We start from the raw sequence: 55272 nt of genomic DNA on the forward strand, positions 1-55272 counted from the left end.
TTGTTGACTATCAGTCTGACTCCACAAGCACCCACACGAATTGCTTGATTCAGTTGTTAAAGAGCGGTTGGTTAAGATCTTTCGTCTCAACCGAGGCGCGCATTCTACAGCAGCCTCTGTTGCTGTCAAGCGGTTATTTTCAGAAGTTTTCAAAGTTTCGCTTGGAAATCTTTAACAACTTCAACCACTTGCGCTTTCGATCTCTCGTTAGCGGGAGGCGAATTCTACAGCGTTACACGCTGCTGTCAACACCTCTTTTTCAACTTCCTTTCGGGCTTCGATGAACTGAAGCCGCCTGCTGTCGAAAACTGCGTAACTCTTTGTTTGCCAAGGAGTTTTCCGTTTCGACTGCGCCGGAAGTGGGGCGAATTATAGACATCCAGAATCTGCCGTCAAGCATTGATTTGGCTTCTCTATCAATAACTTGCAAAAAGGCGGAAAACAACCCGATTCCTCTCTATATAGAGGAGCAAACCACCCTCCTCTATATAGAACGGATCCTCAAAGCACCCCAGACTCTTTGAATGCAGCTACCGCCCCAGCCCCCAACCCCAGCACGCGCTGCAAAACCTCCTGCGTATGCTCACCCAGCAACGGAGGAGCATTGCGATACTCCACCGGGGTCTTGGACAGACGAATCGGGCTCGCCACCTGCGGCACGCTCCCCGCCAACGAATGAGGCATCTCAATTGCCAGCCCACGCGCCTTGACCTGAGGATCAGCAAACATCTGAGCCAGATCATTGATCGGGCCACATGGCACGCCAGCCTGCTCAAGCTGTAACACCCACTCGGCAGTGGTCTTGAACACCGTTGCCTGACGGATCAGCGGAATCAATACAGCACGATTCGTTACCCGCAGCTTATTGGTCGCAAAGCGCGGGTCGTCCGCCCACTGCGGCTGCCCCGCCACTTCGGCAAACTTGCGGAATTGACCGTCGTTACCCACGGTAAGGATGAAGTCGCCATCCGCCGTAGGAAAGTCCTGATAGGGCACGATGTTCGGATGGGCATTACCCAAGCGCTTCGGTGCGTTGCCTGTCGTCAGGTAGTTCATTGCCTGGTTGGCCAGGCACGCGACCTGGACATCCAGCAATGCCATGTCGATATGCTGGCCGCCACCGTCGTGATCCCGGTGCGCAAGCGCGGCCAGAATCGCCACCGTCGAGTAGAGACCGGTCAAGATGTCTGTCAGCGCCACACCGACTTTCACCGGCCCTGCCCCCTCATCCCCTTCCGGTCGCCCCGTCAGGCTCATCAGGCCACCCAAGCCCTGAATCATGAAGTCATAGCCCGCACGCTTGGCGTAGGGCCCCGTCTGACCAAACCCGGTAATCGAGCAGTAAATCAGATTCGGATTGACCGCCTTGAGCGACTCATAGTCCAGCCCGTAAGCTGCCAGACCACCGACCTTGAAGTTTTCGATCAGGATGTCCGACTTGGCCGCCAACTCCCGCACTAACTTCTGACCTTCCGCACGCGTGAAGTCGATGGTGACCGATTGCTTGTTGCGATTGGCCGACAAGTAATAGGCGGCCTCGCTGGTGTTCTCACCGTAGGCGTCTTTAAGGAAAGGAGGCCCCCAGGCGCGCGTGTCATCGCCATTGCCCGGGCGCTCGACCTTGATCACCTCAGCGCCAAGGTCCGCAAGGATCTGCCCGGCCCAAGGCCCGGCCAATACTCGCGACAAATCCAGTACCCGCAGATGCGAAAGCGCGCCCATGGACGTTCTCCTATTAATAGAACGCCTGGATGCCAGTTTGCGCACGACCGAGAATCAGCGCGTGAACGTCATGGGTACCTTCATAGGTATTCACCACTTCCAGGTTGACCAGATGGCGGGCGACACCGAACTCATCGGAGATGCCGTTACCACCCAGCATGTCGCGAGCCATACGAGCGATGTCCAGGGACTTGCCGCAGGAGTTGCGCTTCATCATCGAAGTGATTTCGACCGCCGCAGTGCCTTCGTCTTTCATTCGCCCCAGGCGCAGGCAGCCTTGCAGCGCCATGGTGATTTCGGTCTGCATGTCAGCCAGTTTCTTCTGGATCAGCTGAGTGGCAGCCAGTGGACGACCGAACTGCTGACGATCCAGGGTGTACTGGCGAGCGGTGTGCCAGCAAAACTCGGCAGCACCCAGTGCGCCCCAGGAAATGCCATAACGTGCGGAGTTGAGGCAGGTAAATGGACCTTTCAAACCACGGACGTCCGGGAAGATGTTCTCTTCAGGGACAAATACGTTGTCCATGACGATTTCACCGGTGATGGACGCACGCAAGCCAACCTTGCCGTGAATCGCGGGAGTGCTCAGGCCTTTCCAGCCCTTCTCCAGAACGAAGCCACGAATGTCGCCAGCGTCATCTTTAGCCCAGACCACGAACACATCAGCGATCGGACTGTTGGTGATCCACATCTTGTTTCCGGTCAGGCTGTACCCGCCTTCCACTTTGCGCGCACGAGCAATCATCGCGCCCGGGTCGGAACCGTGGTTTGGCTCTGTCAGACCGAAGCAACCAATCCACTCACCGGTGGCGAGTTTTGGCAGGTATTTCTGCTTCTGGGCTTCGGTACCGAATTCGTTGATCGGCACCATCACCAGCGAAGACTGCACGCTCATCATCGAGCGGTAACCGGAATCGACACGCTCGACCTCACGAGCAATCAGGCCGTAGCTGACGTAGTTCAGCCCGCTGCCACCGTACTGCTCTGGAATCGTTGCACCCAACAGGCCGACTTCGCCCATTTCACGAAAGATTGCCGGGTCGGTCTTCTCATGGCGGAAAGCTTCGAGAACGCGCGGTGCGAGTTTCTGCTGAGCGAATTGCTCGGCAGTGTCTCGAATCATGCGTTCTTCTTCAGTGAGCTGTTGATCCAGCAGCAGAGGATCGATCCAGTTGAAGCTCGCTTTACCACCCATGAGTGTGTCCTCTCGAATCAGGGTCAAATTACGTGGACTGATCCTAGGCCGGGTTCGGCTTTACGGCAAACGAGGATTTTGCATACTGTTGTGCTAATTTCTCACTCCGAAACATCGCAAGATAGCTTTTATGCGATGTATTAGTGAGGTTGCCGTACATGCGCAGGAAAATCCCCAGCACGACAGCCCTGATCAGCTTCGAAGCGGCCGCACGCCACGAAAGCTTTACCAAGGCCGCCCAGGAGCTTTCACTGACACAGGGCGCCATTTGCCGGCAGATCGCCAGCCTGGAGGAGTTCCTCAGCGTCGAACTTTTCCGACGCTCACGGCGCGGGGTGAAGTTGACGGAAGCAGGTCTTTCCTACAGCCGCCGCGTGGCCACACAACTCGATGCGGTGGAACGGGACACCCTGTCGGTGATGGGGCAACAGGGCGCCAACGTGATTGAACTGGCAGTGGTTCCGACCTTTGGCACCCAATGGTTACTCCCACGACTTAAAGACTTTCAACACAAGCACCCGGAAGTGACGGTGAACCTCACCAACCGCACGCGCCCCTTCCTGTTCGCCGACACCGATTTTGATGCTGCGATTTACTTTGGCGACGCCGATTGGTCAGGCACCGAGTCCCACAGGTTGATGGGTGAAAATCCGATGCCGGTGTGCAGTCCTGCCCTACTGGGCAAGCAGACACACCTGTCGCCCGCTGAAATAGCGGAACTGCCTCTGTTGCAACAGACCACACGCCCCTATGCCTGGCGCCAATGGTTCAACTCAAAGAACCTGAATATCCCACGGGACATGACAGGACCGCGCTACGAGCTATTCTCCATGCTCGCTCAAGCCGCGATGCACGACATGGGGATTGCGCTGATCCCACCGTTCCTGATTCAGCGCGAATTGGCGGAGAAGCGCCTGGTGATTGCCAACACGCAAGCGTTGTCGAGTATCAAGGCTTACTACCTGATGATTCCCGAGCGAAAGGTGGAATCGGCCTCTTTGAAGGCATTTCGCGACTGGCTGCTCAATCAGGCGCACAGCTACAACCTAGAGGGATAAAGGCTCAAGCCAAATAACTGACCTCGTAGTCAATAAAATAAAAGCCCTACAGATATAACTATATGTCGCATCTGAAGAGACTGTACGGAGAAGGAGCACAAACGTCCCACAAGCGCCTGACGACGTGGCTTTGAGCCTCCATAGGAAGGCAATGACGCCTCATTCACGGTAAAGATATGTAATTTACCGAATTACGACAAAACCCCTTACAAGTCACGGCCCGCAAGGGATTGAGCCCGTCAGTTGCGACATTCGGTCACGGGGTGACTTGTAGTTAATTTTCCGTCACCCGTCATAATCCCTTGAAGGGCACAAAGTTCGCCTGCAAAATGCCGCGCCCCGCCCTGATTCGGCGGGATCGTGCTGATCGGCCGCCCCAGCCGCACCATCCGAAGTGCCTGGGTTTACTCAATAAGATCACGCAGGAGATTTGACGTGCACATTGGTGTTCCTCTCGAAACCCAGACGGGTGAAACACGGGTTGCTGCAACCCCGGAAACCATCAAGAAGCTGATCGGCCAAGGTCATAAGGTCACTGTGCAAAGCGGCGCCGGCATCAATGCCAGCGTTGTCGACAGTGCTTATGAAGCGGCAGGCGCAACGATTGGCAGCGCCAACGATGCGTTTGGGGCCGAGCTGATTCTCAAGGTGGTCGCTCCCAGCGACAGCGAACTGACGCTGATTAAAAGCGGCACCGTTGTGGTGGGCATGCTCAATCCGTTCAGCAATGAAACCATCGCCAAGCTGGCCGAATGCGGCATTACCGCCTTCGCGCTGGAGGCCGCGCCACGCACTTCCCGTGCGCAGAGCCTGGATGTGTTGTCCTCCCAGGCGAACATCGCCGGCTATAAAGCCGTGTTGTTGGCCGCTCATCACTACCCACGCTTCATGCCGATGCTGATGACCGCTGCGGGCACTGTGAAAGCGGCGCGCGTGCTGATTCTGGGCGCAGGCGTGGCAGGTTTGCAGGCCATTGCGACCGCCAAGCGTCTGGGCGCAGTGATCGAGGCCTCGGACGTACGTCCGGCGGTGAAGGAACAAATCGAATCCCTGGGCGCCAAGTTCGTCGACGTGCCGTACGAAACCGATGAAGAGCGCGAATGCGCTGTCGGTGTCGGCGGTTACGCACGTCCAATGCCGGCCAGCTGGATGCAACGTCAGGCCCTGGCCGTGCATGAACGCGCCAAACAGGCTGACATCGTCATCACCACTGCGCTGATTCCGGGTCGCAAGGCACCGACGCTGTTGAGCGCGGAAACCGTGTCACAGATGAAGCCTGGCTCGGTGGTCATCGACCTCGCGGCCGCTCAGGGTGGTAACTGTCCGCTGACCGTAGCGGATCAGGTGGTGGTTGAGAATGGCGTGACCATTTGCGGCCCGACCAATCTGGCCGGCGCGGTGGCGGCAGATGCTTCGGCCCTGTACGCACGCAACCTGCTGGACTTCCTGAAGCTGGTCTTCAACAAAGAAGGCCAGTTCGAAGTGAACCTAGAAGACGACATCGTCGCCGCGTGCCTGATGTGCCGCGACGGCCAAGTCATCCGCAAAAACGCCTAAGCAGGGATTCAGACGATGGAAGAGCTTATCTCCCCCGGTATCTACAACCTGATCATCTTCGTGCTGGCGATTTATGTCGGTTATCACGTGGTCTGGAACGTTACACCTGCACTGCACACGCCATTGATGGCCGTGACCAACGCCATCTCGGCAATCGTGATCGTCGGCGCCATGTTGGCAGCGGCGCTGACCGTCACGCCTCTGGGCAAAACCATGGGCACCCTGGCGGTGGCTCTGGCGGCGGTGAACGTGTTTGGTGGCTTCCTGGTCACCCGCAGAATGCTTGAGATGTTCAAGAAAAAAGCCCCGAAAGTCGTAAAAGAAGAGGCGCCCAAGTAATGAGCATGAACCTTGTCACGACGCTCTACTTGATCGCGTCGATCTGCTTTATCCAGGCCCTCAAAGGCCTGTCGCACCCAACCACGTCCCGGCGTGGCAATTTATACGGCATGCTCGGCATGGCGTTGGCGATTCTCACCACCGTAGGCCTCATCTATAAGCTGGGCGCTGAGCTGGCCACCGCCGGGATCGGTTACGTTATCGTTGGCCTGCTGGTCGGCGGCACCGCTGGCTCGATCATGGCCAAGCGCGTTGAGATGACCAAGATGCCGGAACTGGTCGCCTTCATGCACAGCATGATCGGTATGGCCGCCGTGTTCATCGCCATTGCTGCTGTCGTTGAGCCGCAGTCCCTGGGCATCGTCAAGCAACTGGGCGACTCGATTCCTGCCGGCAACCGCCTGGAGCTGTTCCTCGGCGCTGCCATCGGTGCAATTACTTTCTCCGGTTCGGTGATCGCCTTTGGCAAGCTGTCGGGCAAGTACAAGTTCCGCCTGTTCCAGGGCGCACCGGTACAGTTCAGCGGTCAGCACAAGTTGAACCTGCTGCTGGGTGTTGCAACCCTGGCCTTGGGCATCACCTTCATGCTGACTGGCAACCTCGGCGCTTTCGCTCTGATGCTAGCCCTGGCCTTCGTCATGGGCGTGCTGATCATCATCCCGATTGGCGGTGCAGACATGCCGGTCGTCGTGTCGATGCTCAACAGCTACTCCGGCTGGGCCGCGGCCGGTATCGGCTTCTCGCTGAACAACTCGATGCTGATCATCGCCGGTTCGCTGGTGGGCTCAAGCGGTGCGATCCTCTCGTACATCATGTGCAAGGCGATGAACCGTTCGTTCTTTAATGTGCTGCTCGGCGGTTTCGGCAACACGGCCGATGCAGGTCCAGCCGGCGCCCAGGAAGCTCGCCCGGTCAAATCCGGTTCGGCTGACGACGCGACCTTCCTGCTGACCAACGCCGACACCGTGATCATCGTGCCGGGCTACGGCCTGGCGGTTGCACGGGCGCAGCACGCGCTGAAAGAACTGACCGAGAAGTTGACCCATCGCGGCGTGACCGTGAAGTACGCAATCCACCCGGTTGCCGGTCGGATGCCTGGCCACATGAACGTCTTGCTCGCCGAGGCCGAAGTGCCTTACGACCAGGTGTTCGAGATGGAAGACATCAACTCCGAGTTCGGCCAAGCCGACGTGGTGCTGGTGTTGGGCGCCAACGACGTGGTCAACCCGGCCGCGAAGAACGATCCGAAATCGCCGATTGCCGGCATGCCGATTCTGGAAGCGTTCAAAGCCAAGACCATCATCGTCAACAAACGCTCGATGGCCAGCGGTTATGCCGGTCTGGACAACGAACTGTTCTACCTGGACAAGACCATGATGGTGTTCGGCGACGCCAAGAAAGTCATCGAAGACATGGTCAAAGCCGTCGAGTAATCTTCAGCGGCACACAGAACGCCCCGACTCGTCGGGGCGTTTTTGTTTGCGCAATACGTCAGACAACACTACGCTTTTGTTACCGATCCGGTAATGGTGTTTTGCTCGAAAGGCCCGGAATAGACACCTCATTTGCGACCTTGGTAGCGGGACAGAAGTCGGTGCAATTCACTAGACTGCACGCCCTGCTACCCGTTGCCCGAGATAACATCCCATGTACCGTGACCGTATTCGCCTGCCTTCCTTGTTGGATAAAGTGATGAGTGCCGCCGACGCCGCCGCTCTGATTGAGGACGGCATGACCGTTGGCATGAGTGGCTTCACCCGCGCCGGCGAAGCGAAAGCCGTTCCCCAGGCACTGGCCGAGCGCGCGAAGGTCTCGCCGCTCAAAATCACCTTGATGACCGGCGCCAGCCTGGGCAACGACCTCGACAAACAACTCACCGAAGCCGGCGTACTGTCACGACGCATGCCATTCCAGGTGGACAGCACCCTGCGCAAGGCCATTAATGCGGGCGAGGTGATGTTCATCGACCAGCACCTCTCGGAAACCGTAGAGCAACTGCGCAACCAGCAACTCAAGTTGCCCGACCTCGCGGTGATTGAAGCGGTGGCGATCACCGAGCACGGCCATATCGTGCCGACCACGTCAGTCGGCAACTCGGCCAGCTTCGCGATTTTCGCCAAACACGTGATCGTCGAGATCAACATGGCGCACAACCCGAATCTCGAAGGCCTACACGACATCTATATCCCGACCTACCGTCCAACCCGAACGCCGATTCCGCTGGTGAAGGTCGATGACCGCATTGGCAGCACCGCCATCCCGATCCCGCCAGAGAAGATCGTCGCGATCGTGATCACCAATCAATCGGACTCGCCGTCCACCGTAATGCCACCGGACACTGAAACCCAGGCGATTGCCAACCACCTGATCAACTTCTTCAAACAGGAAGTGGCCGCGGGGCGCATGACCAACAAGCTCGGCCCCTTGCAGGCCGGCATCGGTAACATTGCCAACTCAGTGATGTGCGGCCTGCTTGATTCGCCGTTCGAAGACCTGACCATGTACTCCGAGGTGCTGCAGGACTCGACATTCGACCTGATCGACGCCGGCAAACTGATTTTTGCATCGGGCAGCTCGATCACACTCTCGAGCCGACGCAATACCGACGTGTTTGGCAACCTCGAGCGCTATAAAGACAAATTGGTGCTGCGCCCACAGGAAATCTCCAACCACCCTGAAGTGGTACGCCGACTTGGCATCATCGGCATCAACACGGCGCTGGAGTTCGATCTCTATGGCAACGTCAACTCCACCCATGTCTGCGGTACACGGATGATGAACGGTATTGGAGGCTCAGGCGACTTCGCGCGCAATGCGCATTTGTCCGTCTTCGTCACCAAATCAATCGCCAAGGGCGGCGCGATCTCCAGTGTCGTGCCCATGGTTAGCCATGTTGATCACACAGAGCATGACGTCGACATCCTCGTCACCGAGATCGGCCTGGCGGACTTGCGCGGGCTGGCACCCAGGGAACGAGCCCGGGTCGTCATCGACAACTGTGTGCACCCGGACTATCGCCAGGCTCTGGACGACTACTTCACCGCAGCTTGTGCGATTGGCGGGCACACGCCGCATATCCTGCGTGACGCGCTGAGCTGGCACATAAATCTGGAAGAAACGGGGCGCATGCTCAAGGTGTAATTGGTACAGATGGCAGCTGACGCAAACACAGTTTCGTCAGCCTGCTGTTGCCAGACAAAAAACTGTTGAAAACTGTACTGCTGTACCGGTCATTTCCTACCGAAAGAACCTACCTTTTCCAGCCACACGAACGAAAACGCACCACAACGGTGCAGACAGGTACAGTTGCCTCTATTTGGACCAGTACACCGCCTATTAACAGTTAACTGGTCCCTCACAATACAGATGAACTGTATCTACAGAGACTAGGCAAACGAGAGGATCATGGGCACCAGTTAAACCACTACCTAATCCCGCCACAAGCGGAAGGATGTCAATCATGGAACGTACACTCAGTTCCGACCTGTTCTTCGAAGACACTGCTGCAAAAACCCAGGCTTCCATGCCTCTGCGCGTTATCGCCAACCTGATGCTGTGGCAGCGCCGCATCTCCAGCCGCCATCAACTGGCTCGCCTGGATTCGCGTCTGCTGGCTGACGCAGGGATTAGCGAAGCACAGCGTTACGAAGAGCTGAGCAAGCCATTCTGGCGCTAAGTTAGCGTCGCTGGCCCTGACCTATCGGGTCCACTGCCAGCAATCCAGATTGAAAAAACAAAGCCCGTCGTGGGAAACCACGACGGGCTTTGTCGTTTTCGTGTTTTTCTCCCCAAAACAACCGCCCCCACGGCATACAGATACAGTTCGTCGAACCCAATATTTGTACAGTACACTTTCAATAGAAAGTGTCTGCTTAGCCATGAATGACTGACTGAACAGACCGGACAGTGCGAAAGAATAAAAGCAGGCCTAATATCAAACCAGAACGTGGCGAGCGGTGTCTGATCCAGTTGCTACCTCACCACCTCACAATCGATTTATCCAAAGGAGTTACCCCATGTCCCGACTTCGCCTGCTCAGCGCTGCAGCCCTGCTTGCCGTGGCTGCCAATTCCCACGCCACCAGTTTTATCGTGACCACCGATGCTGTCGTAAACGCACTCAAAGCCACGTCAGATGCAACGTCCAATGTCACGTCTTCGTTCAAGGACGACAAGATTGTCTTGGCTGCCCGTGATGATGCCGCCAGCTTCGTTGCCAGCGAAGGGTCCATCCGGGGGGTGAAACTCGAAAGCGCCCTCGATCACATTCGCCATCAGGCCCCACAACTGAATGCAACAGACGCACAGTTGGCGCAGGCGATTCTGACCATTTAAGCGATAGCACTGACGTGGGACACGCCCTGCGTGTCCCCATGTTTCGGCACTGCCTGCTTTTTACTAAAGGCACTGAGGCCGGTGGTTATGGCTCCAGTCTGGTGACCTCCGCGCCCTTCGACCGTAAACTGCTGCTCGCCACTCATACCCAGCCAAAACTTCATGCAAGCGACCTTGAACTGGCGCAAGCAATTCTCGTCCAATAGTTATCCCTGTTTCCCCGGAGTCGTTCCATGCGTAACCCGCTGATTGCTGCCACCCTTGGCCTGCTGTTGTTGGCCGATGTGGCCCAGGCCCAAACCCTGGTTGCCACCAGTAACATTCTCATTCGTGCCACCCAGCGCACGCTTGATTTCACCTCTGATACCACCACGTCCATCCGTGACTCGAAGATCATTCGCGAGGCACACGACGATGCAGCGAGTTTCGTCGCCAGCAATGGCGATATCCGCGGCGCGCACCTTGAAGCAGCTTTCATTACCCTGCGCGATCGCGTGCCGCAAGCGCGGGACGCCAGTGACCAGGTACTCGCCGAAGCCATCCTCGCACTGTGAGGCCGTCAGCCGCCTGGCTGCTGGCCGGGGTCATGATGCTGTTCGGCAGCACGGCCAACGCCAGCCTGCAATTGCAGCTCATGACGCAAGGTCTTAGCCCGGCTCAACAGCAAGCCAGTCAGGCACTGCTCGATGAAGCCATGCAGGCGCTGCCGCCGCGGTTCATCGAGCAACTGGATCGGCGTATTGATGTCGGCTGGACCGCTGACATGCCGAGCAATGCCTACGGCCAGGCGTCGCTGGTATCCAGACTCGACTTGAACCGTAACCTGCTCGCCAGCCTCACCGATGGCAGTGCCGCAAGCAAGAAGACCAATCGCCCTCATGGCACTGTCCGCCGTGAAATGCTCGCCACGGTGCTGCACGAACTCACCCACATTTACGATCGCTCGCGCCTGTGGCCAGACGCTGAGCGCAAACTGATTCAACACTGCACCCGGCGCAGCAGCAGCTCAGGACTGGTAGGGATTCCCGATCAGTGCCGTGGCCAGACCAATCGACGCTTTACTCTCAGCGACGATCCTCGCCTGCTCGACCTTGCAGGCTGGCCACAATATGTCGGCCGTCGCGGCGAGCGTGAACAGCACAACCGACAGATCGCCCGCAGCCCGGACATTTACGAAACGAGCAGTCCGAAAGAGTTCGTCGCGGTCAACATGGAGTATTTCCTCCTCGACCCGAGCTATGCCTGTCGCCGTCCGGCGCTGTATCGCTACTACCAGGAACACTTTGGCTGGGCACCGGCGTCCAAAGACACCTGCGCCAACACCGTCGCCTTCCTCAACGCCGGCAATGACTTCGCCAAGCAACCCTTGGGGCAGGTCGATCCGGAACGGGTCTACGCCATCGACTATCTGCTGGCGGAAGCCAATCAGAACTGGGTCAGCCGCTGGGGCCACAGCATGTTGCGCTTGGTCATATGTGCACCCGGGCGACCACGAGGCCCTGACTGCCGTCTTGATCTTGACCAGCATCTGGCCTTGTCCTACCGCGCCTTTGTCGGTGACGTGCAGCTTTCGAGTTGGGGCGGACTTGTCGGTAAATACCCGTCGCGCCTGTTTGTCCTGCCGCTCTCCCAGGTCATCGACGAATACACCAAGACCGAACTGCGCAGTGTGGCCTCGGTGCCGCTGAACCTGTCGCGCAGCGAAATCGAAGGTATCGTGGAACATGCCGCCGAGATGCACTGGAGTTACGACGGCAATTACTTTTTCCTGTCGAACAACTGTGCGGTAGAAGACCTGAAACTGCTACGCAGCGCCACCAACCATCCACAACTGGTCGGGCTGGATAACATCATGCCAAACGGCCTGCTGGCAGTGCTCAAAGGTCGCGGACTGGCAGATACCAGCGTGCTTGACGACCCACGCGAAGCGCTCCGGCTGGGCTATCGTTTCGATTCCTTTCGCGACCGGTATCAGGCCATGTTCGATGTGCTGAAAAAGCGCGTGCCGATCAAGCAGGACAAAGTCGAAGACTGGCTGGCATTGAAAGCGGTTGAGCGCCGGCAATGGTTCGAACAGGCAGACCTGCGCGCCAGTGCCGCATTGCTGCTGTTGGAGCAGGCAGCCTTCCGCCAACAAATGCTGTTGGCCCAGGACGAAGTAAAACAGCGCTACCTCGGCGCTCGGAATCTGAAAAACGGCGGCATGGACAAGGCCGATGCGGCCTTGCAACAGATTCTCGCCAATAGCGGCTACCTTAGCCGTCCGGCTGAATTGCTCGGTAGCGGCGGATATGGATTGCCCCAACCTAGCGAGTGGCAACGCCTGGAGTCGGAGAGCAACCAGCGCCAAAAGCAGTTGCTGGCGCTGACGGGGGACCTGGACAAAGAAGTGCGGGCGCTGCTCGACCCGGATCGCGCGGCCGAAATGGCCGCCAATGAAGCCAACTTGAGGCAAGTTGGCGAGCATTTGAGGAAACTGCACAAAGCAGCAGGCGGGTTGGAACTGCCGTAGAAAAAAGGGCTTCAGAACACAGTTCTGAAGCCCTTTGTCTTGCTGTTTACTCTGTGCCGCGAGGCTCTAATTCCTCTGCAACAGCAACTTTACCTTCAGCTGACCCGTGCTTGACGCACACCTTCTGCCAGCGCAGCGCAAAGGCTCAGTACGCCATCAATCGCCTGATCCGGTGTCGTAGCGTTGGCGATGTGATCGATCAACGCCGACCCCACAACCACACCGTCTGCCAGACGAGCAATGGAAGCGGCCTGCTCCGGGGTACGAATGCCGAAACCGATGCTGATCGGCAAATCAGTGTGGCGACGCAAACGGGCAACTGCCTCTTCAACGTGTTCCAGAGTCGCTGCACCTGCACCGGTCACACCGGCCACCGACACGTAGTACACGAAACCGGAGCTGCCGTTCAGAACGGTTGGAAGACGCACGTCATCGGTGGTCGGTGTGGTCAGGCGGATGAAATCCAGGCCCGCTGCCTGAGCCGGGTCGCACAATTCACCGTTATGTTCCGGTGGCAAGTCGACCACGATCAAACCATCAACACCGGCCTCTTTGGCGTCGGCGATGAAGCGCGGCACGCCGTACATGTGGATCGGGTTGAAGTAACCCATCAGCACCAGCGGAGTCTCGCTATTGCCTTCACGGAACTCTCGAACCATTTGCAGGGTTTTCGCCAGGTTCTGTTTGGCGCCCAAGGCGCGAATGTTGGCCAGCTGGATCGCCGGGCCATCGGCCATCGGATCGGTGAAGGGCATGCCCAATTCGATCACGTCGGCGCCAGCAGCGGGCAAGCCTTTGAGGATCGCCAGGGAAGTGTCGTAGCTCGGGTCACCAGCGGTGACGAAGGTCACCAGGGCGGCGCGATTCTGTTCTTTAAGTTCGGCAAAGCGCGTTTGCAGGCGGCTCATCAGTGTTTCTCCTGCTTCGATTGCTCTTGTTGAGAGTGTTCCATGTGGTGCATTACGGTCTGCATGTCTTTGTCGCCACGGCCCGACAGGTTGACCACCATCAGGTGATCTTTCGGCAGGGTCGGCGCGCGTTTAAACACTTCGGCCAGGGCGTGGGCGCTTTCCAATGCAGGAATAATCCCTTCCAGGCGGCAGCATTTGTGGAACGCGTCGAGAGCCTCGTCGTCGGTCACTGAGGTGTACTGAACGCGGCCGATGTCATGCAACCAAGCATGTTCCGGGCCGATACCTGGATAGTCGAGGCCGGCGGAAATCGAGTGGGCGTCGATGATCTGGCCATCGTCGTCCTGCAACAGGAAGGTACGGTTGCCGTGCAACACGCCCGGCACGCCGCCGTTCAGGCTGGCCGCGTGCTTGCCGGTTTCGATACCGTAACCAGCGGCTTCCACGCCAATGATCTCGACACTCTTGTCGTCAAGGAACGGGTGGAACAGGCCCATGGCGTTGGAGCCACCACCGATGCACGCCACCAGGCTATCCGGCAGACGGCCTTCCTGAGCTTGCAACTGATCACGGGTTTCCTTGCCGATCACGGCCTGGAAGTCGCGAACCATGGCTGGATAAGGGTGCGGACCGGCCACAGTGCCGATCAGATAGAAGGTGCTGTCGACGTTGGTCACCCAGTCACGCAGCGCTTCGTTCATCGCGTCTTTCAGGGTGCCGGTGCCAGCCACGACAGGGATCACTTCAGCACCCAGCAGCTTCATGCGGAACACGTTGGCTTGCTGACGCTCGATGTCGGTGGTGCCCATGTAGATCACGCAGTCGAGACCAAAGCGCGCCGCCACGGTGGCCGTCGCCACGCCGTGCATGCCCGCGCCAGTCTCGGCGATGATGCGTTTCTTACCCATGCGCCGTGCCAGCAGGATCTGGCCGATGCAGTTATTGATCTTGTGCGCGCCGGTGTGGTTCAGCTCTTCGCGCTTGAGATAAATCTTCGCGCCGCCGCAGAACTCGGTCAGGCGTTCGGCGTAATACAGCGGGCTTGGACGTCCGACGTAGTCTCGCTGGAAGTAGGCCAATTCTTCTTTGAACGCCGGATCTTCCTTGGCCGCTTCGTATTCGCGGGCCAGGTCGAGGATCAACGGCATCAGGGTTTCGGCGACGTAGCGGCCGCCGAACGCGCCAAACAGGCCGTTGGCGTCGGGGCCGTTGCGCAGATTAGTCTGAGTCATGGGTCGCTCCGGTTGAATGGGTGAGATGATGCTTGTGAAGAGAGAGTGGGCTTAACTCTACCCCTGACAGCCCAACCTGAAAACCGATAAGATCGCCACAACCTGTCAGGAAAACTCACAGATTATATGAGCCACGACCTTCCCCCGCTGAACGCACTTCGCGCCTTCGAAGCCACTGCCCGACTGAATAGCGTCAGTCAGGCCGCCGAACAGCTGCATGTCACCCATGGCGCGGTCAGCCGGCAGCTCAAGGTGCTCGAAGAACACCTCGGTGTCAGCCTGTTCATCAAGGACGGTCGCGGCCTTAAACTCACAGATGCCGGTATTCGGTTGCGCGATGCCAGCGGCGAAGCTTTCGAACGCTTACGGACAGTCTGTGCAGAGCTGACGCAAAGCACCGCCAACGCGCCCTTTGTGCTTGGCTGCTCGGGAAGTCTGCTCGCGCGCTGGTTTATTCCACGCCTGGGACGGCTGAATGCAGACCTGCCAGATTTACGCCTGCACCTGTCAGCCGGAGAAGGCGATCTCGATCCGCGTCGGCCCGGGCTCGATGCGTTGCTGGTGTTTGCAGAGCCACCATGGCCAGCGGACATGCAGGTTTATGAACTGACCAGCGAACGGATCGGCCCGGTGATGAGCCCACGATTCGCCGGGTACGCCAGGTTGCAAGGCGCTCCGGCCATGGCGCTGCTGAACGAGCCACTACTACACACCACCTCACGCCCCCAAGCGTGGCCGAGCTGGGCGCAGCAAAGCGGCCTCGACGCCAAAGCGTTGAAATACGGTCAGGGTTTTGAGCATTTGTATTACTTGCTGGAAGCCGCAGTGGCCGGCCTCGGGGTGGCAATTGCACCGGAGCCGCTGGTGGCCGAAGACGTGAAGGCCGGTCGCCTGGTTGCGCCATGGGGTTTCAGTGAAACCCCGGCGCAACTGGCGTTGTGGCTACCCAAGCGTGCCGCGGACGGGCGGGCTCGGCAATTGGCGCAGTGGCTCAAGAACGAACTGCACCCAGCGGATCAGTTCCCGCGTTTGCACAGCAGATAGGCCGCGAGAAGGCCCAACGCACCCACGGCAACACCGGCTGTCGTCCAAGGGTGTTCCTGAGCGTAGTCCCGCGTGGCGATTCCGGTTTCACGGGTTTTGACTTTGACGTCTTCGTACGCATCGCTGAGCAGATGACGCGAATGTTTCAGCGCACTTTCGGCGTTGGCTTTCAGGGTTTTGAGGGTTCTACGCGACTCGTCTGACGCATCATCTTTCAAGCTTTCCAACGATTTCAGCAGACTCTCGATTTCGGCTTCCATGCTTTGCAATGAGGCTTTACGTAATGAAGTGGTGGCCATGGTGGCTCTCCTGCATTGATTGAGTTGCGTGTGATGGTTGGGACTTCAGGGGTTGGAGAAAGTGCAGTAAATCTGTGCATCCCTATCGGATTGGCCAACGCGAGTAAGACGAAAAATCACTGCTAGGCTGTAATTCACACCCTGAGGAGAACGCCATGACTGACCATCACACCTACAAAAAAGTCGAACTGGTCGGCTCGTCCACCAGTAGCATTGAAGATGCCATCAATAACGCGCTTGCCGAAGCCAGCAAAAGCCTCAAGCTCATGGAATGGTTTGAAGTGACTGAAACCCGCGGGCACATCAAGGACGGCAAGGCGGCCCATTTTCAGGTGACGCTCAAAGTCGGATTCCGGATTGCCAGTAGCTGAGTTTGAGCTAGTCTTCTAGACTTGCGCGCTGGCCGAGTGCCATCTGGAAAGGCAAAGCGCTACATGTGTGTATCCAGCAAATGGGTGGATGCCTCTTTTGATCCGACCAGGGGAATGCGACCGATGAAGAAATTTATTTTGGCGGGTTGTTTGTTGAGCCTTGCGGGAACAGCCTTTGCCCAGGGCAAGTCTTGCGACGAGCTGAAAGCCGAAATCGCAGCGAAACTGGATGCCAAGGGTATTGCTAATTACACGCTGGAAATTATCGAAAAAGGCGCTGCTGCTGAAGGAAAAGTCGTTGGCACCTGTGAAAAAGGCTCCAGGCAAATCGTCTACAAGCAGGGCTGACCCTCTTCGAAACTGAAAAGCCGACGCAATGGCGTCGGCTTTTTTGTGGGTGCCGTTTAAGTTTCAGCCCTTCATAACCTGCGCCAACAATTCATAGGAGCGCAGACGATCGGCATGTTCGTACAGGTCGCAGGTAAAAATCAGTTCGTCGGCCTGCGTCTGTTCGACCAGCACGTCCAGTTTGGCGCGGATTTTCTGCGGTCTGCCCACCATCGCCAACCCGAGGAAATCACTGACCGCTTCCCTTTCGTGCGGCAGCCACAACCCGTCCATGGTTTTCACCGGCGGACGCTGAACCAGACTTTGTCCACGCATCAGCGCGAGAATCCGCTGATAGACCGACGTCGCCAGGTAATCAGCCTGCTCGTCCGTATCAGCAGCCACCAGCGGCACACCGAGCATCACGTAGGGCTTATCCAATACCGCTGAAGGCTTGAAGTGGTTGCGGTAGACGCGAATCGCCTCATGCATGAAACGCGGTGCGAAATGCGAGGCGAAGGCGTAGGGCAAACCACGCTCACCGGCCAGTTGCGCGCTGAACAGGCTGGAGCCCAGCAACCAGACAGGGACGTTGGTGCCGGTGCCCGGCATGGCGATGATTCGCTGGTCCGGGGTGCGTGGGCCGAGGTAACGCATTAATTCAGCCACGTCTTGCGGGAAGTCATCAGCACTGCCGGAACGTTCACGGCGTAGCGCACGAGCGGTCATTTGATCGGAGCCGGGCGCACGGCCCAACCCCAGGTCAATACGGCCCGGGTACAGACTTTCCAGGGTACCGAACTGTTCGGCGATCACCAGCGGCGCGTGGTTAGGCAGCATCACGCCACCCGAACCGACACGAATGGTCGAGGTGCCGCCCGCCAGATAGCCAAGCAACACGGACGTCGCCGAGCTGGCGATGCCGTCCATGTTGTGGTGCTCGGCAACCCAAAAGCGGTTGTAGCCGAATTTTTCGACGTGCTGCGCCAGGTCCAGGGAGTTGCGCAGCGACTGAGCTGCGCTGCCGTTCTCGCGCACAGGCACCAGATCAAGGGTCGAGAACTTAATGTCGGACAGTCGTTTCATAAACCTGCTTCTCCAATTGAGGTCGCAGGTTTTTCTTGCAAACGAAAACCTGCCGAATCCATAAGCGTGCTTCATGCAATGAGGGCATATACCCGAGTTTCAATAGCCAAGCCCAAAAAAACCTACGAAAACGGTAGGACTAATCAGATCAGGTGAACTTTGTATCACCGTCTATCCTCAGAACCCTAGCAACCGAAAACCACCAAGGCGCGGCGCTTCGCGCCGGATATTGAGGAGGCAGAAATGGCTATTACGAAGAAAGCATCGGCTCATTGGGAAGGTGACCTGAAAACCGGTATTGGCTCGATCTCCACTGAAACCGGCGTGCTCAGAGAAGCGCCTTACGGCTTCAAAGCGCGTTTCGAGGGCGGCAAAGGCACCAATCCGGAAGAACTGATCGGCGCAGCCCATGCGGGTTGCTTCTCCATGGCGTTTTCAATGATTCTTGGTGATGCCGGTCTCAAGGCTGACAGCATCGATACGAATGCCGAAGTCACCCTGGATCAAGTGGACGGTGGATTTTCGATCACAGCCGTCAAGTTGATCCTCCAGGCGAAAATCCCTGGGGCAACTCAGGCGCAGTTCGAGGAATTGAGCAACAAGGCCAAAGAAGGCTGCCCGGTTTCCAAAGTTTTGAATGCGAAAATCAGTCTGGAGGCGACATTGCTCAGCTGATCAACGCTTTTACAGTCACCTGGAAAAGATCGCGGCTTTAAGCAGGCAGCGGTCTTTTTTTTGCGCACGGACAAAACCTGGCCAGCCAAATTGTGGTCGAATAAATGACAGCAGTGAAAGCGTATTACCCTGCGCGCTGCCTCAAAGGAGCTTCAACCATGAAACGTTTTGCCTTGGCGGTTATCTGTTGCGCACTGGCCACATCGGCCCTTGCGAAGACGAAATCCTGTGAAGAATTAAAGGCCGAAATCGAAGCCAAGATTCAGGCCAATAACGTCTCTTCCTACACCCTGGAAATCGTCACCAATGACGAAGTCCACGATCAGAACATGGTCGTAGGCTCGTGCGAAAACGGCACCAAGAAAATTATTTACCAGAAAAACGACCGCTGACTCGCCTCACATCAGGCAATAGGACTCGCTATCTTCAGCGACGATCTCGCGTTTTGCGTTGTACAGCCGGGCGCCGGGGGTAAACACTATAGACTGGCCTACCAGCAAATAACGCTGACCAGCTTCGAAATGATCGTACTTGATGGTCAGGTAGCACAACCGTTCCGCCGGGCCGCCCATCATCCCCCAACCTCCGCCCCCGCCTGGCACTTGAAAGTCGAATCGAACGAGCAACACGTGACTGCCGGGCATGACCTGGAAAAAACGCCCGTCACGCAAACGCTGATTGTCCAGCCGTTCGGCCATCAACAACGTATCGTTGGGGAATGGCGTAGAAAAATCGACCCAGGCCATCTGCGGATCAACCGGCGGCAACGGGCTCTGACAACCAGCAACTGCACTGGCGGCGAGCAACAGCATCAACCTGCGCATGATGAATGTCCCAATGATTTGGTCATTCAGCATAACGCTGATCAGGTGTGTTGGCAGCCTGCCTGTGTGCCTTGGCCAATCACTTTTCCCTGTTGGTTATAGAGTTTTGCCCACGGACGAAAGCCGATATTCCCCGCGTGCAGCTGATAGCGCTCACCGGCGCTGAATTCGCTGTATTTCACATTTAACTGACAGTCACGCCACAGCGGCGCGGCATCCGGGCCGATATTGGTCGGTTCGACCGGGAACTTATAACGCACTGTCAGCTCATGACTACCCGGCGGCACCTGAAAATAGCGTTTGTCGGTGGCGGCTTTATCGTCGACGTCCAATGCCTGCAGCTTCGTGTCTTCCTGTTGTGAGTTCAGGTCGATCCAGGCTTGCGACGGGTCATGGTAGGGCAGTCCAAATCCAGCACAGCCTGTCAGCAATAACAGGCTCCCCGTCAGCATCAACTTGTGCATAGCGCAGCTCCGGTCAGGCGGGATAGTCTTGCGGCAGACTTTCCAGGGATGATTTTATTTTGATCAGGCCGTTTCCAAGCCTTGGGTTACTTGATCGCGTTTTCCGCGTTTTGTTTCCGGGTGTGTTGCTTTTGTTACTCAACGGTTGCGCCAGCGTCAGCTATTACGGTCAATTGGCCAGTGGCCAGCTGCAACTGCTGCAGTCTCGTGAACCGGTGGCCGAGGTGATTGCAGATCCCTCCCGTGATCAGAAACTGCGCGCCCATCTGACCCAGTCACAAAAAGCCCGGACATTCGCCAGCGAGCAACTGCACCTGCCGGATAATCAAAGCTACCGGCTATATGCCGACATTGGCCGGCCGTACGTGGTCTGGAATGTCTTCGTCACGCCTGAGTTTTCCCTGACGCCGCAGAACCATTGCTTCCCGATCGCAGGTTGTGTCGCCTATCGCGGTTACTACAGCCAGAGCGCCGCCCGCGGCGAGGCAGCCGTGCAGCGCCTTCAAGGAATGGACGTATCGATTGGCGGCGTCGAGGCTTACTCGACGCTTGGCTGGTTCAACGATCCGATCATCAGCTCGATGATGGGCTGGGGTGACGAACGGCTGGCCAGCCTGATTTTCCATGAGTTGGCGCATCAACGTATTTATGTGAAGGACGACACGGAGTTCAACGAGTCTTTCGCCACCTTCGTCGAACAGGAAGGCACCCGCCAGTGGCGCGCATCCCGCAATCTGGCGCCAGACAACGGCACACAGGAACAGCGACGGGATCAATTTATTCAACTGGTGCTGGATACTCGCACGCGCCTTGAAAAACTGTACGCCCAGCCATTGCCGGCGGATCAAATGCGCCAGCGCAAGGCTGCCGAGTTCGAGCGGCTGCGCAGCGAATACCGGCAGTTACGCGATAGCCAATGGGCTGGGGACAAACGCTATGACGCCTGGATCAGCGCGCCGATGAACAATGCCCGGCTGTTGCCGTTTGGGTTGTATGACCAATGGGTGCCGGCGTTTAGCGTGTTGTTCAGGCAAGAGGGTTGGGATTGGGTGAGGTTTTATGCGGCGGTCGAACAGCTGGGGGCGTTGCCGGTTGGGGAACGCAAGGCGGCGTTGAGAGCCTTGGCAAAATCGAAAATTTCCGCTGGTTGAGCGGGCCTCTTCGCGAGCAAGCCCGCTCCCACATTCAACCAGGTTTATCCATTGAGGAATGCGATCGAATGTGGGAGCGGGCTTGCTCGCGAATGGATTTATCAGCGCTGCAAAAACGCCTGATGCATCTCATCCAGCGTTTCGAAATGATAGGTCGGCGCTTCTGCACTCAGCTCTTCGTGGCTGCCGAACCCATAACCCACAGCCGCCGAGTCCAGCCCATTACTGCGCGCACCGATCAGGTCATGTTTGCGGTCGCCGATCATCAGTGTGTTGGCAGGATCCAGACCTTCTTCAGCCATCAGATGCGCAATCAACTCAACCTTATTCGTACGCGTGCCATCCAGCTCACTGCCGTAAATAACTTTGAAGTGTTTAGCGAAGTCGAAGTGCCGGGCAATTTCCCGGGCGAAAACCCAAGGCTTGGACGTGGCGATGTACAACTGCCGCCCTTGCCCGCTCAACGTTTCCAACAGCGGGGTGACGCCATCAAACACGCTGTTCTCATACAGACCGGTGACCTTGAAGCGCTCACGATAGAAATTCACCGCTTCCCAGGCCTTGGCCTCATCGAATTCGTAAAACTGCATGAACGCCTGCAACAGCGGCGGGCCGATGAAGTGTTCCAACTTTGTCAGATCGGGTTCATCGATGCCCAGTTTGCTCAGGGCGAACTGGATCGAACGCGTGATGCCTTCGCGCGGGTCGGTCAACGTGCCATCGAGGTCGAATAAAACGGTTTGGTAATGCATGACTATTCCTGGGCAATAACGGGGCAGGGTCAGAGCTGGTCGTAACCTTCAGCCAGATGCAGATCCTTGAGCTTCACGTAATTCGCCGCGCTGTAGGTGAAAAAGGCGTTCTCCTTGTCGGTCAGTGGGCGGATCTGTTTCACCGGGCTGCCGACATAAAGGAAGCCGCTTTCCAGGCGCTTGCCCGGCGGCACCAGGCTGCCAGCGCCGATGATCACCTCATCCTCGACCACCGCACCGTCCATGACGATGCTGCCCATGCCGATCAGAACCCGGCTGCCCACGCTGCAACCGTGGAGCATGACTTTATGCGCGATGGTCACGTCGTCGCCGATCAGCAACGGAAAGCCATCGGGGTTGAACGGGCCGGCATGGGTGATGTGCAAAACGCAGCCGTCCTGAACACTGGTGCGCGCGCCAATGCGGATGCGGTGCATGTCACCGCGGATCACTGTCAGCGGCCAGACAGAGCTGTCTTCGCCGATTTCGACGTCGCCGATCACCACCGCCGAGCCGTCGACAAAAGCGCCTTTGCCCAGCAGCGGCGTGTGGTTCTGATACTTGCGAAGGGTCACGATAGGGTTTCTCTCTGTTGCTGATAGCTGCGGTGAGCGTCGATTGTAATTAAGATGGCCGCATGTTTCTTCCAGCCAAGGTGCCAACCGTGAGCGTGAACAACCCTCTTTTGCAGTCCTATGACCTGCCACCGTTCTCGGCGATCCGTGCCGAACACGTGCAGCCAGCCATTGAACAGATCCTGGCTGACAACCGCGCCGCCATTATCGAGATCCTCAAGACCCAGGGCAAACAACCTACCTGGGCTGGTCTTGTACTGGCAATGGATGAACTCAACGATCGCCTGGGCGCGGCCTGGAGCCCGGTCAGCCACCTGAATGCCGTGTGCAACAGCGCCGAATTGCGTGAAGCCTATGAATCCTGCCTGCCGGCCTTGAGTGCCTACTCCACCGAACTGGGCCAGAACCGCGAATTGTTCGAAGCCTTCGAAGCCTTGGCCAACAGCCCGGAAGCCGCCGGTTTCGATGTGGCGCAGAAAACTATCCTGGAACACTCACTGCGTGACTTCCGCCTGTCGGGTATTGACCTGCCAGAGGCCGAGCAAAAGCGTTACGCCGAAGTGCAGAGCAAGCTCTCGGAACTGGGCAGCCGCTTCTCCAACCAGCTGCTCGACGCCACTCAGGCCTGGACCCGGCACGTCACCGATGAAGCCAGCCTCGCCGGCCTGACCGATTCGGCCAAGGCGCAAATGGCCGCCGCCGCACAGGCCAAAGGCCTGGAAGGCTTCCTGATCACCCTGGAATTCCCGAGCTACTACGCGGTGATGACCTACGCCCACGACCGGGCCCTGCGCGAAGAAGTCTACGCCGCCTACTGCACACGTGCGTCGGACCAAGGCCCGAATGCCGGCCAGAACGATAACGGCCCGGTGATGGAAGAAATCCTCGACCTGCGCCAGGAACTGGCCAGGCTGCTGGGTTTCACCAGTTTCTCCGAGTTGAGCCTGGCCACCAAAATGGCCGAGTCCAGCGATCAGGTGCTCAGCTTTCTGCGTGACCTGGCCAAACGCAGCAAGCCGTTTGCCGCGCTGGACCTGGAACAGCTCAAAGCCTATGCCGCCGAACAGGGTTGCCCGGACCTGCAAAGCTGGGACAGCGGTTTCTACGGCGAGAAGCTGCGCGAGCAGCGTTACAGCGTGGCTCAGGAAGCCCTGCGCGCCTACTTCCCGATCGACAAGGTGTTGGGTGGCTTGTTCGCCATCGTCCAGCGTCTGTACGGCATCGAAATCGCCGAGCAGAAAGGCTTCGATACCTGGCACCCGGATGTTCGCCTGTTTGAAATCAAGGAAAACGGCCAGCACGTCGGCCGCTTCTTCTTCGACCTTTACGCCCGTGCCAACAAACGCGGCGGTGCTTGGATGGACGGCGCTCGCGACCGTCGCCGCACGGCCGAAGGCGCGTTGCAAAACCCGGTGGCCAATCTGGTATGCAACTTCACCCCGGCCGACAGCGGCAAGCCTGCACTGCTGACCCATGATGAAGTCACCACCCTGTTCCACGAGTTCGGTCACGGCCTGCACCACCTGCTGACCCGCGTCGAACACGCCGGCGTCTCAGGCATCAACGGCGTGGCTTGGGATGCCGTCGAGCTGCCGAGCCAGTTCATGGAAAACTGGTGCTGGGAGCCAGAAGGCCTGGCGCTGATCTCCGGTCATTACGAAACCGGCGAGCCACTGCCTCAAGACCTGCTGCAGAAAATGCTCGCGGCGAAAAATTTCCAGTCCGGCCTGATGATGGTCCGTCAGCTGGAGTTTTCGCTGTTCGACTTCGAACTGCACGCCACCCACGGTGATGGCCGTAGCGTGGCGCAGGTGCTTGAAGGCGTGCGTGATGAGGTATCGGTCATGCGTCCCCCGGCCTACAACCGTTTCCCGAACAGCTTTGCGCACATCTTCGCTGGCGGTTACGCGGCGGGTTACTACAGCTACAAATGGGCGGAAGTGCTGTCCGCCGATGCGTTCTCGAAGTTCGAAGAAGACGGCGTGCTCAATGCCGAGACCGGTCGCGCATTCCGCGAAGCCATTCTGGCGCGCGGTGGCTCCCAGGAACCGATGGTGCTGTTCGTCGACTTCCGTGGCCGTGAGCCCTCGATTGACGCACTCTTGCGCCACAGCGGCCTGAGTGAGGACGCGGCAGCATGAGCGAGGGGCCTGTGATTACCAAAAAACGCTTTATCGCCGGGGCGGTCTGCCCGGCGTGCAGCGAGCCGGACAAGTTGATGATGTGGAACGAAGACGAAGTCCCACACCGCGAGTGTGTGGCCTGCGGTTATTCCGACACATTGAATGAACAAGGCCTGTCCGTGCCCAAGGAGTTGGGCACGCGGGTCAATACTTCGGCGCTGAAAGTGCCGGACGCCAAGGTTCAGGCCGTACAGTTTTTCCCGAACCCGAAGCTGAAGAAAAAGCCTGACGAGCAACACTGAGTGACCACCACCTTGCGCCTTTGAACCGGGCTCAAGGTGGTGCCCTCCCCCCTGTTTATTCAACGTGAGCGGATTTCAACCAGCTCTTCATCGAACATGCGGCGAACGGGGTGGTGCTGCAATCGCCATTGGCCAACGCGGTGCGAAGTTTGTCGACATCGGCCTGCATCATGTAGCGCACGCCATCCTTGAAATGAGTACTGTCACCAAAGCCGCCCCGCGTCATTTCGTCCAGGGCGTCTTCCTTGCTCCAACCCTGGATCACGACCCGATACATGGCCGCCATCAAGCCCGTGCGATCCGACCCGTGTTTGCAGTGCATCAACACTGGGCCATGGGACTCGGCAGTCTGAATGGCACGAAGGGCTTTAAGGACATCCTCGTCATCTACGTGATTGGTGCGATAGGGCAACTGGACCTGAGTGATACCCGGCGTAGACAACCAGCTTGAATCCGTCTCGGGCAGGAAATTGATGACGGTTTTCACCTTGAGTTTTTCCAGCAACGCAATGACGCCACGGTCAGGCAAGGCGCTGCGGTAGAGCGTCGGGGACATTTGAAAGAGGTTGTATTGCATTTCCACCGGTTGAGCCCATTCCGCCGGACGAGGGGACGTGCTGTCATCCGCATGGACCAGAGTCAGGTTGAAAAATGCGGCCAGTGATATCAGAAACGTCGCAGAAAATAGGCGCAGTCGGGACATGCTCGGGCAACCGTATGGGAATCGGGTGGCTAGGTGTCACAGAGCTTCGGCTCCAAGCAGTCAAAGGCCTGTGAGCCGGCTGTCAAAGAATTGTGAATGGAATGGCTTATCCCGGCTTTATTCGCGACACCTATAAGCCTCTATAAAAAAACGACACGGAGAAGTTCCGTGTCGTTTATTGCAATCAATACTTATTGATTGCAGGAGTTAAGCTGCTTTCAAGGATTAATAATCTTCGAGTAGGCTTTCGCCAATGCAATCAAAACAACTTTGTCCTGCGCATCGATTGCACCATCGCCGTTGACATCAGGTGTGTTGCCCATGGTAAAGGTGATGCCGCCATCGTTGGACACAGCCTCGCGAGTACTGGAGTCCAGCAGAGAGTAGGTGGGCGCACGGTTTTCAGGGTCATAACCCTCTTCCTTTAACGCGAACTGCATGGAAACCCGAACTTCTTTTGGACTAACGATAGAAGGCGCTTGTAGTTGCAGAAATACACCGCGCTGATTGTAGCCAGACATTTATTAAATCCTTTTAATATTGAGAACACGACAACTTCGTGTGAAGCGAAGAATACTGATAACACCATTAAAAGTACTACGCGCTTTATGTTTCGCATAATGACAAAACTCAAAACTGTCAGGTGCTGAACGGCACTGTTCGATTGCGTCAAACCCGGATACTGTATGCACATACAGCTAAAGGATATTGTCGATGACTACGCCCTTGCCTCCTCGTGGACGCGGCACCGCGACCAACCCGCACAACCGTTTCGCACCGAATCGTTCGGTGACCGAGGATGACGGCTGGTATCAGGAGGTACCTGTCACCCAAGGCACCGAGGTGCGTATCGAAACGGCGAAAACCATCATCACCCGCAACAACTCGCCGGACTTGCCCTTTGATCGCTCGATCAATCCCTATCGCGGCTGCGAACACGGCTGCATCTATTGCTATGCGCGGCCCAGTCACGCTTATTGGGACATGTCGCCGGGGCTGGATTTCGAAACCAGGCTGATCGCCAAGACCAACGCCGCCGATGTACTGGAAGAACAACTGAGCAAACGCGGCTATCAATGCGCGCCAATCAACCTGGGTTCCAACACCGATCCTTACCAGCCCATCGAGCGCGAGCACAACATCACTCGCAAAACCCTCGAAGTGCTGCTGCGTTACCGTCATCCGGTGACCATCATCACCAAAGGCTCGCTGATTCTTCGTGATCTGGACCTGCTTGCCGAACTCGCCGAGCAACGCCTGGTGGCGGTAATGATCAGCCTCACCACCCTCGACGACGAACTCAAGCGCATCCTCGAACCACGTGCCGCAGCACCCAAGGCCCGGTTACGGGCTATACGCGTGATGCGTGAAGCGGGAATTCCGGTGGGTGTGTTGTGCTCGCCGATGATTCCGATGATCAATGACAGTGAACTCGAAAGCTTGCTCACGGAGGCTCATGGGGCCGGCGCGCAAAGTGCGGCGTACATGATGTTGCGCCTGCCACTGGAAGTGGCGCCGCTGTTCGAAGAATGGCTGGCGGCCCACTATCCCCAGCGTGCCGCTCATGTATTGAGCCTTATCCGCCAGAGCCGTGGCGGCGAGCTCTATGACAGCCGGTTTGGTGCCCGGATGCGCGGCGAAGGCCCCTTTGCCGACCTGCTGGCGCAACGTTTTTCCAAAGCCATAAAACGCCTGGGACTTAATCGTCGCGAAGGTTTTGATCTGGACTGCGAAGCCTTCTGTCCGCCGGGTCGCCAGATGTCATTGATTTGAGGACAATTGGCCTAAAGTTGAGTTGTGAGAAATACCTTACGCCTTCGGCTGGTCACGTTTTTTGTGACCTGGAACACGCGTTCTAGAGCGCTCTATTCAGTTTGAGTTAAGTTTCGGCCGCTACCTTGTTCATCGAGTGACTGATGGGTCGAGTTGATGACCTGGATGTTTTTTAAACAGCCACTGGCTTCACATCGGACAAAACGGGAAACTTCCCTGACTCCGCCAATGAGGATGAATTCATGAGTGACAAGGATAAACAGCCTTCCGCTGCGTCGGCGCAAGTACTCCCCGAGGCGGAAACCGCCGATGCAGCGCTGCAGCATATCGTTGACGGCTTTTTGCATTTTCATCACGAGGTCTTTCCACAGCAGGAAGAGCTCTTCAAAAAACTCGCCACGGCCCAGAGCCCCAGAGCGATGTTCATCGCCTGCGCCGATTCGCGCATCGTTCCTGAACTGATCACCCAAAGCGCTCCTGGCGATCTGTTCGTAACCCGTAACGTCGGCAACGTTGTACCGCCTTACGGGCAAATGAACGGCGGTGTTTCCACCGCCATCGAATACGCGGTCCTGGCCCTCGGCGTGCAGCACATCATCATATGCGGGCACTCCGACTGCGGTGCGATGCGTGCGGTGCTGAACCCACAAAGCCTGGAAAAAATGCCCACGGTCAAAGCCTGGCTGCGTCACGCCGAAGTGGCAAAAACCATGGTCCAGGAAAATTGCCATTGCGCTGACGAAAACGAAAGCATGCACATCCTCACCGAGGAAAATGTGATCGCTCAGCTACAGCATTTACGCACGCATCCATCGGTAGCCTCACGCATGGCCAACGGTCATCTGTTTATCCATGGCTGGGTGTACAGCATCGAAACCAGCGAAATCAAAGCTTACGACGCGGACCAGGGTTGTTTCCTGCCGCTCGATGGCAGCCATCCGATTCCGGTGGCAACGCCCAAAGCGCGTTTCTAAAACCTCCTAAATCCCCCGCGTGGTGTTTGCCGAGGCTACTGATTCAGTAGCCCGGCTTAGCCATGCCTGAAAAAAGTCGGGAGCGTCAACATGCGTGCTGCGCAACTTAAAGCTGTTTTGCCACGGGAGCTATTGGCTTCGGTGGTCGTGTTCCTGGTCGCCCTGCCCTTGTGCATGGGTATCGCCATCGCTTCGGGGCTGCCACCAGCCAAGGGTTTGATCACCGGGATCATCGGCGGTCTGGTCGTGGGTTGGCTTGCCGGCTCGCCGCTGCAAGTCAGTGGCCCTGCGGCGGGCTTGGCGGTTCTGGTGTTCGAACTGGTGCGCCAGCACGGCATCGCCATGCTCGGCCCCATCCTGCTGCTGGCGGGGTTAATGCAATTGGTCGCCGGGCGCCTGAAACTCGGTTGCTGGTTTCGGGTCACTGCGCCAGCGGTGGTGTACGGCATGCTCGCCGGGATTGGCGTGCTGATCGTGCTGTCGCAGGTGCACGTCATGCTCGACGGGGTACCCAAGCCTTCCGGACTGGATAACCTGGCAGCCTTTCCAGTCGCAGTGTTGCAGGCCCTGCCGTCGCTGGGATGGCAAGCCGGGTTGCTTGGGCTGTCGACAATGGCGGTGATGTGGCTGTGGGAAAAATTCCGGCCCCATTCCCTGCGGTTTGTTCCGGGAGCGCTTCTGGGCGTAGGTCTGGCAACAGTCGCCAGCCTGATGCTCGCGTTGCAGGTCAAACGCGTGGAAGTCCCTGCCAACCTGGCCGAGGCCATCGATTGGCTGAAACCCGCTGACTTACTCAATCTGGCGGACCCGACGTTGCTGGTCGCCGCATTCGCCGTGGCGTTTATCGCCAGCGCCGAAACCCTGCTGTCGGCGGCCGCAGTGGACCGCATGCACAGCGGCCAGCGTTCCGACTTCGACCGGGAATTGTCGGCGCAAGGTGTGGGCAACATGCTCTGCGGTTTATTGGGCGCGTTGCCTATGACGGGCGTGATCGTACGCAGTTCCGCCAATGTCCAGGCCGGCGCCACCACGCGACTGTCGACCATCTTCCACGGTCTGTGGCTACTGGCGTTCGTGTTGTTGCTATCGAGTGTGTTGCAAAGCATACCGGTAGCGAGCCTTGCCGGTGTGCTGGTCTACACCGGTTTCAAACTGGTCGATCTCAAGGCCTTTCGCGGTCTGGGCCGCTATGGCCGGATGCCGATGTTCACCTACGCGGCGACTGCGCTGGCGATCATCTTTACTGACCTGCTCACAGGTGTGTTGATTGGCTTCGGCCTGACCCTGGCCAAACTGGCCTGGAAGGCTTCACGACTGAAAATCAGCTTGATCGACTTGCCGGCAAAGGGAGAAATGGAGTTGCGGCTGACGGGCGCAGCAACCTTTCTCAAGGTGCCGGCGCTGACCCAGGTGCTGGGCACCATTCCCGCAGGTGCAACGGTGCATGTGCCGCTCAATAACCTGAGCTACATCGATCACTCGTGCCTTGAGTTGCTTGAGGAATGGGGTCGGGCGAATGCGGCCAAGGGTTCGATACTACTGATTGAAGCGCGGGGGTTGAAGCGCAGGTTGGAAGGGCGGTTGCGGACCACATCCGGCGTAGGTGCTGCCGGGTAGATAAATCCGTGTAGAAGTGAGCCTGCTCGCGATAGCGGTGTGTCAATCGACATCAATGTTGAGTGAACTATTGCCATCGCGAGCAGGCTCGCTCCCACAGGGGTCAGTGTTGAATCTAAAGGGTCAAGCCGCCGGCTGATCCAGCTCCAGGCCTACGCCCAATCGGCGCGACATGCACGGCCAGCGCTTCCACGCGGCGCCGGTGTCCGGGCTATTGAGTTTCTCACGGTAGGCTTCCACCGATTCCAGCGCAAAACTCTCTTCGTTGAGCATCTCGTCGATGGTGTGATGTACCGCTTCGTCCAGTTGGTTGGCAAATTCCTCACCGATCAATTGGTGAGCAATCAAGTTGGCGACCGTCATGTCCAAGGGGATCAGTGGCTGGCCGAAATGCTTGATGTACAGGTCATTGACCTCTTCTACAAAGCGGTGCGCCAGGTAGGCTTCGTCCAGCAGGCTGTCCAGACCGACATGCCCGGCCATGATTGCCGGAGGCTGGAGGAAATACTGCTCGGCGATTTTCAGCACCGGTTTGATTTGCGATTCGATGCCCGCTTCCCTGGCGACTTCATTGGCTGCGTCCAGCAGGTCGGGCACTTCATCTATGTAGGCGCAAACAAAACGTGTCAGTACGCCATTGGCATCGGCCTCCGGCAATTGGATAGCAGGGTGAAGGTGAGGCAGTTTGGTCTGCAACTGACGTGTCAGCAGGCCGGTCTCTTTCTCGTGTTGTTGGGCTTTTTGGATCTGCTCGCGCAATGCGGCGGTGTTCATGAAAACTCCAGGATTCAACGGCAGTGAAATAGGAAAGACATAACTTAGCTGCCTTATGAAAAATGCTAAGACGCATTTGTCATAATTGTTTCATCCTTGAGACGCCTCCGTTATATCGGTTTGCCACCACTCGTCTGCATCCTTCTCCATTCTTGACCTTGAACGCAAGTCCCAGCTGTTTCAGATCATTTACGCCTTCACGTTGCGAGGTGGCAGTCGCTGTCTATACTCGGGATGGAATGGAGTTAGCTGATGACGCCCGACTGCACACGCAGCAAGGCTCGGCGATTCAAGTTCGTAGTCTGAAAAAGCCGCTCCCTTGCCGCAGGTGAAAGCCGGCGGGATAACAAGAACGATAAGGGGAACCCGCAATGATGCGACATCCACACGTCTGGATGGGCCTCCTGTTGTGGTCGATTTTCAGTCAGGCACAAGCCGCCTGGACTGTGAATATGGCGCCGGGAGCGACTGAAATCAGTCACGCAGTATTTGACCTGCACATGACCATTTTCTGGATCTGTGTAGTGATCGGCATCATCGTCTTCGGCGCCATGTTCTGGTCGATGATTCTGCACCGCCGCTCTACCGGGCAGGTGGCCGCAAAATTTCATGAAAGCACCACCGTTGAAATCCTCTGGACCATCGTGCCCTTCCTGATCCTGGTGGCCATGGCGGTGCCCGCGACGGCAACCCTGATCAAGATGTACGACGCCAGTGAGCCGGATATCGACATCCAGGTCACGGGCTATCAGTGGAAGTGGCACTACAAATACCTGGGCCAGGACGTTGAGTTCTTCAGCAACCTGACCACCCCCGCTGACCAGATCCACAATAAGGAAACCAAGGGCGAGCACTATTTGCTCGAGGTCGACAAGCCGCTGGTGCTGCCGATCGGCGCGAAGGTGCGCTTTCTGGTGACCTCCGCCGACGTCATCCACTCCTGGTGGGTCCCGGCCTTCGCGGTCAAGCGCGATGCGATCCCGGGGTTCGTCAACGAAGCCTGGACCCGCGTCGACAAGCCGGGCATCTACCGCGGCCAGTGCGCCGAGTTGTGCGGCAAGGACCACGGTTTCATGCCGATTGTGGTCGAGGTCAAGGAAAAGGCCGATTACGAAAAATGGCTCGCCGAACGCAAGGCTGAAGCCCTGCAACTCAAAGAGCTGACCAGCAAGGAATGGACCCTCGACGAGCTCAAGGAGCGCGGCGACAAGGTCTACCACACCACTTGCGTCGCCTGTCACCAGGCCGAAGGTCAGGGCCTGCCGCCGATGTTCCCGGCACTCAAGGGCTCGAAAATCGCTACCGGACCAATCAAGGACCACCTGAGCATTGTCTTCCACGGCAAGCCTGGCACCGCCATGGCGGCGTTTGGCAAGCAGCTGTCGGAAGTCGATATCGCGGCGGTCGTGACCTACGAACGTAACGCCTGGGGCAATAACAAGGGCGACATGGTCACTCCGAAAGAAGTGCTGGAGCTGAAACAGGCGGAAAGCAAATGACCCGGTCTATTGCGCACCCAAGGAACCGGTCGGGGCTACGCACCCCGGCTTGCCCAGCCCATCTGTTTGCAGGAGACAGAACATGACTGCTGTAGTCGATGAACATGTTCATACCGCCACCGACCACGCCCACGGCCCCGCCAAAGGCCTGATGCGCTGGGTGCTGACCACCAACCACAAAGACATCGGCACGCTGTACCTGTGGTTTGCGTTCTCCATGTTCTTGCTGGGGGGCTCGTTCGCGATGGTGATTCGCGCCGAGCTGTTCCAGCCGGGGCTGCAAATCGTCCAGCCGGAATTCTTCAACCAGATGACCACAATGCACGGTCTGGTGATGGTGTTCGGTGCGGTGATGCCGGCCTTCGTCGGCCTCGCCAACTGGATGATCCCGCTGATGATCGGCGCGCCGGACATGGCACTGCCACGGATGAACAACTTCAGCTTCTGGCTGCTGCCGGCGGCGTTCCTCCTGTTAGTGTCGACCCTGTTTTCCCCCGGTGGTGGTCCGAACTTCGGCTGGACGTTCTACGCCCCGCTGTCGACGACCTACGCACCGGAAAGCGTGACGTTCTTCATCTTCGCCATCCATTTGATGGGGATCAGTTCGATCATGGGCGCGATCAACGTGATCGCGACCATCCTCAACCTGCGCGCCCCCGGCATGACGTTGATGAAAATGCCGCTGTTCGTCTGGACCTGGTTGATTACCGCGTTCCTGCTGATCGCGGTGATGCCGGTACTGGCCGGATGCGTGACGATGATGCTGATGGACATCCACTTCGGTACCAGTTTCTTCAGTGCCGCCGGTGGCGGTGACCCGGTGTTGTTCCAGCACGTGTTCTGGTTCTTCGGTCACCCCGAGGTGTACATCATGATCCTGCCGGCCTTCGGTGCCGTCAGCTCGATCATTCCGGCCTTCTCGCGCAAGCCATTGTTCGGCTACACCTCGATGGTCTACGCCACGGCGAGTATTGCGTTCCTGTCGTTCATCGTCTGGGCGCACCACATGTTCGTGGTCGGCATTCCGTTGGTGGGCGAGTTGTTCTTCATGTATGCGACGTTGCTGATCGCCGTACCCACCGGGGTCAAGGTGTTCAACTGGGCCAGCACCATGTGGCAAGGCTCGCTGACCTTCGAAACGCCGATGCTGTTTGCGGTGGCGTTCGTGATCCTGTTCTCCATTGGTGGCTTCTCCGGGTTGATGCTGGCCATCGCACCGGCGGACTTCCAGTACCAGGACACCTACTTTGTGGTCGCACATTTCCACTATGTACTGGTACCGGGGGCGATTTTCGGGATCTTCGCCTCGGCCTACTACTGGCTGCCGAAATGGACCGGTCACATGTACGACGAAACCCTTGGCAAACTGCACTTCTGGCTCTCGTTCATCGGCATGAACATGGCGTTCTTCCCGATGCACTTCGTGGGCCTGGCCGGCATGCCACGGCGGATTCCGGACTACAACCTGCAATTCGCCGACTTCAACATGGTCTCGTCGATTGGCGCGTTCATGTTCGGTGCCACGCAGCTCTTCTTCCTGTTCATCGTGATCAAGACCATTCGCGGCGGCCCGCCAGCACCGGCCAAACCGTGGGATGGGGCTGAAGGGCTGGAGTGGAGCGTTCCGTCACCGGCGCCGTATCACACCTTCACCACGCCACCGGAAGTGAAATGAACCCCCTGACCTTTGTAGGAGTGAGCCTGCTCGCGATGCAGGCGGCGCGGTGTGCCAGATACACCGCTATCGCGAGCAGGCTCGCTCCCACAGGGTTAATGGTGGAGGTTGGTAGTCATGGCTGACTCGATTTCGATGAAAAAACTGGTCACCCGCCTGCTGCTGGTGGTGGTGGCGATGTTCGTCTTCGGGTTTGCCCTGGTGCCGATCTACGACGTGATGTGCAAGGCCTTCGGCATCAACGGCAAAACCGCCGGGCAGTACCAGGGCGAACAAACGGTCGACACCTCGCGGCAAGTGCGCGTGCAGTTTCTCTCGACCAACTCGGCGGACATGTCCTGGGACTTCTACCCCAAGAGCGACGAACTGACCGCCAATCCAGGGGCCGTGAACGAGATGATTTTCATCGCGCACAACCCGACCGATAAGCCGATGAGCGCCCAGGCCGTGCCGAGCATCGCGCCCAGCGCTGCGGCGGCGTACTTCCACAAGACCGAATGTTTTTGTTTTACCCAGCAAGTGCTGCAGCCCGGTCAGCGGATCGAGATGCCGGTACGTTTCATCGTTGACCGTGACATGCCCAAGGATGTGAAGCACCTGACGCTGTCCTACACGCTGTTCGATATCACCGCCCGACATCCACCGGTAGCTGTAAACACTGGCGGCTGAGCGTGCCCGATAAGGAGAACAATAAATGGCAACTCATGAACACTATTACGTACCGGCCCAGAGCAAATGGCCGATCATCGCCACGGTCGGCATGCTCACCACCGTATTCGGCCTGGCCACCTGGTTCAACGATCTGAAAGCCGCGCGGCCGGAATCCCACGGCCCGCTGATCTTTTTCGTCGGCGGACTGTTGGTGGCCTACATGTTGTTCGGTTGGTTCGGGACGGTGATCAAGGAAAGTCGCGGCGGGTTGTACAGCGCACAGATGGACCGCTCGTTTCGCTGGGGCATGAGCTGGTTCATCTTCTCCGAGGTGATGTTCTTCATCGCCTTCTTCGGCGCGCTGTTTTATGTACGCAATGTCTCTGGCCCGGCCCTCGGCGGTGAAGGTGCCAAGGGCATCGCGCACATGCTTTGGCCGACCTTCGAGTGGACCTGGCCGCTGCTGAACAACCCTGACTCGAAACTCTTTCCGCCGCCCAAGGAAGTCATCAGCCCTTGGGGCCTGCCGCTGCTCAATACCGTGCTGCTGGTGAGTTCCAGCGTGACCGTGACCATCGCCCACCACGCGCTGAAGAAAGGACATCGCGGCGCACTGAAACTCTGGCTTGCGCTCACCGTTTTGCTGGGCTGCGCATTCCTATTCTTCCAGGCTGAAGAATACATGCACGCCTACCGCGAACTGGGCCTGACCCTCGGTTCCGGCATCTATGGTGCGACGTTCTTCATGCTCACCGGTTTCCACGGCGCCCACGTGACCATGGGCACGATCATCCTGTTTGTGATGTTGATGCGGGTCATGCGCGGACACTTCGATGCCGATCACCAGTTCGGTTTCGAGGCAGCGAGCTGGTATTGGCACTTTGTGGACGTGGTGTGGATCGGATTGTTCGTTTTCGTCTATGTGCTGTGAAGCAGCTTCAAGCTTCAAGATTCAAGCTTAGAGCTACCACGGAACATGTGACACCAACTGGCCGCTGAAGAAACCCCAGGCGATCAAGCCGACGGTAGCGGCGGCCAGTGCAACACGAACACTCAAGGCAATGACGAGACGGTTCGAGCTGCTGTCGTCCTTGACCAGAAAAAACAGGCCGCTGAACAGGCTGACAACCGTGGCAATCAGCATCAGGACGATGGCTGCTTTGAGCATGGTGAGACTCCGGGGGAAAGGCGATGCACGTGAGTATAGCTATCGCGCATACCGACTTTTTGGCCATGCCATGAAGCGCTTTCGGCCGGGCATCGTGCCGACACTGGTGGTCGCCCTGTTGCTGCCGCTGCTGGTGTCGCTCGGGTTCTGGCAACTGAACCGGGGCGCGGAAAAAAGTGCGCTGCTGCAAAGCTACGCCGAGCGCCGTGTCGCCGAACCGATGGCCAGTACCGAACTGCAACACACCGAAGACCCGGCCTTCCGCCGCGTCCGCCTGCACGGCCAGTTCGATGCTGCGCACAGCCTGCTGCTGGACAACCGTCAGCGCGACGGCAAGGTCGGCGTGGAGTTGTTGCAACCATTTCAGGATCAGGCAACCGGCCTTTGGTTGCTGGTCAATCGTGGCTGGCTGCCGTGGCCGGATCGGCGCACACCGCCACAATTCACCACCCCCAAAGAAGCCTTGAGCCTGGACGCCTGGGTCTACGTTTCACCCGGCGCGACCTTCCAGTTGCACGCCGACCCAAGCACCGCCACCTGGCCGGAGTTAGTCACCGCCGTCGAGCCTTCGAAGCTCTGGACAACGCTGGACCGTGAAGGATTTGCCTACGAATTACGCGCAGAAAATGGTCCCGCGACTTATCAGGCCGATTGGCCAGTAGTCGCCATGGGCCCGGAAAAACACATCGCTTATGCCGTGCAGTGGTTCGCCATGTCGCTTGCCCTGTTCGGCCTCTATCTCTATCTCGGCTGGCACAACGCAAAGGAGAAACACCATGGGAGCGGCCATGAATCCACCCAGCATGTCTGAGGCGAAAACGCCGGCGAGTCGACGCAAGGGTCGCTTGCAATTACTGCTGATTGTGCTCGGGGTGATCGGTCCGATGATCCTCGCTACCGGCATGTACAAATTGCAGTTCTGGGTACCGGAGGGGCGCAGCTATCACGGCGAACTGATCGGCAATGGCCAGACCCGCGCCGACCTCGGCGTGCAGGCGCAGGAGGATCGCTGGCAGATACTGGTGACGGCGCCCAAGGAGTGTTCGGTCGACTGCCAGCAACTGGTGTACCTGGCGCGGCAGATCCAGATCGGCCTCGGTCGCGATGCCGGGCGCGCCAGTCATGCCTTGGCCGCGGCCCAACCGCTGAGCAGTGAATACGACGCCAAGCTGGCGCGCGAGTATCCTCAACTGCAGAGGTATCCCCTGGACCCCGCCAGCTTCAGTACCTTCAACAAAACCGCCGGCACCGGGGACAAGACCGCGCCACTGCTGTGGATCATCGACCCTCACGGCAATCTGGTGCTGCGCTACGACCCTACGGTGAAGGGTAAGGATCTGCTTAACGACCTGCGTCATCTGCTGAAACTGTCGAACATCGGATAAGGGCATCGTCATGGCCAAACCTGGATTTCGCCTCGCGTTGTTTGCCACCTTGCTGGCACTGATTGTGGTGTTGCTCGGCGCCTATACCCGCCTGACCCACGCCGGCCTTGGCTGCCCGGACTGGCCGGGTTGCTATGGTTTTATCAGCGTACCGAAAGGCGAAGTTCAATTGGCCCATGCCGAACTGCATTTTCCCGATGCTCCCGTCGAAGCCCACAAGGGCTGGAACGAGATGGTCCATCGCTACTTTGCCGGCACCTTGGGGTTATTGATCGCGGTACTGGCCGGTCGCGCCTGGGTTCATCGTCGTCATCCAGGGCAGCCGGTGAAGTTGCCGCTGTTCCTGCTGGCGGTGGTAGTCGCTCAAGCCGCGTTCGGCATGTGGACGGTGACGCTCAAGCTCTGGCCGCAAGTGGTCACCGGGCATTTACTCGGTGGTTTTGCGACGTTGAGCCTGCTGTTTTTGCTGACGTTGCGATTGTCCGGCGTATTGCCGGCGCTGACCGTGCCACGGCGTTTGCAGTACTGGGCGACCGCCGGGTTGCTGCTGGTGATCCTGCAAATTGCCTTGGGTGGCTGGGTCAGTTCCAATTACGCAGCGGTGGCCTGCATCGACTTCCCCACCTGCCACGGGCAATGGCTGCCTCCAGCTGATTTCGCCAACGGCTTTCACCTGACTCAGCACATCGGCCCCAATTATCTGGGCGGGCAACTGGACAGCGATGCCCGCACAGCGATTCATCTGACTCACCGTATCGGCGCGGTGTTGGTCACGCTCGTACTGTTCGGGCTGGCCTGGCAACTGAAGGTCGTAGGCATGACACGCCTGGCCGCCATGGTGCTGATCGCCCTTGCAGCCCAAATCACCCTTGGCATCAGCAACGTAGTGTTTCACTTACCACTGCCGATAGCCGTCGCCCACAACGCCGGCGGTGCAATGCTGCTACTGACGATGGTGCTGGTCAATTATCACGCGCGAACCAGTCTGGTTCGGGTCAAGCAGCAATCCCACGGTCGTTGGCGCTTCAGCCTGCGTACACACTCGGCCGGGCCCATAACAATAAAAGGAGAGATGCCATGGCGACGCTGATCGGCGAACGTCACAGTCAGGCAATCTGGCGTGACTATCTGGAGCTGACCAAGCCGAAAGTGGTGGTGCTGATGCTCATCACCTCGCTGGTCGGCATGTTCCTCGCGACCCGCGCCGGAGTGCCATGGACGGTGCTGGTGTTCGGCAATCTGGGGATCGCCCTGTGTGCCGGTGGGGCGGCGGCGGTCAACCATGTGGTGGACCGGCGCATCGACGCAGTGATGGCCCGCACCCACAAACGCCCCTTGGCCGAAGGCCGGGTGTCACCGGCGGCCGCGCTGACGTTCGCCTTGGTATTGGCGGTGCTTGGGCAAGCCGTGCTGCTCGCGTTCACCAATCCACTGACCGCCTGGCTGACCCTGGCTTCGCTGCTTGGATACGCAGTGGTCTACACCGGTTTCCTGAAACGTGCGACCCCACAGAACATCGTCATCGGCGGCCTGGCCGGTGCAGCCCCGCCGCTGCTCGGCTGGACCGCTGCCACCGGTCACGTCAGTGCCGAACCGCTGCTGCTGGTGCTGATCATCTTCGCCTGGACCCCGCCACACTTCTGGGCCCTGGCAATTCACCGCAAAGAGGAATACGCCAAGGCCGATATCCCGATGCTGCCAGTGACCCATGGTGAGCACTACACCAAGGTTCACATCCTGCTTTATACCTTCGCGTTGCTGGCCGTCAGCCTGATGCCCTACGTGATCCACATGAGCGGCATGCTCTATCTGATTTGCGCACTGGGGCTGGGCGCAAGGTTTCTGCAATGGGCCGTGGTGCTGTACCGTGGCACTCGGCCGCACGCGGCGATCAACACGTTCAAGTACTCTATTTACTACTTGTTCCTGCTGTTTATCGCGCTGCTCGTAGACCACTACTTACTGTTGAACCTATGACCCGAACCCAGAAAACCGTCTTCATTCTCGTCGCCCTGATCGCACTGGTCCTGGGCCTGACCATCAACAAAGTGCTTTCCGGTAAAGGCCAGGGCGACCCGACAGCACTGATCGACGCGGGCATTATCTTGCTGCCACAAAGTCGCAACCTGCCGGATGTGAAGATGACCGATCAGGACGGCAACCCGGTGATGGTCAATCAGCTGAAGGACAAGTGGAGCCTGCTATTCTTCGGCTACACCTTCTGCCCGGACATTTGCCCAACCACCCTCGCCCAGTTGCGCCAGATCAAGAGCGAACTGCCACCGGAAGCGGTGGCCAAGTTGCAGATCATCCTGGTCAGCATCGACCCGAACCGCGATACCCCGGCTCAACTCAAGCAATACCTGGGCTACTTCGATCCACAGTTCAAAGGCCTGACCGCGTCCTCAGTTGATGACATTGAGACGCTGGCCAACGCGGTGAGCATTCCGTTCATTCCGGCGGACACCAGCAAGCCCAATTACACCGTGGATCACAGTGGCAACCTGGCGGTGATCGGGCCGGACGGCACTCAGCGCGGGTTTATCCGGGGGCCGCTGAACAACGCTAAATTGGTGGCGCAGTTGCCGGTGATGCTTAACCGCAAATAAACAAACACCGCATACCCCTGTGGGAGCGAGCCTGCTCGCGAAAGCGGTGTGTCAGTCAGCAGTGATGTTGAGTGTGATGGCCTCTTCGCGAGCAGGCTCGCTCCCACAGGGGATTAGTGTTTCGGGCACAAAAATGGGGACGCATTTGGCGTCCCCTTTTTCGTTGCTTTCAGTCAATCAGAACGCCGGCACGACCGCGCCTTTGTACTTCTCAAGAATGAAAGCTTTCACTTCCGGGCTGTGCAGCGCAGCAACCAGTTTCTTCATCGCTTCGCTGTCCTTGTCGTCCGGACGGGCAACCAGGATGTTCACGTAAGGCGAGTCGTTGCCTTCGATGACCAATGCATCCTTGGCCGGATCAAGCTTGGCTTCCAGCGCGTAGTTGGTGTTGATCAGCGCCAGGTCGACCTGAGTCAGCACGCGCGGGATCGTCGCGGCTTCCAGTTCACGGAATTTCAGGTCCTTGGAGTTCTCGGTGATGTCCTTCACGGTCGACAGGATGTTGTTCGAATCTTTCAACTTGATCACGCCAGCCTTCGCCAGCAGCAACAACGCACGGCCGCCGTTGGTGGCGTCGTTCGGGATCACCACATTGGCGCCGCCCGGCAACTCGGTCAGAGCCTTGTACTTGCTGGAGTAAGCGCCCAGCGGTTCCAGGTGAACACCGGCCACGGCGACCAGGTTGGTGCCCTTGGCCTTGTTAAACTCATCGAGGTACGGCTGGTGCTGGAAGAAGTTGGCGTCCAGACGTTTTTCCGCCACCTGCACGTTCGGCTGAATGTAGTCGGTGAAAACTTTGACCTTCAGGTCCACGCCTTCTTTGGCCAGGGCAGGTTTCACGAATTCGAGGATTTCTGCGTGCGGAACCGGGGTGGCCGCGACAGTCAGGGTGTCGGCGTGGGCGGAAAAGGCTGCAACAGCAGCGAACGCGACGAGTAGTTTCTTCATTCAGCTAACTCCATATGAGGCACCCGCTTGCGGCGCCCGTTTGGCGCCTGCCAGCGAATGGCCGGCTCATGTCTTACTTACGGGAAAAATGGACAACCAATTTGTCGCCAACGGTTTGCAGCACTTGAACCAGCACCAGCAGCAACACCACTGTCACAACCATCACATCTGTCTGGAAACGCTGGTATCCGAATCGGATCGCCAGGTCGCCCAGACCGCCAGCGCCGACCACACCGGCCATTGCCGTGTAGGACACCAGTGTAATCGCCGTTACCGTAATTGCCGCGTAAATGCCCGGACGAGCCTCTGGCAGCAAGGCATTGGTGATGATCTGCCGCGTCGTCGCGCCCATGGCCTGGGTGGCTTCGATGATGCCGCGATCCACTTCACGCAGCGCGGTTTCCACCAGTCGCGCGAAGAACGGCGTGGCGCCCACCACCAGTGGCGGAATCGCACCGGCGACACCCAGCGACGTACCAGTGATCAGCACGGTGAACGGAATCATCACGATCAACAGGATGATGAAGGGCAGCGACCGCAGGATGTTCACCACCAGCGACAGCATTGCATAGACGCCTTTGGCTTCCAGCAACTGACGCGGGCTGCACAGGAACAGCAACACGCCCAGCGGCAAGCCGAGCAACACGGTGAACAATAGCGAACCGCCAAGCATCAACAGTGTGTCGCCGGTGGCCAGCCAGATTTCGAACCAGTCGATATTGGCGAAGAACGTAGTCAGGGCTTCCATCAGCGCAGCACCTCCATGTGGACGTCAGCCGCGGTGAAACGGGCAAACGCCGCGTCCATGTCGCCACCGGTCACGGCCAGGGTCAATTGCCCGTAGGGGATGTCTTTGATGCGGTCGATACGACCGGCCAGGATGCTGTAGTCCACACCGGTTTCCCGGGCGACGGTGCCCAGCAATGGCGCGTAGGTCGCTTCGCCCTGGAAGGTCAGACGCACGATGCGGCCCGGCACGTGAGCGAAGTCGTCGCGCTGCTCGCTTTCATCGATCTGCTCGTCTTCTTGCACAAAACGCTTGGTGGTCGGGTGTTTCGGATGCAGGAACACCTGGGCCACCGTACCTTGCTCGACGATCACACCGGCGTCCATCACCGCCACCTGGTCGCAAACCCGGCGAATCACGTCCATCTCGTGGGTGATCAGGACGATGGTCAGCTTCAGCTCGCGGTTGATCTCGGCCAACAACTGCAAAACCGACGCAGTGGTCTGCGGGTCCAGGGCGCTGGTGGCTTCGTCGCACAGCAGGATTTTCGGCTTGGTCGCCAAGGCGCGGGCAATGCCGACGCGCTGCTTCTGGCCACCGGACAACTGCGCCGGGTACTTCCTGGCGTGGTCGGACAAACCCACTCGCGCCAGCAATTCGGCCACACGCAGGTCGATTTCGCTGCGCGACAGTTCTCCGGCCAGGGTCAGCGGCAACGCAACGTTGTCGGCAACCGTCTTGGACGCCAGCAGGTTGAAGTGCTGGAAAATCATCCCGACTTGCTGACGGAAACGTCGCAGGCTGTTGGCGTCGAGCGCGGTGACTTCTTCCCCGTCGACGATGATCTTGCCGCCGCTGGAGTTCTCCAGGCGATTGATCAGACGCAGCAGGGTACTTTTTCCCGCACCGGAATGACCGATCAGGCCGAAGACCTGGCCGTTCTCAATCGTCAGACTGGTCGGATGCAGGGCGGGAATATCCTTACCGGCGACGCGGTAGGTTTTGTGGACGTTTTGAAACTCGATCACGTAGCGAACCTTGTGGGGCGCGTTAGAAAAGGATCAGCGGATAGCCGGGCGCGCATTTTAGCCTGTCCGTATAGAGGTTATTAGCATTTATTCCGCATTCATCCTTCGATTTGGCAATAACTCGATCAAAGATCATAAAAAAGGAACGGCTAAAAACCCCATCAGTCACAAATAGGGCAACTCGAAAACGCCCCCGGTGCCGTGCCTGGGGAATGCACAGAGTCCTGGCTACGGCGGGAATCGCAACGAGGAGTTTAGACTGATGAGTATCAAGAAGCCTGCCCCAACCAAAAGCGCACTCGCCGGTACCGACACCCTGGACCGCGGCAACACCAACACCAAGCTCGACAGCCTGGAAAAATTTCGCTCCGACGCCACCGAACAGGCCCTGCGCACCAATCAGGGCGTGAAGGTTGCGGACAATCAAAACACCTTGAAGGTCGGCGCCCGCGGGCCTTCGTTGCTGGAAGACTTCATCATGCGTGAGAAAATCACGCACTTCGACCATGAACGCATTCCCGAGCGCATCGTCCATGCTCGCGGGACCGGGGCGCATGGTTACTTCCAGGCCTACGAAAACCATTCCACGCTGACCAAGGCCGGTTTCCTGCAGGATCCGGGCAAGAAAACCCCCGTATTTACGCGCTTTTCCACGGTGCAGGGCCCACGCGGGTCAGGCGATACCGTGCGGGACGTACGAGGTTTCGCCGTAAAGTTCTTCACCGACGAGGGCAACTTCGATCTGGTGGGCAATAACATGCCGGTGTTCTTCATCCAGGACGCGATCAAGTTTCCAGACTTCGTACACGCGGTGAAACCGGAACCGCATAACGAGATCCCTACAGGCGGCTCGGCTCACGACACGTTTTGGGACTTCGTCTCTTTGGTGCCCGAGTCGGCACACATGGTGATCTGGACCATGTCCGACCGGGCTATCCCGAAAAGCCTGCGTAGCATGCAGGGATTCGGCGTGCATACATTCCGACTGATCAACGCCCAAGGCAAATCACGCTTCGTCAAATTCCACTGGCGCCCCACCGCCGGCACTTGCTCGCTGGTGTGGGATGAGGCGCAAAAGCTCGCCGGCAAGGACACCGATTTCCACCGCCGCGACCTCTGGGAAGCCATCGAGATGGGCGATTACCCGGAGTGGGAGCTGGGCGTGCAGATCATCGAAGAGGAAAACGAACACAGTTTCGACTTCGATATTCTCGACCCCACCAAGCTGATTCCCGAAGAAATCGTACCCATCACGCCCCTGGGCAAGATGGTGCTCAATCGCAATCCGGACAACTTCTTCGCCGAGACCGAGCAAGTCGCGTTCTGCCCGGGCCATATCGTGCCGGGGATCGATTTCTCTAACGATCCGCTGCTGCAAGGTCGGCTGTTTTCCTACACCGATACGCAGATCAGCCGACTTGGCGGGCCGAACTTTCATGAGATCCCGATCAACCGGCCGGTGGCACCGTTCCACAACGGTCAAAGGGATGCGATGCACCGCACCACCATCGACAAAGGGCGCGCGGCGTACGAACCCAACTCCATCGACGGCGGCTGGCCGAAAGAAACGCCGCCCGCCGCACAGGATGGCGGTTTCGAGAGTTATCCGGAGCGGATCGACGCCAACAAGATCCGTCAGCGCAGCGAATCGTTCAGCGATCATTTCTCCCAGGCAAGGCTGTTTTTCCACAGCATGAGCAAGCACGAGCAGGAACACATCATCTCCGCTTACAGCTTCGAACTCGGCAAGGTGGAGCGTGAAGCCATCCGCGCGCGTGAAGTGAACGAGATACTGGCCAATATCGATCTGGAACTGGCCACGCGTGTAGCCGCCAACCTTGGCTTGCCCGCGCCGAAAGCCGGGACCGTCGAGGTGCCAAAAGCTTCTCTGGACCGTTCGCCTGCCCTGAGCCAGGCCAACTTGCTCCCGGGCAACATCAAAACCCGCAAAGTGGCGATTCTTGCGGCCAACGGCGTCGATGGTGCGGCGGTTGATGCCATGAAGAAAGCATTGGAGGCAGAAGGCGCACACGCCAAATTGCTGGGGCCAACCTCGGCACCGGTGAAAACGGCCGATGGCAAAACATTGCCAGTGGATGCTTCGATGGAAGGTTTGCCTTCAGTGGCATTCGATGCGGTGTTCGTGCCGGGTGGCGCGGCGTCGATCAAGGCATTGAGTGGCGATGGTGTCGCGCTGCATTACCTGCTGGAGGCGTACAAGCACTTGAAGGCGATTGCACTGCATGGTGAGGCGAAGCAGTTGCTGGATGTGCTTAAGCTGGAGGCTGACGCGGGATTGATCGTGGGGGCAGATGCGAAGTTGATCAAGCCGTTTTTTGCGGCGATCGGGCAGCATCGGGTTTGGGATAGGGAGCCCAAGGCCAAGGCGATTCCGGCTTGAGGTTTTATATCGGTAGTTAGGACGTTATCGCGAGCAGGCTCACTCCCACATTGGATTTGTGTCGATCACATAACCCCCTGTGGGAGCGAGCCTGCTCGCGATGCTTTTAAGGCTTGCGCGGGCTCAGAACCATCTGCGCCTGAACATTGCGCAGAATCTGCTTTTCCAGCTTCAAATCGAAGTCTGAATCGAGTTTCTCCACCCGCTTGGTCAGCAACGTCGACAGCCAAGGATAATCATCGGTGCGCGGCACCTGAATGCTCACGTCGCAATTAAAATTCACCACATCAGCGGCGATGGCGTCGAGTTGGCGACGAAGTTTTGCCATATCGGTGATATTCAATGCAACCGTAGTGCTTTCGGCCGTCGGATCAATAACCTTCGCCTTGGGTTGCGCTTCTGCGGCTTTAAGATCGGCTTCGGCTTTATCCAGCTCGGCTTTGCGGGCGGTGACGATCGCATTGTTCACCCCGCCCGTCAGCGCCGGGGCTTTCGGCATAAGGGCCCGAGCGCGACTCAACGCGGTGGCGGCGGCATTCACATCGCCTTTTTGCAACACGATCTGGCTACGGTGCAAATACGCTTCGGCCAATTGGCGTTGGTATTGCTCAAGGGATTGATCGTCAGGGAACTGCGCCTGCAAAGCGGCCAGTTGATCTTCGGCGGTGGCCAACTCGCTGCTGGCGAGGCTTTTTTCCAGCTGCGCGATGGCCGTAGCCCGAGACTCAGAGGCCTCTGGGGCCGCCGGTGGCGTGCTTTGGCAGGCGCCCAGCAGCAAAGAAAATGCGACAAGGAGCAGATAACGGGAGGCGAACAACTTCATTCCTGCGACTCTCTATTTGCGCAAAAAACGAGCAAGTCTACACCCCTCGACGGGGCAGGACAAAACTCAGCAGAAACAGTGCGGCAGCCGTCACAACAATCGAGGGGCCCGCCGGTGTGTCCTTGAACCACGACAATGACAGCCCGCCGCAGACCGCGAGCATGCCCAACAGGCTCGCGCCCAGTGCCATCTGCTCCGGTGACCGGGCGTGACGTTGTGCCGCAGCCGCCGGGATGATCAACAGCGACGTAATCAGTAATACGCCGACGATTTTCATCGCGACAGCGATCACCACGGCAATCAAGAGCATCAGGGCCAGACGTAACGACGCCACCGGCAAACCTTCGACCCTGGCCAATTCTTCATGCACCGTGATGGCCAGCAACGGCCGCCACAAGGTCACCAGCAACGCCAGTACGGCAGCGCCGCCGCCCAGGATCCAGGCCAGATCGGTCGGGCTGATCGCCAGCAAGTCGCCGAACAGATACGCCATCAGGTCGATCCGCACTTCGTGCATGAAGCTTAGTACCACCAGGCCCAGAGAGAGCGTGCTCGGAGCGAGAATTCCCAAAAGCGTGTCAGACGCCAGCGGTTGGCGTTGCTGCAACGTCACCAGCAACACCGCCAGCAACAAGCAGCCAACGGTCACCGCAACGGCCGGGCTGACATCCAGCAAGAATCCCAACGCAACACCGAGCAAGGCCGCGTGGGACAAGGTGTCGCCGAAATAGGCCATGCGCCGCCAGACCACAAACGAGCCCAACGGGCCCGCCACCAGCGCCAAAGCCAAACCTGCAAGCAGGGCGTAGAGCAGAAAATCAGCCATGCTTGCAGCTATCTCCGTGAACGTGGGGTTGAGCTGCCGAGGCCGCAGTGACCACCGAGCCATGCAGATCATGGGCGTGGTCGTGATGGTGGTGATAGATCGCCAGGCTTTGGGCGTTCTTGCCGAACAGCTCGACGAATGCCGGATCGCCGCTGACTTGCTCAGGATGCCCGGAGCAGCAAACGTGACGGTTGAGGCAAACCACCTGGTCGGTGGTGCTCATGACCAGGTGCAGATCGTGGGAAACCATCAGCACGCCGCAACCGTGACGATCGCGCAGGCGCGTTATCAGGTTATAAAGTTCAGCCTGCCCCGCCACGTCGACGCCTTGTACCGGCTCGTCGAGCACCAGCAGTTCCGGCTCACGCAGCAGCGCCCGGGCCAGCAGCACGCGCTGCATTTCACCGCCAGAAACACTTTGCACCGGACTGTCGATCACCTGTTCGGCGCCGACCTCCTTGAGTGCCGCCAACGCCATGGCGCGGTCCACGCCCGGCACCAGCCGCAAGAAACGCAGCACCGACAGCGGCAGCGTCGGATCGACGTGGAGTTTTTGCGGCATGTAACCCACACGCAATTTCGGCTTGCGCCAGACGCTGCCGCTGGTCGGCTTCAACAGACCGAGCACCGCGCGCACCAGCGTGGTCTTGCCGGCACCGTTAGGGCCGATCAGGGTGACAATCTGCCCCGGCTCGACGCTCAGCTCGATGTTATCCAGCACACTTTGCCCGGCAAACGTGACGGCAACCTGCTCGAGGCGGATCAGCGCGTTGCTCATCAAGCCCCCTGGCAACCTGAACAGAGACCGACCACTTCAACGGTCTGGCCTTCGACGATAAATCCCACGTCCTTGGCGCTGCCAATGATCGCGTCGCTGATGGACTTCTGTTCGAGCTCAATGGCGGCGTGGCATTCGCGGCAAATCAGGAACTGCCCCTGGTGGGCGTGGCCCGGATGATTGCAGCCGACGAAGGCGTTGAGCGAGGAAATGCGGTGCACGAGGACGTTTTCCAGAAGGAAATCCAGCGCGCGGTACACGGTCGGCGGCGCGGCACGACGACCGTCCTGCTCACTGAGCACCGCGAGGATGTCGTAGGCACCCAACGGTTTGTGGCTCTGCCATACCAGCTCCAACACTCGCCGGCGCAACGCGGTCAGCCGCAACCCTTGGCGTGCGCACAAGGCATCCGCCTCAGACAATGCGCTATGCACGCAATGTGAGTGGTCGTGGGGACGGCTGGCAATCGGTGTTTTAGGCATGAGCGGCGACGGGTTTTGTGAGAGACGTTATTATGTTACTCGTTCTCGCCTCCTCGAGTGGTCATCGTGTCCCGACTTTTTTCTATTTTTATCGCATTTATCACAAGTTTTCTGCTGATCGGTTCGGCGCATGCCGAGGTCAGAGTCCTCACCAGCATCAAGCCCCTGCAGTTAATTGCCGCTGCGGTGCAGGATGGTGTGGCGACTCCGGAGGTGTTGATGCCGCCCGGGGCTTCGCCGCATAACTATGCTTTGCGCCCTTCCGACGTACGAAAAGTGCAATCGGTCGATCTGCTGTACTGGATCGGACCGGACATGGAAGGCTTTCTGCCGCGCGTACTGAAGGGTCGTACGCTGCCGAGCGTCGCCGTACAGGATTTGCCGGGGCTGAAATTGCGTCATTTCGCCCAAGACAATCACTCCCACGCCGAAGATGCTGATGAGCATGACCACGATCACCGGCCTGGCAGTCTGGACGCGCATTTGTGGTTATCACCGACCAATGCCCGGGTGATCGCCGCAAAAATGGCCGCCGACCTGAGTACGGCCGATCCGGCCAATGCGGTGCGATATCAGAGCAACCTCAAAGCGTTCGACGAACGACTGGACGCGCTGGACCTGCGCTTGAAGGCGCGGCTGGCAGCAATCGCAGACAAACCGTACTTCGTATTCCACGAAGCGTTCGACTACTTCGAAGACGCCTATGGCTTGAAACACACCGGAGTATTTAGCGTCGCTGCCGAAGTCCAGCCTGGCGCCCAACACGTTGCAGCGATGCGCGCGCGATTGCAGGAAGTCGGCAAGACCTGCGTATTCAGTGAGCCGCCCCTGCGTCCACGCCTGGCGGAAACACTGGTAGCGGGCTTGCCGGTGAAGCTGGCGGAACTGGATGCGCTGGGCGGGTACACGCCAGCGACCGCTCAGGGGTATGAGCAGGTGCTGGAGAAGTTGGGGAATGATTTGGCAGGGTGTCTGGAGTCGTTATAACCCCGACATTTGTGTCGCCCCCATTCGCGAGCAAGCCCGCTCCCACATTTGATCTCCTGTGCACACAAATTCTGTGGCTGGCGCAGTTCCAATGTGGGAGCGGGCTTGCTCGCGAAGCTTTTAAAGGGCAAACGGCAACGGCGCGCTGACCTTCTGCCGCTGCGCCAACCGCAGCTGGAACTCCATCGGGTCATGAATCAACACGTCCTGCCCTGCAAAAGACTCTGCCGCGATCAACCGTGACAACCAAAACCGCACACACGCCACGCGCAGCATTGTCGGCCACAGCTCGGCTTCAGTTGCCGTGAACGGACGCAACGCCGCATAAGCTCCCAGCAATGCCCGCGCTCGCGGCCCATCGAGCACTCCGTCGTCATCCGAACACCAGTCGTTCAAGGCAATCGCCACGTCGTAGAGCATTGGCCCGGAGCAGGCGTTGTAAAAGTCGATCAAGCCGGTCAGGTGCGTGCCTTCGAACATCGCGTTATCGCGAAACAGGTCGGCATGGATATTGGCGCGCGGCAACGCCAGAATTTTTACCTTCTGCTCGGCAATTTCATCCAGCGCCCGCTTCAGCAAATCGCTTTGCCCGGCACTCAGGTGGGAGAGAAACTGCGTGCCTTCCTCCAGCATCCAGTCCAGACCACGATCGGTTTTGCGCTTGATCATGTTGGCCTGGGTCGCCAAGTGCAGGTGTGCAAGCAACTCACCCACCTGGGTGCAGTGCTGCGCGTTGGCTTGCTTGATGTGCTTGCCGGCCAGTCGCGGTTGCAGCAGCGCAGGTTTGCCGGCCAGTTCGCGCAGGGCGACGCCATCGGTGGTGCGCAGGGCGTAAGGCACAGGCAAATCGGCCTCATGCAGGACATCGAGCAGTTCAATGAAGAACGGCATCTCGTCGACCGGACCGCGCTCGACCAGAGTCAGGACGAACTCGCCCTGCTCCAGGCTGATAAAGAAATTGGTGTTTTCGCTACCGGCAGCAATCCCCTGGAAATCAAGCAGGCGGCCGAGGCCATAAGGGGCGAGAAAGGTTTCCAGCTCGGGCCGAGCCAGGGGGGTGAACACAGACATGGTTAAAACTGCCAGTACGGGCGCCGCTGGTGAGCCAGCGCCAATTGAAATTAAGAAACTACTTCCACTCAAAGATTTTCCACGCCGGAATCAGCATATCCGGCTGATCCGAGCGGATGAAGTTTGCATCTGTACCATCGGCGCGTACCAGAAAATACGGCGGTGCGCCCTTCGGTGTGACTTTGATCGCATACAGGAAACCGTTTTGGCGGTACTCCTGAATGACCTTGTCCCCTTCCGTGCGGATCGTAACTTCCGGTTCCGCTGTCGGCGCGTCGTCCGCCGCCATGACGGCTAATGGAACAGTTGCAAACAAGCCAGCCAGCAACAGGCGATTTAGTGTGCGCATGATAACCTTGTCCCTTTGTCGTCAACGGTCCCGCTATTCTAGCGCCGGACCCGCCGAAAAGGTTGATCCTGCTCATGAGCCAAGCCCCCCTCGTCCTGGTGGACGGTTCTTCTTACCTGTACCGCGCCTTTCACGCGCTGCCACCGCTGACCACGTCCAAAGGCCTGCCGACCGGTGCGGTCAAGGGCGTTTTGAACATGCTCAAGAGTCTGCGCAAGCAGTACCCGGACAGTCCATTCGCCGTGGTGTTCGACGCCAAGGGTGGGACCTTTCGCGATGACATGTACGCCGAATACAAGGCCAACCGTCCGAGCATGCCCGACGACATGCGCGTGCAAATCGAGCCGCTGCACCAGAGCGTAATCGCCCTGGGCTTCCCGCTGCTGTGCGTCGAAGGCGTCGAGGCCGATGACGTGATCGGTACCCTGGCCCGCAGCAGCGCGGCGGCGGACCGCCCAGTGATCATCTCCACCGGCGACAAGGACATGGCGCAACTGGTCGACGGCCACATTACCTTGGTCAATACCATGACCGGTAGCAGCATGGACGTGGAGGGCGTGAAGGAGAAATTCGGCGTCGCTCCCGAGCAGATCATCGATTATCTGGCACTGATGGGCGACTCTTCCGACAACATCCCGGGCGTTCCGGGTATTGGCCCGAAGACCGCTTCCGGCCTGTTGGTGGGTGTGAATGGTGGCTTGACCGAACTGTATGCACAGCTCGACATCGTCCCGACCTTACCGATTCGCGGCGCGAAAACCCTGCCGGCCAAGCTCGAAGAGCACAAGGAGATGGCGTTCCTCTCCTATCAACTGGCAACCATCAAGATCGACGTGCCGCTGGACATTGGCCTCGATGACTTGCAAATGGGCAAACCCGATCACGACAAGCTCGCTGAGCTGTACACCTTGCTGGAGTTCAAGAGCTGGTTCGAAGACAACCAGCGCGACGCCAAACGCTCCGGCCAGGAAGTGACCGCGCCCGTGGTTGAAGAAGTCGTCGCCGAGACCGAACTCAAATACACAACAATCCTCACCCAGGCTGATTTCGACCTGTGGCTGAAGAAGCTCAACGACGCCAAGCTGATCGCCTTCGATACGGAAACCACCGGCATTGATGCGCAACAGGCACAACTAGTCGGTCTGTCGTTCGCTGTACAAGCCAACGAAGCGGCCTATATCCCGCTGACCCATTCCTACATGGGCGTGCCGGATCAGCTGGACCGCGACACCGTGCTTCGCGCAGTGAAGCCGATTCTGGAAGATCCGAACAAGCTCAAGGTTGGCCAGCACGCCAAGTTCGACATGAACATTTTGGCGAACTGCGCCATCGGCGGCGATCAGAGCTGCGGTATCACCGTGCGAGGCATCGCTTTCGACACCATGCTCGAATCCTACGTGCTGGACTCCACGGCGACCCGCCACGATATGGACAGCCTGGCGCTCAAGTACCTGAATCACACCACCACGAGTTTTCAGGACATCGCCGGCAAAGGCGCCAAGCAACTGACGTTTGACCAGATTTCACTGGAACTGGCCGGGCCTTACGCCGCCGAAGACGCCGACGTGACCCTGCGCCTGCATCAAACGTTGCAGGAAAAGCTCAATGCCATCCCGAGCCTGAGCAAAGTCCTCAGCGAAATCGAAATGCCGCTGGTACCGGTGCTCGCGCGGATTGAACGCCAGGGTGCATTGGTCGACGCCAATCTGCTGGGCATTCAGAGTGTGGAACTGGGCGAGAAGATGGTCGCCCTCGAGCGTGAGGCGTTCGCCATCGCCGGCGAAGAGTTCAACCTGGGCTCGCCCAAGCAATTAGGCGTGATCCTGTACGAAAAACTCGGCCTGCCGGTTCTCAGCAAAACGGCCAAGGGCCAGGCCTCCACCGCCGAAGCCGTACTGGCCGAACTGGCCGAGCAGGATTTCCCGCTGCCCAAGGTGCTGATGCAGTACCGCTCAATGAGCAAGTTGAAAAGCACCTACACGGATCGCCTGCCGGAACAGATCAATCCGCGTACAGGGCGAATCCACACGTCTTATCATCAGGCCGTCGCGGCGACCGGGCGTTTGTCGTCCAGTGATCCAAACCTGCAGAACATTCCGATCCGCACCGCCGAAGGCCGTCGCATTCGTCAGGCGTTTGTGGCACCAACCGGCTACAAATTGCTGGCAGCGGACTACTCGCAGATCGAACTGCGGATCATGGCCCATCTGGCCAAGGACGAAGGGCTGCTGCACGCCTTCCGCAATGATCTGGACGTGCACAAAGCTACCGCAGCTGAAGTTTTCGGTGTTGAACTGGCGGATGTGACCACTGATCAGCGTCGTAGCGCCAAGGCGATCAACTTCGGCTTGATCTACGGCATGAGTGCGTTTGGCCTGGCCAAGCAGGTCGGGGTGGATCGCAAGCAGTCGCAGGCGTACATCGACCGTTATTTCGCCCGCTACCCTGGCGTGCTGCAATACATGGAGCGCACTCGCGCCCAGGCTGCCGAACAAGGTTTTGTCGAGACGATCTTCGGTCGCCGTCTGTACCTGCCGGAAATCAATGCGAAAAACCCGGCCCTGCGCAAAGGTGCCGAGCGCACGGCGATCAACGCGCCGATGCAAGGCACGGCGGCGGATATCATCAAGAAAGCCATGGTGGCTGTGGATAACTGGCTGACCTCCTCAGGCCTCGACGCCAAAGTCATCTTGCAGGTGCACGATGAATTGGTGCTTGAGGTCCGTGAGGATTTGGTCGATCAGGTTCGCGAGGAAATTCGCCTCCACATGAGCAACGCGGTGAAGCTGGATGTGCCGCTGTTGGTAGAGGTTGGGGTCGGAAATAACTGGGACGAGGCTCACTAATCCGTCTAAACAGGCGTTTCTGTTGCGGCATAGCGCCGTGGCAGAAGCGCCGAGCGCTGCTATTTCATAAAGATGCCTGGCGTTATTTCCAATCGATTTGGAACTTCTTCGGAACTAAACCCGTCAACCGCCACTCAGAGTTACTGAATGGCTGGTGAAGCCCTTCGATGCTCCTATGTTGTGTTAAGTGTTGGCAGATAATCTGGACCCCGCCCTAGCGGTCCGGAACTTGAGCCCCGGAACTTCCCCCTCCCCATAGAAGTCCGGGGTTTTTTTTGCCTGCCGTTTGCCTCAAGGGCTTTACTCGGCAGCTTCGGAACCCTTGTCCGCCAGCTCCATCCAGCCCGCCAGTACCGTGTAGGCGTCTTCCAGACCCAAGCGTTTTGGCGCCGAAAACAGCTGGATACTGACCGCATCCCCCCAACCCTTACGGATATCGGCCTGGACTTTGAGCAGGACGTTTTTCGCCGCCCCGTACGTCAACTTGTCGGCTTTGGTCAGCAAAATATGCATGGGCATGCCGCTGGCGACAGCCCAATCAAGCATCAACAAATCGAAGTCGGTCATTGGATGACGGATGTCCATCATCAAAATCAGACCTTTCAAACTCTCGCGACCACCCAGATACGCTTCCAGGTGACGCTGCCAGTGCAGCTTCAACGGGATAGGTACTTTTGCATAACCGTAACCCGGAAGGTCGACCAGACGACGATCATCGTCTAGCTTGAAGAAGTTCAAGAGCTGCGTGCGCCCCGGAGTTTTCGAGGTTCGCGCAAGACTGGCGTGCGTCAGGGTGTTCAGCGCACTGGACTTGCCGGCGTTGGAACGGCCGGCGAAGGCCACTTCAAAGCCTTCATCGTCCGGGCATTGATCGACTTTGGCAGCGCTGAGCATGAAGGTGGACTGTTGGCACAGGCCGAGGATGGGATTCTTGAGTTGCATGGGATTTCCGATGTGGGCGGCGCCGGGAATGGACGCGGCAAGCGGTGTCGTTTCCGTTTCAGTGACGCCAGTATATAATGCCGCAGATTTTGTGTGCGCTTTGTCCCAGCGTAGGATGAAGATCACGAGAGCGATTGACCTTGATTGCGCACTAGAACGCAACATGCTCTCAACCCTGAAAAGGTCGTTTTATGACGAAATGGCTGCTAGCTGCCGGTGTCTTGATGCCGCTTTACAGCGCTCAGGCTACACAGGATCCGGAAGCTGTGTACAACCGTGTTTGTGGTGCCTGTCATTCCGGCCAACTACCCATGGCCCCTCAAAAGGGCGATCAGGAAGCTTGGACGCCGAGGTTGGCGAAAGGTATGGAGACGCTGGTGCAACACGTGACCCAGGGTTTCAAGGCGATGCCGCCGCGTGGTTTGTGCATGGACTGCAGTGCCGAGGATTACCAGGCAATCATCCAGTGGATGAGCGAGTGATCCCGGTCCATAACTCCTTAACCCTTAGCCGTAGTTGGATTAGCTGATGAACAAATTGATCGTGAGTCTGCTGTTGACCGTGGGGATCTCCGGCATTGCCCATGCTGCAGGTGAGCCAGTAAAACCTGGTGACGCCGCCGCAGGCCAGGCAAAAGCCGCTGTATGTGGCGCCTGTCATGGCCCGGATGGCAACAGCATGGCGCCTAACTTTCCGAAACTGGCAGGTCAGGGTGAACGCTACCTGACCAAACAGCTGCACGACATAAAGTCGGGCAAGCGCACCGTTCTGGAAATGACCGGCCTGCTGACCAACCTGAGCGACCAGGATCTGGCTGATATCGCGGCCTACTTCGCCAAACAGAACGGCAGTGTTGGAGCCGCCGACCCTAAAATCGTGGCTCGCGGTGAAGCCCTGTTCCGCGGCGGCGACCTGGCCAAGGGCCTGCCGGCCTGCACCGGTTGCCACTCTCCAGACGGCAAGGGCAATGCGACCGCCGGCTTCCCTCATCTGGGCGGCCAGCATGCTCAATACGTCGCCAAGCAACTGACCGATTTCCGCAAGGAAGAAGGCGGACGCACCAACGATGGCGATGCCAAAACCATGCAGACAATCGCCAAACGACTGAGCGACGAAGATATCGCCGCCGTGTCCAGCTACATTCAAGGCCTGCACTAAGGCCGGTTGATCGGGCGTTGCGAGTGATGAACATCTCATGCAACGTTAACGCTCGATTAATCCGTCGCAGCAAGTATAAAAAGGGTGGCTTAGGCCGCCCTTTTTTGTGGCCGCTGCCGTTACACTACAGAACTCAAGCCCGCCAGGACCTGTCTGAAAACAGGTCGCGCGAGGCGACCAAAATTGTCCAGGAGTAAAGCATGCGTAATCTGATCATCAGCGCCG

Annotated in this window: 59 protein-coding genes and 1 pseudogene (1 of these 60 only partly in view); 36 read left to right on the plus strand and 24 right to left on the minus strand. The window is 58.3% G+C overall.

What is annotated here, in order from left to right:
* Positions 1-501: 501 nt before the first annotated feature.
* On the minus strand, positions 502-1722 hold the full coding sequence (locus J2Y56_RS05915; protein WP_007947880.1) for a CaiB/BaiF CoA-transferase family protein: 1221 nt from the start codon (positions 1720-1722) through the stop codon (positions 502-504).
* A gap of 13 nt (positions 1723-1735) precedes the next feature.
* Positions 1736-2917 (minus strand): acyl-CoA dehydrogenase, encoded by a 1182-nt coding sequence (locus J2Y56_RS05920; RefSeq protein WP_007947881.1) that lies wholly within the window; start codon positions 2915-2917, stop codon positions 1736-1738.
* Positions 2918-3075: 158 nt separating this feature from the next.
* On the opposite strand from J2Y56_RS05920, the gene J2Y56_RS05925 reads away from it, so the two are divergent.
* From J2Y56_RS05925 to J2Y56_RS05970, 10 genes and pseudogenes are all read left to right on the plus strand, one after another.
* Positions 3076-3975 carry a LysR family transcriptional regulator gene (locus tag J2Y56_RS05925; protein WP_007947882.1) on the plus strand — a complete coding sequence of 300 codons (900 nt, stop codon included), beginning with the start codon at positions 3076-3078 and terminating at the stop codon, positions 3973-3975.
* Positions 3976-4410: 435 nt separating this feature from the next.
* A complete protein-coding gene (locus J2Y56_RS05930) occupies positions 4411-5532 on the plus strand; it encodes a Re/Si-specific NAD(P)(+) transhydrogenase subunit alpha (protein ID WP_007947883.1) in 1122 nt (373 codons plus the stop codon).
* 15 nt (positions 5533-5547) lie between these two features.
* Positions 5548-5871, plus strand: coding sequence for an NAD(P) transhydrogenase subunit alpha (locus tag J2Y56_RS05935; RefSeq protein ID WP_007947884.1), 324 nt, complete (start codon positions 5548-5550; stop codon positions 5869-5871).
* A complete protein-coding gene (locus J2Y56_RS05940) occupies positions 5871-7304 on the plus strand; it encodes an NAD(P)(+) transhydrogenase (Re/Si-specific) subunit beta (protein ID WP_007947885.1) in 1434 nt (477 codons plus the stop codon). The genes J2Y56_RS05935 and J2Y56_RS05940 overlap by 1 nt, the downstream gene beginning before the upstream one ends.
* Before the next feature lie 214 nt (positions 7305-7518).
* The gene (locus J2Y56_RS05945) at positions 7519-9012 is read left to right on the plus strand and encodes an acetyl-CoA hydrolase/transferase family protein (protein ID WP_310349204.1); all 1494 of its coding nucleotides are present in this window, start codon (positions 7519-7521) and stop codon (positions 9010-9012) included.
* A gap of 319 nt (positions 9013-9331) precedes the next feature.
* The gene (locus J2Y56_RS05950) at positions 9332-9547 is read left to right on the plus strand and encodes a DUF1127 domain-containing protein (protein ID WP_007947887.1); all 216 of its coding nucleotides are present in this window, start codon (positions 9332-9334) and stop codon (positions 9545-9547) included.
* 340 nt (positions 9548-9887) lie between these two features.
* Positions 9888-10205: a DUF2388 domain-containing protein gene (locus J2Y56_RS05955; protein ID WP_007947888.1), complete on the plus strand. Its 318-nt coding sequence runs from the start codon at positions 9888-9890 to the stop codon at positions 10203-10205.
* A 56-nt stretch (positions 10206-10261) separates the two neighbouring features.
* Positions 10262-10411, plus strand: a pseudogene (locus tag J2Y56_RS05960) (Holliday junction resolvase); the annotation flags it as partial.
* Between the two features lie 27 nt (positions 10412-10438).
* The gene (locus tag J2Y56_RS05965) at positions 10439-10759 is read left to right on the plus strand and encodes a DUF2388 domain-containing protein (RefSeq protein ID WP_007947891.1); all 321 of its coding nucleotides are present in this window, start codon (positions 10439-10441) and stop codon (positions 10757-10759) included.
* Complete coding sequence (locus tag J2Y56_RS05970; RefSeq protein WP_310333244.1) at positions 10756-12717, plus strand: DUF4105 domain-containing protein; 1962 nt, start codon at positions 10756-10758, stop codon at positions 12715-12717. The genes J2Y56_RS05965 and J2Y56_RS05970 overlap by 4 nt, the downstream gene beginning before the upstream one ends.
* Before the next feature lie 95 nt (positions 12718-12812).
* On the opposite strand, the gene trpA is transcribed toward J2Y56_RS05970, so the two are convergent.
* Positions 12813-13625 carry a tryptophan synthase subunit alpha gene (trpA, locus tag J2Y56_RS05975; protein WP_007947893.1) on the minus strand — a complete coding sequence of 271 codons (813 nt, stop codon included), beginning with the start codon at positions 13623-13625 and terminating at the stop codon, positions 12813-12815.
* On the minus strand, positions 13625-14860 hold the full coding sequence (trpB, locus tag J2Y56_RS05980) for a tryptophan synthase subunit beta (RefSeq protein ID WP_007947894.1): 1236 nt from the start codon (positions 14858-14860) through the stop codon (positions 13625-13627). Before trpB ends, trpA begins: the two co-directional genes overlap by 1 nt.
* 126 nt (positions 14861-14986) lie before the next feature.
* Here trpB and J2Y56_RS05985 point away from each other — a divergent pair, with 126 nt between their 5' ends.
* Positions 14987-15904, plus strand: coding sequence for a LysR family transcriptional regulator (locus J2Y56_RS05985; RefSeq protein ID WP_310349207.1), 918 nt, complete (start codon positions 14987-14989; stop codon positions 15902-15904).
* Here the strand turns inward: J2Y56_RS05985 and J2Y56_RS05990 are convergent.
* A complete protein-coding gene (locus J2Y56_RS05990) occupies positions 15877-16203 on the minus strand; it encodes a YqjD family protein (RefSeq protein WP_007947896.1) in 327 nt (108 codons plus the stop codon). The genes J2Y56_RS05985 and J2Y56_RS05990 overlap by 28 nt on opposite strands.
* A 155-nt stretch (positions 16204-16358) precedes the next feature.
* On the opposite strand from J2Y56_RS05990, the gene J2Y56_RS05995 reads away from it, so the two are divergent.
* On the plus strand, positions 16359-16574 hold the full coding sequence (locus J2Y56_RS05995) for a dodecin (protein WP_007947897.1): 216 nt from the start codon (positions 16359-16361) through the stop codon (positions 16572-16574).
* A 123-nt stretch (positions 16575-16697) separates the two neighbouring features.
* Positions 16698-16922, plus strand: a complete 225-nt coding sequence (locus J2Y56_RS06000) for a DUF1161 domain-containing protein (protein WP_007947898.1) — start codon at positions 16698-16700, stop codon at positions 16920-16922.
* Between the two features lie 63 nt (positions 16923-16985).
* Here the strand turns inward: J2Y56_RS06000 and J2Y56_RS06005 are convergent, their stop codons facing one another.
* Positions 16986-17987 carry an LLM class flavin-dependent oxidoreductase gene (locus J2Y56_RS06005; protein ID WP_310349211.1) on the minus strand — a complete coding sequence of 334 codons (1002 nt, stop codon included), beginning with the start codon at positions 17985-17987 and terminating at the stop codon, positions 16986-16988.
* Between the two features lie 243 nt (positions 17988-18230).
* Here J2Y56_RS06005 and J2Y56_RS06010 point away from each other — a divergent pair, with 243 nt between their 5' ends.
* The gene (locus J2Y56_RS06010) at positions 18231-18662 is read left to right on the plus strand and encodes an OsmC family protein (RefSeq protein WP_007947900.1); all 432 of its coding nucleotides are present in this window, start codon (positions 18231-18233) and stop codon (positions 18660-18662) included.
* Positions 18663-18820: 158 nt separating this feature from the next.
* Positions 18821-19054: a DUF1161 domain-containing protein gene (locus tag J2Y56_RS06015; RefSeq protein WP_007947901.1), complete on the plus strand. Its 234-nt coding sequence runs from the start codon at positions 18821-18823 to the stop codon at positions 19052-19054.
* Positions 19055-19060: 6 nt separating this feature from the next.
* Here the strand turns inward: J2Y56_RS06015 and J2Y56_RS06020 are convergent, their stop codons facing one another.
* Both J2Y56_RS06020 and J2Y56_RS06025 read right to left on the minus strand, forming a co-directional pair.
* A complete protein-coding gene (locus J2Y56_RS06020; protein ID WP_007947902.1) occupies positions 19061-19486 on the minus strand; it encodes a hypothetical protein in 426 nt (141 codons plus the stop codon).
* Between the two features lie 41 nt (positions 19487-19527).
* The gene (locus tag J2Y56_RS06025) at positions 19528-19950 is read right to left on the minus strand and encodes a hypothetical protein (protein ID WP_310349213.1); all 423 of its coding nucleotides are present in this window, start codon (positions 19948-19950) and stop codon (positions 19528-19530) included.
* Positions 19951-20009: 59 nt separating this feature from the next.
* Between J2Y56_RS06025 and J2Y56_RS06030 the strand changes: the two genes are divergently transcribed.
* Positions 20010-21101, plus strand: coding sequence for an aminopeptidase (locus tag J2Y56_RS06030; RefSeq protein ID WP_310349217.1), 1092 nt, complete (start codon positions 20010-20012; stop codon positions 21099-21101).
* Positions 21102-21202: 101 nt separating this feature from the next.
* Here the strand turns inward: J2Y56_RS06030 and J2Y56_RS06035 are convergent, their stop codons facing one another.
* Together J2Y56_RS06035 and J2Y56_RS06040 are read right to left on the minus strand one after the other, a co-directional pair.
* Positions 21203-21853: an HAD family hydrolase gene (locus J2Y56_RS06035; RefSeq protein ID WP_310349219.1), complete on the minus strand. Its 651-nt coding sequence runs from the start codon at positions 21851-21853 to the stop codon at positions 21203-21205.
* Positions 21854-21882: 29 nt separating this feature from the next.
* Positions 21883-22428 (minus strand): gamma carbonic anhydrase family protein, encoded by a 546-nt coding sequence (locus J2Y56_RS06040; RefSeq protein WP_007947908.1) that lies wholly within the window; start codon positions 22426-22428, stop codon positions 21883-21885.
* Between the two features lie 62 nt (positions 22429-22490).
* On the opposite strand from J2Y56_RS06040, the gene prlC reads away from it, so the two are divergent.
* Entirely contained in the window at positions 22491-24569 is a 2079-nt protein-coding gene (prlC, locus tag J2Y56_RS06045; protein WP_310349222.1) for an oligopeptidase A, read from the plus strand.
* The gene (locus J2Y56_RS06050) at positions 24566-24853 is read left to right on the plus strand and encodes a YheV family putative zinc ribbon protein (RefSeq protein ID WP_008152496.1); all 288 of its coding nucleotides are present in this window, start codon (positions 24566-24568) and stop codon (positions 24851-24853) included. The genes prlC and J2Y56_RS06050 overlap by 4 nt, the downstream gene beginning before the upstream one ends.
* A 55-nt stretch (positions 24854-24908) precedes the next feature.
* On the opposite strand, the gene J2Y56_RS06055 is transcribed toward J2Y56_RS06050, so the two are convergent.
* Positions 24909-25556, minus strand: coding sequence for a dual specificity protein phosphatase family protein (locus tag J2Y56_RS06055; RefSeq protein ID WP_007947911.1), 648 nt, complete (start codon positions 25554-25556; stop codon positions 24909-24911).
* A 218-nt stretch (positions 25557-25774) separates the two neighbouring features.
* Entirely contained in the window at positions 25775-26077 is a 303-nt protein-coding gene (locus J2Y56_RS06060; RefSeq protein WP_223520545.1) for a hypothetical protein, read from the minus strand.
* A gap of 193 nt (positions 26078-26270) precedes the next feature.
* Between J2Y56_RS06060 and J2Y56_RS06065 the strand changes: the two genes are divergently transcribed.
* The 3 genes from J2Y56_RS06065 to J2Y56_RS06075 all read left to right on the plus strand — a co-directional run bounded on the left by J2Y56_RS06065 (position 26271) and on the right by J2Y56_RS06075 (position 29920).
* Positions 26271-27329, plus strand: a complete 1059-nt coding sequence (locus J2Y56_RS06065; protein WP_310333263.1) for a PA0069 family radical SAM protein — start codon at positions 26271-26273, stop codon at positions 27327-27329.
* 242 nt (positions 27330-27571) lie between these two features.
* Positions 27572-28303, plus strand: coding sequence for a carbonic anhydrase (locus tag J2Y56_RS06070; protein ID WP_150779504.1), 732 nt, complete (start codon positions 27572-27574; stop codon positions 28301-28303).
* Between the two features lie 90 nt (positions 28304-28393).
* Positions 28394-29920, plus strand: a complete 1527-nt coding sequence (locus tag J2Y56_RS06075; RefSeq protein ID WP_310349228.1) for a SulP family inorganic anion transporter — start codon at positions 28394-28396, stop codon at positions 29918-29920.
* Between the two features lie 123 nt (positions 29921-30043).
* Here the strand turns inward: J2Y56_RS06075 and J2Y56_RS06080 are convergent, their stop codons facing one another.
* Positions 30044-30694: a hypothetical protein gene (locus J2Y56_RS06080; protein WP_007947916.1), complete on the minus strand. Its 651-nt coding sequence runs from the start codon at positions 30692-30694 to the stop codon at positions 30044-30046.
* Positions 30695-31065: 371 nt separating this feature from the next.
* On the opposite strand from J2Y56_RS06080, the gene coxB reads away from it, so the two are divergent.
* The 4 genes from coxB (at position 31066) to J2Y56_RS06100 (ending at position 35450) form a co-directional block, all read left to right on the plus strand.
* Positions 31066-32193 (plus strand): cytochrome c oxidase subunit II, encoded by a 1128-nt coding sequence (gene coxB / locus J2Y56_RS06085; protein ID WP_007947917.1) that lies wholly within the window; start codon positions 31066-31068, stop codon positions 32191-32193.
* Between the two features lie 82 nt (positions 32194-32275).
* Entirely contained in the window at positions 32276-33868 is a 1593-nt protein-coding gene (gene ctaD, locus J2Y56_RS06090; RefSeq protein ID WP_007947918.1) for a cytochrome c oxidase subunit I, read from the plus strand.
* Between the two features lie 117 nt (positions 33869-33985).
* Positions 33986-34537, plus strand: a complete 552-nt coding sequence (locus J2Y56_RS06095; RefSeq protein WP_007947919.1) for a cytochrome c oxidase assembly protein — start codon at positions 33986-33988, stop codon at positions 34535-34537.
* Positions 34538-34562: 25 nt separating this feature from the next.
* Positions 34563-35450, plus strand: a complete 888-nt coding sequence (locus J2Y56_RS06100; protein WP_007947921.1) for a cytochrome c oxidase subunit 3 — start codon at positions 34563-34565, stop codon at positions 35448-35450.
* A 33-nt stretch (positions 35451-35483) separates the two neighbouring features.
* On the opposite strand, the gene J2Y56_RS06105 is transcribed toward J2Y56_RS06100, so the two are convergent.
* The gene (locus J2Y56_RS06105) at positions 35484-35687 is read right to left on the minus strand and encodes a twin transmembrane helix small protein (RefSeq protein ID WP_007940724.1); all 204 of its coding nucleotides are present in this window, start codon (positions 35685-35687) and stop codon (positions 35484-35486) included.
* Positions 35688-35757: 70 nt separating this feature from the next.
* On the opposite strand from J2Y56_RS06105, the gene J2Y56_RS06110 reads away from it, so the two are divergent.
* From J2Y56_RS06110 to J2Y56_RS06130, 5 genes are read left to right on the plus strand one after another with little or no spacing between them, the layout of a single operon-like run.
* On the plus strand, positions 35758-36498 hold the full coding sequence (locus tag J2Y56_RS06110; RefSeq protein ID WP_007947922.1) for an SURF1 family protein: 741 nt from the start codon (positions 35758-35760) through the stop codon (positions 36496-36498).
* A complete protein-coding gene (locus J2Y56_RS06115; RefSeq protein WP_007947923.1) occupies positions 36464-37072 on the plus strand; it encodes a hypothetical protein in 609 nt (202 codons plus the stop codon). The genes J2Y56_RS06110 and J2Y56_RS06115 overlap by 35 nt, the downstream gene beginning before the upstream one ends.
* A 10-nt stretch (positions 37073-37082) precedes the next feature.
* Entirely contained in the window at positions 37083-38162 is a 1080-nt protein-coding gene (locus tag J2Y56_RS06120) for a heme A synthase (RefSeq protein WP_007947926.1), read from the plus strand.
* A complete protein-coding gene (cyoE, locus tag J2Y56_RS06125; protein WP_007947928.1) occupies positions 38150-39049 on the plus strand; it encodes a heme o synthase in 900 nt (299 codons plus the stop codon). The genes J2Y56_RS06120 and cyoE overlap by 13 nt, the downstream gene beginning before the upstream one ends.
* Entirely contained in the window at positions 39046-39681 is a 636-nt protein-coding gene (locus tag J2Y56_RS06130; protein WP_007947929.1) for an SCO family protein, read from the plus strand. The genes cyoE and J2Y56_RS06130 overlap by 4 nt, the downstream gene beginning before the upstream one ends.
* 177 nt (positions 39682-39858) lie before the next feature.
* On the opposite strand, the gene J2Y56_RS06135 is transcribed toward J2Y56_RS06130, so the two are convergent.
* The 3 genes from J2Y56_RS06135 to J2Y56_RS06145 form a co-directional block, all read right to left on the minus strand.
* A complete protein-coding gene (locus J2Y56_RS06135; RefSeq protein WP_007947930.1) occupies positions 39859-40629 on the minus strand; it encodes a MetQ/NlpA family ABC transporter substrate-binding protein in 771 nt (256 codons plus the stop codon).
* A gap of 73 nt (positions 40630-40702) precedes the next feature.
* The gene (locus J2Y56_RS06140; protein WP_007947931.1) at positions 40703-41377 is read right to left on the minus strand and encodes a methionine ABC transporter permease; all 675 of its coding nucleotides are present in this window, start codon (positions 41375-41377) and stop codon (positions 40703-40705) included.
* Entirely contained in the window at positions 41377-42384 is a 1008-nt protein-coding gene (locus tag J2Y56_RS06145; RefSeq protein ID WP_007947933.1) for a methionine ABC transporter ATP-binding protein, read from the minus strand. Before J2Y56_RS06145 ends, J2Y56_RS06140 begins: the two co-directional genes overlap by 1 nt.
* Positions 42385-42589: 205 nt before the next feature.
* Between J2Y56_RS06145 and katE the strand changes: the two genes are divergently transcribed.
* Positions 42590-44785, plus strand: coding sequence for a catalase HPII (gene katE, locus J2Y56_RS06150; RefSeq protein WP_310349418.1), 2196 nt, complete (start codon positions 42590-42592; stop codon positions 44783-44785).
* A 106-nt stretch (positions 44786-44891) separates the two neighbouring features.
* Here the strand turns inward: katE and J2Y56_RS06155 are convergent, their stop codons facing one another.
* From J2Y56_RS06155 to zur, 4 genes are read right to left on the minus strand one after another with little or no spacing between them, the layout of a single operon-like run.
* Complete coding sequence (locus J2Y56_RS06155; RefSeq protein WP_007947938.1) at positions 44892-45608, minus strand: PA5502 family lipoprotein; 717 nt, start codon at positions 45606-45608, stop codon at positions 44892-44894.
* A 37-nt stretch (positions 45609-45645) separates the two neighbouring features.
* Complete coding sequence (gene znuB, locus J2Y56_RS06160) at positions 45646-46434, minus strand: zinc ABC transporter permease subunit ZnuB (RefSeq protein WP_310349241.1); 789 nt, start codon at positions 46432-46434, stop codon at positions 45646-45648.
* The gene (gene znuC, locus J2Y56_RS06165; protein WP_310333288.1) at positions 46427-47212 is read right to left on the minus strand and encodes a zinc ABC transporter ATP-binding protein ZnuC; all 786 of its coding nucleotides are present in this window, start codon (positions 47210-47212) and stop codon (positions 46427-46429) included. Before znuC ends, znuB begins: the two co-directional genes overlap by 8 nt.
* Positions 47212-47694 carry a zinc uptake transcriptional repressor Zur gene (zur, locus tag J2Y56_RS06170; RefSeq protein ID WP_007947941.1) on the minus strand — a complete coding sequence of 161 codons (483 nt, stop codon included), beginning with the start codon at positions 47692-47694 and terminating at the stop codon, positions 47212-47214. The genes znuC and zur overlap by 1 nt, the downstream gene beginning before the upstream one ends.
* A gap of 66 nt (positions 47695-47760) precedes the next feature.
* Here zur and J2Y56_RS06175 point away from each other — a divergent pair, with 66 nt between their 5' ends.
* Positions 47761-48681 (plus strand): metal ABC transporter solute-binding protein, Zn/Mn family, encoded by a 921-nt coding sequence (locus tag J2Y56_RS06175; RefSeq protein WP_310333289.1) that lies wholly within the window; start codon positions 47761-47763, stop codon positions 48679-48681.
* 120 nt (positions 48682-48801) lie between these two features.
* Here J2Y56_RS06175 and J2Y56_RS06180 read toward each other — a convergent pair whose 3' ends face one another.
* Positions 48802-49752 (minus strand): homoserine kinase, encoded by a 951-nt coding sequence (locus J2Y56_RS06180; RefSeq protein ID WP_310349244.1) that lies wholly within the window; start codon positions 49750-49752, stop codon positions 48802-48804.
* A 58-nt stretch (positions 49753-49810) separates the two neighbouring features.
* Entirely contained in the window at positions 49811-50101 is a 291-nt protein-coding gene (locus J2Y56_RS06185) for a DUF2782 domain-containing protein (protein ID WP_007947945.1), read from the minus strand.
* 74 nt (positions 50102-50175) lie between these two features.
* On the opposite strand from J2Y56_RS06185, the gene polA reads away from it, so the two are divergent.
* A complete protein-coding gene (gene polA, locus J2Y56_RS06190) occupies positions 50176-52947 on the plus strand; it encodes a DNA polymerase I (protein WP_310349246.1) in 2772 nt (923 codons plus the stop codon).
* 300 nt (positions 52948-53247) lie between these two features.
* Here polA and yihA read toward each other — a convergent pair whose 3' ends face one another.
* Positions 53248-53889 (minus strand): ribosome biogenesis GTP-binding protein YihA/YsxC, encoded by a 642-nt coding sequence (yihA, locus tag J2Y56_RS06195; RefSeq protein WP_033049579.1) that lies wholly within the window; start codon positions 53887-53889, stop codon positions 53248-53250.
* A 191-nt stretch (positions 53890-54080) separates the two neighbouring features.
* On the opposite strand from yihA, the gene J2Y56_RS06200 reads away from it, so the two are divergent.
* The 3 genes from J2Y56_RS06200 to J2Y56_RS06210 form a co-directional block, all read left to right on the plus strand.
* On the plus strand, positions 54081-54371 hold the full coding sequence (locus tag J2Y56_RS06200; protein ID WP_007947948.1) for a cytochrome c5 family protein: 291 nt from the start codon (positions 54081-54083) through the stop codon (positions 54369-54371).
* 46 nt (positions 54372-54417) lie between these two features.
* Entirely contained in the window at positions 54418-55047 is a 630-nt protein-coding gene (locus J2Y56_RS06205) for a cytochrome c (protein WP_007947949.1), read from the plus strand.
* A gap of 200 nt (positions 55048-55247) precedes the next feature.
* Positions 55248-55272 carry the start of a thiol:disulfide interchange protein DsbA/DsbL gene (locus J2Y56_RS06210; RefSeq protein WP_007947951.1) on the plus strand. 617 nt of this gene lie beyond the right edge of the window, so the window shows 25 of its 642 coding nt (coding positions 1-25); the start codon lies at positions 55248-55250; its stop codon lies off the right edge, out of view.

The organism is Pseudomonas sp. BE134 (genome assembly GCF_031456105.1).
Taxonomy (GTDB): Bacteria; Pseudomonadota; Gammaproteobacteria; order Pseudomonadales; family Pseudomonadaceae; genus Aquipseudomonas.

Excerpts from the sequence above, each read along its gene's own strand:
- J2Y56_RS06200 (WP_007947948.1), top strand. The coding sequence starts at position 54,081 with ATGACGAAATGGCTGCTAGCTGCCGGTGTCTTGATGCCGCTTTACAGC.
- J2Y56_RS05985 (WP_310349207.1), top strand. The coding sequence starts at position 14,987 with ATGAGCCACGACCTTCCCCCGCTGAACGCACTTCGCGCCTTCGAAGCC.
- J2Y56_RS06020 (WP_007947902.1), bottom strand. The coding sequence starts at position 19,486 with ATGCGCAGGTTGATGCTGTTGCTCGCCGCCAGTGCAGTTGCTGGTTGT.
- J2Y56_RS06110 (WP_007947922.1), top strand. The coding sequence starts at position 35,758 with ATGAAGCGCTTTCGGCCGGGCATCGTGCCGACACTGGTGGTCGCCCTG.
- J2Y56_RS05925 (WP_007947882.1), top strand. The coding sequence starts at position 3,076 with ATGCGCAGGAAAATCCCCAGCACGACAGCCCTGATCAGCTTCGAAGCG.
- J2Y56_RS06065 (WP_310333263.1), top strand. The coding sequence starts at position 26,271 with ATGACTACGCCCTTGCCTCCTCGTGGACGCGGCACCGCGACCAACCCG.
- J2Y56_RS06000 (WP_007947898.1), top strand. The coding sequence starts at position 16,698 with ATGAAGAAATTTATTTTGGCGGGTTGTTTGTTGAGCCTTGCGGGAACA.
- znuB (WP_310349241.1), bottom strand. The coding sequence starts at position 46,434 with ATGGCTGATTTTCTGCTCTACGCCCTGCTTGCAGGTTTGGCTTTGGCG.
- J2Y56_RS05950 (WP_007947887.1), top strand. The coding sequence starts at position 9,332 with ATGGAACGTACACTCAGTTCCGACCTGTTCTTCGAAGACACTGCTGCA.
- J2Y56_RS06075 (WP_310349228.1), top strand. The coding sequence starts at position 28,394 with ATGCGTGCTGCGCAACTTAAAGCTGTTTTGCCACGGGAGCTATTGGCT.
- ctaD (WP_007947918.1), top strand. The coding sequence starts at position 32,276 with ATGACTGCTGTAGTCGATGAACATGTTCATACCGCCACCGACCACGCC.
- J2Y56_RS05935 (WP_007947884.1), top strand. The coding sequence starts at position 5,548 with ATGGAAGAGCTTATCTCCCCCGGTATCTACAACCTGATCATCTTCGTG.
- J2Y56_RS06050 (WP_008152496.1), top strand. The coding sequence starts at position 24,566 with ATGAGCGAGGGGCCTGTGATTACCAAAAAACGCTTTATCGCCGGGGCG.
- J2Y56_RS06115 (WP_007947923.1), top strand. The coding sequence starts at position 36,464 with ATGGGAGCGGCCATGAATCCACCCAGCATGTCTGAGGCGAAAACGCCG.
- J2Y56_RS06010 (WP_007947900.1), top strand. The coding sequence starts at position 18,231 with ATGGCTATTACGAAGAAAGCATCGGCTCATTGGGAAGGTGACCTGAAA.
- J2Y56_RS06120 (WP_007947926.1), top strand. The coding sequence starts at position 37,083 with ATGGCCAAACCTGGATTTCGCCTCGCGTTGTTTGCCACCTTGCTGGCA.
- trpB (WP_007947894.1), bottom strand. The coding sequence starts at position 14,860 with ATGACTCAGACTAATCTGCGCAACGGCCCCGACGCCAACGGCCTGTTT.
- J2Y56_RS06015 (WP_007947901.1), top strand. The coding sequence starts at position 18,821 with ATGAAACGTTTTGCCTTGGCGGTTATCTGTTGCGCACTGGCCACATCG.
- zur (WP_007947941.1), bottom strand. The coding sequence starts at position 47,694 with ATGCCTAAAACACCGATTGCCAGCCGTCCCCACGACCACTCACATTGC.
- J2Y56_RS06180 (WP_310349244.1), bottom strand. The coding sequence starts at position 49,752 with ATGTCTGTGTTCACCCCCCTGGCTCGGCCCGAGCTGGAAACCTTTCTC.
- J2Y56_RS06095 (WP_007947919.1), top strand. The coding sequence starts at position 33,986 with ATGGCTGACTCGATTTCGATGAAAAAACTGGTCACCCGCCTGCTGCTG.
- J2Y56_RS05940 (WP_007947885.1), top strand. The coding sequence starts at position 5,871 with ATGAGCATGAACCTTGTCACGACGCTCTACTTGATCGCGTCGATCTGC.
- J2Y56_RS05915 (WP_007947880.1), bottom strand. The coding sequence starts at position 1,722 with ATGGGCGCGCTTTCGCATCTGCGGGTACTGGATTTGTCGCGAGTATTG.
- J2Y56_RS05945 (WP_310349204.1), top strand. The coding sequence starts at position 7,519 with ATGTACCGTGACCGTATTCGCCTGCCTTCCTTGTTGGATAAAGTGATG.
- cyoE (WP_007947928.1), top strand. The coding sequence starts at position 38,150 with ATGGCGACGCTGATCGGCGAACGTCACAGTCAGGCAATCTGGCGTGAC.
- yihA (WP_033049579.1), bottom strand. The coding sequence starts at position 53,889 with ATGCAACTCAAGAATCCCATCCTCGGCCTGTGCCAACAGTCCACCTTC.
- J2Y56_RS06005 (WP_310349211.1), bottom strand. The coding sequence starts at position 17,987 with ATGAAACGACTGTCCGACATTAAGTTCTCGACCCTTGATCTGGTGCCT.
- polA (WP_310349246.1), top strand. The coding sequence starts at position 50,176 with ATGAGCCAAGCCCCCCTCGTCCTGGTGGACGGTTCTTCTTACCTGTAC.
- J2Y56_RS05955 (WP_007947888.1), top strand. The coding sequence starts at position 9,888 with ATGTCCCGACTTCGCCTGCTCAGCGCTGCAGCCCTGCTTGCCGTGGCT.
- J2Y56_RS06135 (WP_007947930.1), bottom strand. The coding sequence starts at position 40,629 with ATGAAGAAACTACTCGTCGCGTTCGCTGCTGTTGCAGCCTTTTCCGCC.
- J2Y56_RS05995 (WP_007947897.1), top strand. The coding sequence starts at position 16,359 with ATGACTGACCATCACACCTACAAAAAAGTCGAACTGGTCGGCTCGTCC.
- J2Y56_RS06130 (WP_007947929.1), top strand. The coding sequence starts at position 39,046 with ATGACCCGAACCCAGAAAACCGTCTTCATTCTCGTCGCCCTGATCGCA.
- znuC (WP_310333288.1), bottom strand. The coding sequence starts at position 47,212 with ATGAGCAACGCGCTGATCCGCCTCGAGCAGGTTGCCGTCACGTTTGCC.
- J2Y56_RS06055 (WP_007947911.1), bottom strand. The coding sequence starts at position 25,556 with ATGTCCCGACTGCGCCTATTTTCTGCGACGTTTCTGATATCACTGGCC.
- J2Y56_RS06035 (WP_310349219.1), bottom strand. The coding sequence starts at position 21,853 with ATGCATTACCAAACCGTTTTATTCGACCTCGATGGCACGTTGACCGAC.
- trpA (WP_007947893.1), bottom strand. The coding sequence starts at position 13,625 with ATGAGCCGCCTGCAAACGCGCTTTGCCGAACTTAAAGAACAGAATCGC.
- J2Y56_RS06025 (WP_310349213.1), bottom strand. The coding sequence starts at position 19,950 with ATGCACAAGTTGATGCTGACGGGGAGCCTGTTATTGCTGACAGGCTGT.
- J2Y56_RS06080 (WP_007947916.1), bottom strand. The coding sequence starts at position 30,694 with ATGAACACCGCCGCATTGCGCGAGCAGATCCAAAAAGCCCAACAACAC.
- J2Y56_RS06100 (WP_007947921.1), top strand. The coding sequence starts at position 34,563 with ATGGCAACTCATGAACACTATTACGTACCGGCCCAGAGCAAATGGCCG.
- J2Y56_RS06155 (WP_007947938.1), bottom strand. The coding sequence starts at position 45,608 with ATGAAGTTGTTCGCCTCCCGTTATCTGCTCCTTGTCGCATTTTCTTTG.
- J2Y56_RS06060 (WP_223520545.1), bottom strand. The coding sequence starts at position 26,077 with ATGTCTGGCTACAATCAGCGCGGTGTATTTCTGCAACTACAAGCGCCT.
- J2Y56_RS05965 (WP_007947891.1), top strand. The coding sequence starts at position 10,439 with ATGCGTAACCCGCTGATTGCTGCCACCCTTGGCCTGCTGTTGTTGGCC.
- J2Y56_RS05920 (WP_007947881.1), bottom strand. The coding sequence starts at position 2,917 with ATGGGTGGTAAAGCGAGCTTCAACTGGATCGATCCTCTGCTGCTGGAT.
- J2Y56_RS06185 (WP_007947945.1), bottom strand. The coding sequence starts at position 50,101 with ATGCGCACACTAAATCGCCTGTTGCTGGCTGGCTTGTTTGCAACTGTT.
- prlC (WP_310349222.1), top strand. The coding sequence starts at position 22,491 with ATGTTTCTTCCAGCCAAGGTGCCAACCGTGAGCGTGAACAACCCTCTT.
- J2Y56_RS06070 (WP_150779504.1), top strand. The coding sequence starts at position 27,572 with ATGAGTGACAAGGATAAACAGCCTTCCGCTGCGTCGGCGCAAGTACTC.
- J2Y56_RS06205 (WP_007947949.1), top strand. The coding sequence starts at position 54,418 with ATGAACAAATTGATCGTGAGTCTGCTGTTGACCGTGGGGATCTCCGGC.
- J2Y56_RS06140 (WP_007947931.1), bottom strand. The coding sequence starts at position 41,377 with ATGGAAGCCCTGACTACGTTCTTCGCCAATATCGACTGGTTCGAAATC.
- J2Y56_RS06105 (WP_007940724.1), bottom strand. The coding sequence starts at position 35,687 with ATGCTCAAAGCAGCCATCGTCCTGATGCTGATTGCCACGGTTGTCAGC.
- J2Y56_RS05990 (WP_007947896.1), bottom strand. The coding sequence starts at position 16,203 with ATGGCCACCACTTCATTACGTAAAGCCTCATTGCAAAGCATGGAAGCC.
- coxB (WP_007947917.1), top strand. The coding sequence starts at position 31,066 with ATGATGCGACATCCACACGTCTGGATGGGCCTCCTGTTGTGGTCGATT.